55 protein-coding genes and 1 pseudogene (1 of these 56 only partly in view) are annotated in these 54663 nt (G+C 71.1%); 27 read left to right on the plus strand and 29 right to left on the minus strand.

Features of this window, described 5'->3' with window-relative positions:
• Positions 1-452, minus strand: a 452-nt coding sequence (locus STRTUCAR8_RS06800; RefSeq protein WP_044471771.1) for an ATP-binding protein, incomplete at its 3' end; no start/stop codon positions are given.
• A 105-nt stretch (positions 453-557) separates the two neighbouring features.
• A complete protein-coding gene (locus tag STRTUCAR8_RS06805) occupies positions 558-1859 on the minus strand; it encodes a DUF6777 domain-containing protein (protein ID WP_052350860.1) in 1302 nt (433 codons plus the stop codon).
• A gap of 161 nt (positions 1860-2020) precedes the next feature.
• Here STRTUCAR8_RS06805 and STRTUCAR8_RS06810 point away from each other — a divergent pair, with 161 nt between their 5' ends.
• Both STRTUCAR8_RS06810 and STRTUCAR8_RS06815 read left to right on the plus strand, forming a co-directional pair.
• Positions 2021-3310: a streptophobe family protein gene (locus STRTUCAR8_RS06810; protein ID WP_006374788.1), complete on the plus strand. Its 1290-nt coding sequence runs from the start codon at positions 2021-2023 to the stop codon at positions 3308-3310.
• 34 nt (positions 3311-3344) lie between these two features.
• A complete protein-coding gene (locus tag STRTUCAR8_RS06815; protein WP_044471765.1) occupies positions 3345-3758 on the plus strand; it encodes a nuclear transport factor 2 family protein in 414 nt (137 codons plus the stop codon).
• A 27-nt stretch (positions 3759-3785) separates the two neighbouring features.
• Here the strand turns inward: STRTUCAR8_RS06815 and STRTUCAR8_RS06820 are convergent, their stop codons facing one another.
• The 4 genes from STRTUCAR8_RS06820 to STRTUCAR8_RS06835 all read right to left on the minus strand — a co-directional run bounded on the left by STRTUCAR8_RS06820 (position 3786) and on the right by STRTUCAR8_RS06835 (position 8250).
• Entirely contained in the window at positions 3786-4802 is a 1017-nt protein-coding gene (locus STRTUCAR8_RS06820; protein WP_006374826.1) for a serine/threonine-protein kinase, read from the minus strand.
• Positions 4802-5404, minus strand: coding sequence for an SH3 domain-containing protein (locus tag STRTUCAR8_RS06825; protein ID WP_044471772.1), 603 nt, complete (start codon positions 5402-5404; stop codon positions 4802-4804). Before STRTUCAR8_RS06825 ends, STRTUCAR8_RS06820 begins: the two co-directional genes overlap by 1 nt.
• A gap of 14 nt (positions 5405-5418) precedes the next feature.
• Entirely contained in the window at positions 5419-7770 is a 2352-nt protein-coding gene (locus tag STRTUCAR8_RS06830; RefSeq protein WP_006374828.1) for an ABC transporter ATP-binding protein/permease, read from the minus strand.
• A gap of 69 nt (positions 7771-7839) precedes the next feature.
• Positions 7840-8250 (minus strand): hypothetical protein, encoded by a 411-nt coding sequence (locus STRTUCAR8_RS06835; protein ID WP_044471773.1) that lies wholly within the window; start codon positions 8248-8250, stop codon positions 7840-7842.
• A 331-nt stretch (positions 8251-8581) separates the two neighbouring features.
• Between STRTUCAR8_RS06835 and STRTUCAR8_RS06840 the strand changes: the two genes are divergently transcribed.
• Positions 8582-8878, plus strand: a complete 297-nt coding sequence (locus tag STRTUCAR8_RS06840; protein ID WP_006374830.1) for a DUF1905 domain-containing protein — start codon at positions 8582-8584, stop codon at positions 8876-8878.
• A 27-nt stretch (positions 8879-8905) separates the two neighbouring features.
• On the opposite strand, the gene mgrA is transcribed toward STRTUCAR8_RS06840, so the two are convergent.
• Positions 8906-9898, minus strand: coding sequence for an L-glyceraldehyde 3-phosphate reductase (gene mgrA, locus STRTUCAR8_RS06845; protein ID WP_006374793.1), 993 nt, complete (start codon positions 9896-9898; stop codon positions 8906-8908).
• Between the two features lie 119 nt (positions 9899-10017).
• Between mgrA and STRTUCAR8_RS06850 the strand changes: the two genes are divergently transcribed.
• Positions 10018-10917 carry a LysR family transcriptional regulator gene (locus STRTUCAR8_RS06850; RefSeq protein WP_006374802.1) on the plus strand — a complete coding sequence of 300 codons (900 nt, stop codon included), beginning with the start codon at positions 10018-10020 and terminating at the stop codon, positions 10915-10917.
• A 28-nt stretch (positions 10918-10945) separates the two neighbouring features.
• The gene (locus STRTUCAR8_RS06855) at positions 10946-11461 is read left to right on the plus strand and encodes a mycothiol transferase (protein ID WP_006374798.1); all 516 of its coding nucleotides are present in this window, start codon (positions 10946-10948) and stop codon (positions 11459-11461) included.
• On the opposite strand, the gene STRTUCAR8_RS06860 is transcribed toward STRTUCAR8_RS06855, so the two are convergent.
• Both STRTUCAR8_RS06860 and STRTUCAR8_RS06865 read right to left on the minus strand, forming a co-directional pair.
• Positions 11443-12513: an adenosine deaminase gene (locus STRTUCAR8_RS06860; RefSeq protein WP_006374794.1), complete on the minus strand. Its 1071-nt coding sequence runs from the start codon at positions 12511-12513 to the stop codon at positions 11443-11445. The two genes, STRTUCAR8_RS06855 and STRTUCAR8_RS06860, sit on opposite strands and share 19 nt — an antisense overlap.
• A gap of 56 nt (positions 12514-12569) precedes the next feature.
• Positions 12570-12965 carry a VOC family protein gene (locus tag STRTUCAR8_RS06865; RefSeq protein WP_006374821.1) on the minus strand — a complete coding sequence of 132 codons (396 nt, stop codon included), beginning with the start codon at positions 12963-12965 and terminating at the stop codon, positions 12570-12572.
• A 184-nt stretch (positions 12966-13149) separates the two neighbouring features.
• Between STRTUCAR8_RS06865 and STRTUCAR8_RS06870 the strand changes: the two genes are divergently transcribed.
• Together STRTUCAR8_RS06870 and STRTUCAR8_RS06875 are read left to right on the plus strand one after the other, a co-directional pair.
• Positions 13150-14034, plus strand: coding sequence for a phosphatase PAP2 family protein (locus tag STRTUCAR8_RS06870; protein ID WP_006374817.1), 885 nt, complete (start codon positions 13150-13152; stop codon positions 14032-14034).
• Positions 13970-14677 carry a dienelactone hydrolase family protein gene (locus STRTUCAR8_RS06875; RefSeq protein ID WP_044471766.1) on the plus strand — a complete coding sequence of 236 codons (708 nt, stop codon included), beginning with the start codon at positions 13970-13972 and terminating at the stop codon, positions 14675-14677. Before STRTUCAR8_RS06870 ends, STRTUCAR8_RS06875 begins: the two co-directional genes overlap by 65 nt.
• A gap of 192 nt (positions 14678-14869) precedes the next feature.
• On the opposite strand, the pseudogene STRTUCAR8_RS06880 reads toward STRTUCAR8_RS06875, so the two are convergent.
• The 3 genes and pseudogenes from STRTUCAR8_RS06880 to STRTUCAR8_RS06890 all read right to left on the minus strand — a co-directional run.
• Positions 14870-15817, minus strand: a pseudogene (locus STRTUCAR8_RS06880) (hydrolase); the annotation flags it as partial.
• 210 nt (positions 15818-16027) lie between these two features.
• The gene (locus tag STRTUCAR8_RS06885; protein WP_006374838.1) at positions 16028-16927 is read right to left on the minus strand and encodes an aldo/keto reductase; all 900 of its coding nucleotides are present in this window, start codon (positions 16925-16927) and stop codon (positions 16028-16030) included.
• Positions 16928-17012: 85 nt separating this feature from the next.
• Entirely contained in the window at positions 17013-18383 is a 1371-nt protein-coding gene (locus STRTUCAR8_RS06890; RefSeq protein ID WP_006374807.1) for a phosphoinositide-specific phospholipase C-related protein, read from the minus strand.
• A 185-nt stretch (positions 18384-18568) separates the two neighbouring features.
• Between STRTUCAR8_RS06890 and STRTUCAR8_RS06895 the strand changes: the two genes are divergently transcribed.
• From STRTUCAR8_RS06895 to STRTUCAR8_RS06950, 12 genes are all read left to right on the plus strand, one after another.
• Complete coding sequence (locus STRTUCAR8_RS06895; protein ID WP_006374819.1) at positions 18569-19735, plus strand: acyl-CoA dehydrogenase family protein; 1167 nt, start codon at positions 18569-18571, stop codon at positions 19733-19735.
• Positions 19736-19794: 59 nt separating this feature from the next.
• The gene (locus STRTUCAR8_RS06900; RefSeq protein ID WP_006374839.1) at positions 19795-20562 is read left to right on the plus strand and encodes an SDR family NAD(P)-dependent oxidoreductase; all 768 of its coding nucleotides are present in this window, start codon (positions 19795-19797) and stop codon (positions 20560-20562) included.
• 90 nt (positions 20563-20652) lie between these two features.
• Entirely contained in the window at positions 20653-21423 is a 771-nt protein-coding gene (locus STRTUCAR8_RS06905; protein ID WP_199791669.1) for a FadR/GntR family transcriptional regulator, read from the plus strand.
• Positions 21424-21589: 166 nt separating this feature from the next.
• Entirely contained in the window at positions 21590-22387 is a 798-nt protein-coding gene (locus STRTUCAR8_RS06910) for an enoyl-CoA hydratase/isomerase family protein (RefSeq protein WP_006374777.1), read from the plus strand.
• Between the two features lie 3 nt (positions 22388-22390).
• Positions 22391-23359 (plus strand): acyl-CoA dehydrogenase family protein, encoded by a 969-nt coding sequence (locus tag STRTUCAR8_RS06915; protein ID WP_006374787.1) that lies wholly within the window; start codon positions 22391-22393, stop codon positions 23357-23359.
• On the plus strand, positions 23356-24501 hold the full coding sequence (locus STRTUCAR8_RS06920; RefSeq protein WP_006374792.1) for an acyl-CoA dehydrogenase family protein: 1146 nt from the start codon (positions 23356-23358) through the stop codon (positions 24499-24501). The genes STRTUCAR8_RS06915 and STRTUCAR8_RS06920 overlap by 4 nt, the downstream gene beginning before the upstream one ends.
• Before the next feature lie 17 nt (positions 24502-24518).
• Positions 24519-26102 (plus strand): FadD3 family acyl-CoA ligase, encoded by a 1584-nt coding sequence (locus tag STRTUCAR8_RS06925; RefSeq protein ID WP_006374831.1) that lies wholly within the window; start codon positions 24519-24521, stop codon positions 26100-26102.
• A 5-nt stretch (positions 26103-26107) separates the two neighbouring features.
• Positions 26108-27349 (plus strand): CaiB/BaiF CoA transferase family protein, encoded by a 1242-nt coding sequence (locus tag STRTUCAR8_RS06930; RefSeq protein WP_006374783.1) that lies wholly within the window; start codon positions 26108-26110, stop codon positions 27347-27349.
• The gene (locus STRTUCAR8_RS06935; protein ID WP_100247502.1) at positions 27346-28224 is read left to right on the plus strand and encodes an enoyl-CoA hydratase/isomerase family protein; all 879 of its coding nucleotides are present in this window, start codon (positions 27346-27348) and stop codon (positions 28222-28224) included. The genes STRTUCAR8_RS06930 and STRTUCAR8_RS06935 overlap by 4 nt, the downstream gene beginning before the upstream one ends.
• Positions 28224-29369 (plus strand): thiolase family protein, encoded by a 1146-nt coding sequence (locus tag STRTUCAR8_RS06940; RefSeq protein WP_006374806.1) that lies wholly within the window; start codon positions 28224-28226, stop codon positions 29367-29369. The genes STRTUCAR8_RS06935 and STRTUCAR8_RS06940 overlap by 1 nt, the downstream gene beginning before the upstream one ends.
• 11 nt (positions 29370-29380) lie before the next feature.
• Positions 29381-30529 (plus strand): acyl-CoA dehydrogenase family protein, encoded by a 1149-nt coding sequence (locus STRTUCAR8_RS06945; protein WP_006374809.1) that lies wholly within the window; start codon positions 29381-29383, stop codon positions 30527-30529.
• Positions 30529-31314, plus strand: a complete 786-nt coding sequence (locus STRTUCAR8_RS06950) for an SDR family NAD(P)-dependent oxidoreductase (RefSeq protein ID WP_044471767.1) — start codon at positions 30529-30531, stop codon at positions 31312-31314. The genes STRTUCAR8_RS06945 and STRTUCAR8_RS06950 overlap by 1 nt, the downstream gene beginning before the upstream one ends.
• A gap of 9 nt (positions 31315-31323) precedes the next feature.
• Here the strand turns inward: STRTUCAR8_RS06950 and STRTUCAR8_RS06955 are convergent, their stop codons facing one another.
• Together STRTUCAR8_RS06955 and STRTUCAR8_RS06960 are read right to left on the minus strand one after the other, a co-directional pair.
• Positions 31324-32592 (minus strand): amidohydrolase family protein, encoded by a 1269-nt coding sequence (locus STRTUCAR8_RS06955; RefSeq protein ID WP_006374797.1) that lies wholly within the window; start codon positions 32590-32592, stop codon positions 31324-31326.
• Entirely contained in the window at positions 32586-33563 is a 978-nt protein-coding gene (locus STRTUCAR8_RS06960) for a CoA transferase (RefSeq protein WP_006374818.1), read from the minus strand. The genes STRTUCAR8_RS06955 and STRTUCAR8_RS06960 overlap by 7 nt, the downstream gene beginning before the upstream one ends.
• A gap of 76 nt (positions 33564-33639) precedes the next feature.
• Here STRTUCAR8_RS06960 and STRTUCAR8_RS06965 point away from each other — a divergent pair, with 76 nt between their 5' ends.
• The gene (locus STRTUCAR8_RS06965; protein WP_006374835.1) at positions 33640-34620 is read left to right on the plus strand and encodes an enoyl-CoA hydratase/isomerase family protein; all 981 of its coding nucleotides are present in this window, start codon (positions 33640-33642) and stop codon (positions 34618-34620) included.
• A 102-nt stretch (positions 34621-34722) separates the two neighbouring features.
• On the opposite strand, the gene STRTUCAR8_RS06970 is transcribed toward STRTUCAR8_RS06965, so the two are convergent.
• Genes STRTUCAR8_RS06970 through STRTUCAR8_RS06995 form a run of 6 tightly spaced genes read right to left on the minus strand, consistent with a single transcriptional unit; the run spans position 34723 to position 39735 of the window.
• Positions 34723-35499 carry an enoyl-CoA hydratase-related protein gene (locus STRTUCAR8_RS06970; protein ID WP_006374825.1) on the minus strand — a complete coding sequence of 259 codons (777 nt, stop codon included), beginning with the start codon at positions 35497-35499 and terminating at the stop codon, positions 34723-34725.
• A 17-nt stretch (positions 35500-35516) separates the two neighbouring features.
• Positions 35517-35828 carry a hypothetical protein gene (locus STRTUCAR8_RS06975; RefSeq protein ID WP_006374784.1) on the minus strand — a complete coding sequence of 104 codons (312 nt, stop codon included), beginning with the start codon at positions 35826-35828 and terminating at the stop codon, positions 35517-35519.
• Between the two features lie 38 nt (positions 35829-35866).
• The gene (locus tag STRTUCAR8_RS06980; protein ID WP_006374814.1) at positions 35867-36229 is read right to left on the minus strand and encodes a hypothetical protein; all 363 of its coding nucleotides are present in this window, start codon (positions 36227-36229) and stop codon (positions 35867-35869) included.
• Complete coding sequence (locus STRTUCAR8_RS06985) at positions 36226-36933, minus strand: ABC transporter ATP-binding protein (RefSeq protein WP_006374782.1); 708 nt, start codon at positions 36931-36933, stop codon at positions 36226-36228. The genes STRTUCAR8_RS06980 and STRTUCAR8_RS06985 overlap by 4 nt, the downstream gene beginning before the upstream one ends.
• On the minus strand, positions 36930-37640 hold the full coding sequence (locus STRTUCAR8_RS06990; RefSeq protein WP_006374816.1) for an ABC transporter ATP-binding protein: 711 nt from the start codon (positions 37638-37640) through the stop codon (positions 36930-36932). The genes STRTUCAR8_RS06985 and STRTUCAR8_RS06990 overlap by 4 nt, the downstream gene beginning before the upstream one ends.
• Complete coding sequence (locus STRTUCAR8_RS06995; RefSeq protein ID WP_006374837.1) at positions 37621-39735, minus strand: branched-chain amino acid ABC transporter permease; 2115 nt, start codon at positions 39733-39735, stop codon at positions 37621-37623. The genes STRTUCAR8_RS06990 and STRTUCAR8_RS06995 overlap by 20 nt, the downstream gene beginning before the upstream one ends.
• 114 nt (positions 39736-39849) lie before the next feature.
• On the opposite strand from STRTUCAR8_RS06995, the gene STRTUCAR8_RS07000 reads away from it, so the two are divergent.
• From STRTUCAR8_RS07000 to STRTUCAR8_RS07020, 5 genes are all read left to right on the plus strand, one after another.
• Positions 39850-40320, plus strand: coding sequence for a pyridoxamine 5'-phosphate oxidase family protein (locus STRTUCAR8_RS07000; RefSeq protein WP_006374833.1), 471 nt, complete (start codon positions 39850-39852; stop codon positions 40318-40320).
• A 116-nt stretch (positions 40321-40436) separates the two neighbouring features.
• Positions 40437-40856, plus strand: coding sequence for a nuclear transport factor 2 family protein (locus STRTUCAR8_RS07005; RefSeq protein WP_044471775.1), 420 nt, complete (start codon positions 40437-40439; stop codon positions 40854-40856).
• Positions 40853-41953, plus strand: coding sequence for an acyl-CoA dehydrogenase family protein (locus STRTUCAR8_RS07010; RefSeq protein ID WP_006374795.1), 1101 nt, complete (start codon positions 40853-40855; stop codon positions 41951-41953). The genes STRTUCAR8_RS07005 and STRTUCAR8_RS07010 overlap by 4 nt, the downstream gene beginning before the upstream one ends.
• Positions 41954-41955: 2 nt before the next feature.
• The gene (locus STRTUCAR8_RS07015) at positions 41956-42756 is read left to right on the plus strand and encodes an acyl-CoA dehydrogenase family protein (protein WP_006374823.1); all 801 of its coding nucleotides are present in this window, start codon (positions 41956-41958) and stop codon (positions 42754-42756) included.
• An 80-nt stretch (positions 42757-42836) separates the two neighbouring features.
• On the plus strand, positions 42837-43637 hold the full coding sequence (locus STRTUCAR8_RS07020; RefSeq protein ID WP_006374827.1) for an acyl-CoA thioesterase: 801 nt from the start codon (positions 42837-42839) through the stop codon (positions 43635-43637).
• Positions 43638-43654: 17 nt separating this feature from the next.
• Here STRTUCAR8_RS07020 and STRTUCAR8_RS07025 read toward each other — a convergent pair whose 3' ends face one another.
• Together STRTUCAR8_RS07025 and STRTUCAR8_RS07030 are read right to left on the minus strand one after the other, a co-directional pair.
• Complete coding sequence (locus STRTUCAR8_RS07025) at positions 43655-44800, minus strand: thiolase family protein (protein WP_006374786.1); 1146 nt, start codon at positions 44798-44800, stop codon at positions 43655-43657.
• Complete coding sequence (locus STRTUCAR8_RS07030; protein WP_044471768.1) at positions 44793-46238, minus strand: class I adenylate-forming enzyme family protein; 1446 nt, start codon at positions 46236-46238, stop codon at positions 44793-44795. The genes STRTUCAR8_RS07025 and STRTUCAR8_RS07030 overlap by 8 nt, the downstream gene beginning before the upstream one ends.
• A gap of 54 nt (positions 46239-46292) precedes the next feature.
• Between STRTUCAR8_RS07030 and STRTUCAR8_RS07035 the strand changes: the two genes are divergently transcribed.
• Together STRTUCAR8_RS07035 and STRTUCAR8_RS07040 are read left to right on the plus strand one after the other, a co-directional pair.
• Positions 46293-47057, plus strand: a complete 765-nt coding sequence (locus STRTUCAR8_RS07035; RefSeq protein ID WP_006374780.1) for an SDR family NAD(P)-dependent oxidoreductase — start codon at positions 46293-46295, stop codon at positions 47055-47057.
• On the plus strand, positions 47054-47806 hold the full coding sequence (locus STRTUCAR8_RS07040) for an SDR family NAD(P)-dependent oxidoreductase (protein ID WP_006374824.1): 753 nt from the start codon (positions 47054-47056) through the stop codon (positions 47804-47806). The genes STRTUCAR8_RS07035 and STRTUCAR8_RS07040 overlap by 4 nt, the downstream gene beginning before the upstream one ends.
• A gap of 99 nt (positions 47807-47905) precedes the next feature.
• On the opposite strand, the gene STRTUCAR8_RS07045 is transcribed toward STRTUCAR8_RS07040, so the two are convergent.
• The 7 genes in view from STRTUCAR8_RS07045 to STRTUCAR8_RS07075 are tightly spaced (at most 49 nt apart) and all read right to left on the minus strand, a layout consistent with a single transcriptional unit that may run on beyond the window.
• The gene (locus tag STRTUCAR8_RS07045; RefSeq protein ID WP_044471769.1) at positions 47906-48739 is read right to left on the minus strand and encodes an SDR family oxidoreductase; all 834 of its coding nucleotides are present in this window, start codon (positions 48737-48739) and stop codon (positions 47906-47908) included.
• A complete protein-coding gene (locus tag STRTUCAR8_RS07050) occupies positions 48736-49191 on the minus strand; it encodes a VOC family protein (protein ID WP_006374796.1) in 456 nt (151 codons plus the stop codon). Before STRTUCAR8_RS07050 ends, STRTUCAR8_RS07045 begins: the two co-directional genes overlap by 4 nt.
• A complete protein-coding gene (locus STRTUCAR8_RS07055; protein WP_006374785.1) occupies positions 49188-50279 on the minus strand; it encodes a CaiB/BaiF CoA transferase family protein in 1092 nt (363 codons plus the stop codon). Before STRTUCAR8_RS07055 ends, STRTUCAR8_RS07050 begins: the two co-directional genes overlap by 4 nt.
• Complete coding sequence (locus tag STRTUCAR8_RS07060; RefSeq protein WP_006374801.1) at positions 50276-51232, minus strand: LLM class F420-dependent oxidoreductase; 957 nt, start codon at positions 51230-51232, stop codon at positions 50276-50278. The genes STRTUCAR8_RS07055 and STRTUCAR8_RS07060 overlap by 4 nt, the downstream gene beginning before the upstream one ends.
• A 49-nt stretch (positions 51233-51281) precedes the next feature.
• A complete protein-coding gene (locus STRTUCAR8_RS07065; RefSeq protein ID WP_006374811.1) occupies positions 51282-51722 on the minus strand; it encodes a cobalamin B12-binding domain-containing protein in 441 nt (146 codons plus the stop codon).
• Positions 51722-53302: a methylmalonyl-CoA mutase family protein gene (locus STRTUCAR8_RS07070; RefSeq protein ID WP_006374776.1), complete on the minus strand. Its 1581-nt coding sequence runs from the start codon at positions 53300-53302 to the stop codon at positions 51722-51724. The genes STRTUCAR8_RS07065 and STRTUCAR8_RS07070 overlap by 1 nt, the downstream gene beginning before the upstream one ends.
• A protein-coding gene (locus tag STRTUCAR8_RS07075; RefSeq protein WP_006374834.1) for a FadD3 family acyl-CoA ligase crosses the window boundary here: on the minus strand, positions 53299-54663 show its 3' portion. It continues 63 nt past the right edge of the window; the window shows 1365 of its 1428 coding nt (coding positions 64-1428); the start codon falls outside the window, past its right edge — the gene reads right to left on this strand; its stop codon occupies positions 53299-53301. The genes STRTUCAR8_RS07070 and STRTUCAR8_RS07075 overlap by 4 nt, the downstream gene beginning before the upstream one ends.

Raw genomic sequence — 54663 nt, forward strand, 5'->3', positions numbered from 1 at the left:
CACCGGCTGAGCGGCAGGACGGCCCGGACGTACTTGCCCACCGGCACCAGGCCGGCGGTCACCTCGGTGGCGAGGGCGTGCACGATCTCCAGACCGTGTCGGCCGATCCGCTGCGGGTCCCGGGGGTAGCGGACGGGCAGCGCCGCGCTGCTGTCGTAGACCAGCACCGTCACCGAGGTGTCCGTGCCCTCCAGTTCGAGGACGTACGGGCCGTAGCTGTGCCGGTCAGCGTTGGTGACCAGCTCGCTCACCACCAGAAGCAGCTCACCGCCGGCGCGCTCGTCCGTCGGGGCAGACCATTCCTTCCTCAGCTCGTCGAGGAAGATCTCCGCGAAGGCGCGAGCCTCGGCGATGCAGCCCGGCTCACCGGTGAAGTGCGTCGCCCGTCGCAGCGGTTCGACGGGGACACCCAAACCACTCGGTATCACTGGTCCGCCCAGGTGTTCGATCATGTGGTGCTCTCTCGGTGCCCGGGTCCGGCCGGACCCGGTCGCACACTGCTCGTACCCCGAGTCGCGCACGACAGTCCCCCGGTCCCCCGGCCCCCGCCGAACCCCTCAGGACAACGGCGGGGTGAAGGCCGACTCGGCCGCCGTGTCGGAGTCGTCGTCGGGCGGGGACTGGGGCGATCCCAGCGCCGAGGACGGTGGCTGCACGGCCGGAGGCGCGGAGGAGGGCGGGCTCGATGTCGGCGGGCAGGGCTTGGCCGACGGGCTCGCGGTGCCCGGTGACGCGGGCGACGCCGGTGGGCTGGCCGAGCCGGTGGGCGGGGACACGCACGGCAGCGGGGACGGCGGCGGCACCAGACCGGGTGCCTCGGACGTCGGCTCCGAGGACGGTGCCGAGGGTTCCGAGGGGGTCGGTGAACTCACCGACGGGGTCGGCGGGCCGGTCGGAGGCCGGGTCGGCGGGTCGGTCTTCTGGTCGTGCCTGCCCGTGTCGCCGTGGTGGCGGTGGAACCAGTCGCCGCGGTCGGGATCGTAGACGACGAAGACGTTGATCACCGTGGTGGCAGGCGCCACGACGACCACGTTCGAGGAGCGGTACGCCGGCCAGGTGTCACCCCTCGGCCGGGGGACGCTCTGCTGTCGTACCGGGTCGGTGAGCGGGTTGCCGCAGGCGCAGCGCACGCGCGGCCTGCCGCGGTCGTCGACGAGGACGGCGGTGCCGGTCTGGAGGACCGCCTGGTAGTTCGTGGCGGCGGCGTCCCGGTAGCCGTGGTTGGTGACGCGGGTGTCCATGCGCAGCTGTACGGGGGTGAGCGAGCGGAGGTACGCGGGGACCCCGTCGGGCCGCAGGCCGAGGACGGAGGCGAACGCGCCGTTCTTCGCGGGGGCCGCGCCGAGTGCCCGGATCTGCTTCTCCACGTCGCAGCTGGCGACCTTGCGGGTGCCGCCGTACAGACCGGCCGCGTCGCCGTCCACGCGCCGGACGACGTTCGTGGTGACCGTTTCCGGGGCCGTGGCGGTGGGGGGCGTGACCGGCGGGGCGGAGCTGTCCGTGGCCGTGGACTCGGTGAAGGGGTCGGGGCCCGACTTGTCCGCGGCCTGGAGGAAGACCTCGCCGCCCGCCGCCTGGTCGGAGGTGCCGTCGGAGCGGGTGAGGACGACGATCAGGACCACGGCGGCCACGACCGCGGTGACGAGTACCGCGACGCGGGGCACCGACCTCCACCAGGGCGGGTGCGGCTCGGGCCCCGGCCCGGTTCCTCCGCCCGCGCCTCCGTCCCCGCCGTCCGACCCGCCTCCGCGGTCCGTGGGTGGCCGGGTCGGGGGCCCCGCTGGTGGCTGGGAGGGGCCGGACAGGGGTCCGGAGGGTGGTCCTGTGGGGCGGCCGGAGGACGGCTGTTCGACGCTCACGGGCTCTTCTTCCGACGTGGGCTCCTGCGGCACTCGTGTTGCTTTCAGCCGCTTTCTTCCACAATGTGCTCATTGTGTACTCCGGCCCTGCCCCCTCCGCAAGCGGACGCCCCCGTTCCTCCCGACAGGCGCACCACCCGAGTGCTGCTTAGCGTGGCAGGGTGAGCACCCGAACCCCCACTCCCGTGCCGACGCTCGCCGGAGAGCGGACCGTCTCCCGGCACGGCTGGGTACAGGCCCTGGCCGCGGTGCTGACCGCACTGGCCTCCATGGTGCTGGTCGCCGGGCTGGGACTGTGGGCGGCCGGCGCGGGCGATCTGCCGGACGGCGCGTTCCCCCGGGTCGTCGCGGCCACGGTCGTCACGGCGGTCGGCGGCAGCGTCGGCCTCACGGGCGACGCGGGAGACCTCGCCGAGACGGCGGGCGGGCTGACCGTGATGCCCCTGTCGGTGACGCTGGTCGGGGCGCTCGTCATAGGCGCGGGATTCCTGCGCCCCCTGCGGCACCGGGCTGTCGCCGGCGCCCGCGAGCTGGCCGGCTGGGCGGCGCGCGTCGCCGTCCTGTGGCTGCTGGGGCTGACCGGTCTGGCGTTCGCGGCCCGCCAGACCTTCGCGGTCTCGCTGGGCGACGGAACGCTCGGCGACGTCGGCGACCTCCTCGGCGCCTCTCCGCGGATCGGCTTCACCACGGACGTACCACCGACGCTCCTCGCCGGTCTGCTGTGGCTGGCGGCCGTCCTGGCGCTCGCCCTGCTGGTCTCGCGCGCGGCCCCGCTGCCCGCGCGGCTGCTGCGCTTCCAGGAGTCGGTACGTCCGGCCGCGTACGCCATGGTCGTGCTGCTGCTCGTCTTCGTGGCCCTCGGGATCGTGATCGGGCTCGTCGTGGCGGTGACGCGTGGGCAGCCCGCGCAGTCGCTCGCGCTCGTACTGCTGGGCATGCCGAACCTGACCTGGCTCGCCCTCACCACAGGCCTGGGCGCCACCTGGGAGGGGCGCGTCGAGGGCCCCTTCGGGCTGCCGATGCCGCATGTCCTCGACGAGGTGCTGCGCACCCCGGACACCGCCACGCTCAACCTGAGCACCCTCTCCGGCTACGACGGCAAGGTGTGGTGGCTGCTGGTCGTCGACGCCGTGCTGCTGTTGGCCGCCGCGTTCCTGATGGCGGCGCGTTCACCGGCCAGGATGCGGGCCTGGCAGCATGCCGTGCACATGGCGGTCGCGCTGGCGCTGACAGTCCTGATGATCTGCCTGCTCGGCCGGGTCTCCGCCCACTACGGTCTGTCCGTACTCGGCATCGGAGACCTCGGCGGCAACCTCTCCGGCAGCCTGTTCCTGCGCCCGCGACTGTGGGGTGCGCTCGGCCTGGCGCTGCTGTGGGGGCTGGTCACCGGATTCCTGGGCGCGCTGCTGGCCCGGCGGGTGCACCGGCGGGGCGAGGTCGGAAGACGCTAGGCGGGGTTGCGGACGCCGTGACAGCGTGATCCCCATGGCATTCACTGTCGAAGACCGGCTGACCGTAACGGAGTTGATCGCGCTGCACGGTCACCTCGTCGACGAAGGACACCTCGACCGAACGGCGGAGGTGTTCACGGCGGACGTGGCGTACGACCTCTCCGACTTCGGTCAGGGCCTCGTCACCGGTCTCGCCGCACTCAATGACGCGTCGCTCGCGCTCGGCCCGGCGAACCCCGTCGCCCACCACGTCACGAACGTGATCGTCACCGAGGAGTCCGACGGCCGGGTCCGCGCTCGTTCCAAGGGGCTGGCCGTCATGGCGGACGGCACCTGCGGCTCGGTGACGTACGACGACACCGTGGTGCGGACCGTCGGGGGCTGGCGCATCTCCTGCCGCAAGGTGTCCGCGCGGCGCGTGCCGTTGGGGGGCCTGGGGCGGGGCTGACGCCCGCTGGGGTCGTCCCGGACCCGCTCAGCCCGAGCGGCGGTGGGCGTGCCGGGTGAACACCGGTCGGGCCCAGGCAGGTGGCCTGGGTGGGCGTTCCTCGCCCGTCGGGGGTAGCCGGACCACCTGGGTGGGCGGGTGGTCCGTGTGCACGGCCCCCGTCGAGGCGGCGCGGAGTGCGGCGACGAAGTCGAGGCACGAGTCGTAGCGGTCGTCGGGGCTCTTCGCGAGGGCCTTGGCGAACACCGGGTCGACGGCTGCGGGGAGTTCGGGGCACTGTTCGGTCAGCGGGGGCGGCTCGTCGTACTGGTGAGCCCACAGCAGGGCCATGTCGTCGTCGCGTCGGAAGGGCGGGTGGCCTGCCAGGATCTCGTGGACGACGCACGCGAAGCCGTAGACGTCGCAGCGTCCGTCGACCGGGCGCCCCGAGATCTGCTCGGGGGACACGTAGTCGAGGGTGCCGACGAACTGGCCGACGGTCGTGAATCCGGTGAGTGACAGCGACTTCTTGGTCAGGCCGAAGTCGGTGAGGTAGACGTGCTCGGGGTGGTCGCTGTCGGTGCCCCGGGCGACCAGGATGTTGCCGGGCTTGACGTCCCGGTGGACCAGACCGTGGTCATGGGCGGCGTCGAGCGCGGACGCCACCTGGGCGGCGATACGGGTGGCGGCGGCGAGCGGCAACGGGCCCTCGCGGTCGAGGAGATGACGCAGGTCGCTGCCTTCGACGTACCGCATCGCGATGTAGAGGATGCCGTCCGTCTCGTCGGCCTCGAAGACCGGGACGATATGGGGATGGTCGATCGCGGCGGCCACCCGGGACTCGTGCGTGAAGCGCTTGCGGAAGGTGTCGTTGCGGGCCAGTTCCGGGGCGAGGAGTTTCAGCGCGACGGTCCGGTCGAGCCGCAGGTCCCTGGCCCGGTAGACGACGGCCATGCCGCCGCGGCCGATCTCCGCCTCGACGCGGTAGCCGGCGATCTGCCGGCCGAGCAGGTCGGAGTCGCGTCCCGCGTGCGACCGCGTGTCGTGGTCCGGGTCGCGCCCCATCAGCCGCCTCCGCCGGCGCCGCCGGTACCGTCGTCCCTGACGACCTGGGTGGGCGCGTGGCCCGGGTCGGGCACCACCTGGGTCGGCTCCCGGGCAGGGGTGGCGGGTTCCCGGTCGGCGGCGTACGTGGTCAGCCGGGCGCCGTCGGTGTACACCCAGCGCTCGTGCTCGGCGTCGTACAGCCACACGGACTCTCCGTCGACGACGATCCCGATCCGCTGCCCGCGCGTACGCCCCCGGAAGGACTCCCGGTCGAGCGCTCCCCCGGTCAGCTCTTCCACGGCGCCGCGATACCGGGCCAGCGCCTGTTCGGCGCGGGCCAGCAGGGGGCGTGGGTCGGCCGTGCGGGCGAGCGGGGCGCCGGCGGCGGGCGGGTCCTGCGGTACGGCGACCAGGAGCCGTCCGTCGACCCAGGCGGACCAGCCGTTCGCGCACCGGACGTGCCCCCAGTCACCGCGCCGTTCGACCAGTTCGACCGGCAGCAGAGCGTCGAGTGCCACGGTGGGCCGGGCCGGGTCGGGCTCCTCCCAGGCGGCCAGGCCCTCCCGCGGCACGACGTGCGTGGGCCGGAACCCCGAGATCTGGTATCCGGGGGACGTCATCTCACCCACCCCCTCTACTTCCGCATGACGGCCGGTTCGTGCCGCCGCAGCAGCCGCAGGACCAGGTACCCGAAGACCACCGACAGCACGAGCAGCATCCCGGCGTTGATCAGCCAGACTCCGGCCGAGTGTTCGAACAGCGGATCACCGGTCAGTTCGCCGGGGACGATCCGTGACAGGCCGATCGTGCCCGCCATCGCGCCGAGCGCCCACCGTGAGGGCACCAGCCAGGCGAGCTGTTCGATGCCGGGGACGCCGTCGAGTTTCAGCAGGGCCCCGCAGAACACCACCTGGACGATGGCCAGCAGCACGAGCAGCGGCATCGTCACCTCTTCCTTGCGGACGAGCGCCGAGACGAGGAGGCCGAGCATCATCGCCGTGAAGGAGAGCAGCGCGACGGCGACCGTGATCTCCACCAGGGGTGGCATCAAGACGCCTTCGCCGCCGGGCGCGTTGAGGTCCACGCCGAACAGGGCGACGAGGGTCAGCACGACGGCCTGGGCGACGGTGATCGTCCCCAGGACCACGACCTTCGACATCAGGTACGCCGACCGGGACAGGCCGACGGCCCGCTCACGCTGGTAGATCACGCGTTCCTTGACCAGCTCGCGCACCGCGTTGGCCGCCCCGGTGAGGACGCCGCCGACGCACAGGATGAGCAGCGCGTTCATCGCCGTCTCCTGGGTCAGCTTGCTGCCGGCCAGTGCCCTGGCCATCGCGCCCATCACGAACGGCAGCGCGATCATGATGGCGAGGAAGGTGCGGTCGGCGCTCAGCGCGGCCGTGTAGCGGCGGACCAGGGTGCTCAGCTGGGCGCCCCAGCTCTGCGGCTTGGGCGGGGGCGGGGCGGCGTCGACCGGGCCCGACCTCGGCAGCCGGGGCTGCGCGGTCGAGTCGGCGATGTACTGCCGGTGCATGGGCGAGGTGCGGTAGTCCCCCGCCCAGTCCCTTTCCCGGTCGCGCTCGAAGGCCTCGAACGCCTCCGGCCACTGCTCGTACCCGAAGAAGGCGAGGGTGTCCTCGGGCGGCCCGTAGTAGGCGACCTTGCCGCCCGGTGCGAGCACGAGCAGCCGGTCGCAGACGTCGAGGCTGAGCACGCTGTGGGTGACGACGATGACGGTACGGCCGTCGTCGGCGAGGCCGCGCAGCATGTGCATCACCGAGCGGTCCATCCCCGGGTCGAGACCCGAGGTCGGCTCGTCGAGGAAGAGCAGCGACGGCTTGGTGAGCAGTTCCAGGGCCACGCTGACGCGCTTGCGCTGTCCGCCGGAGAGGCTGTGCACGGGCTGGCGGACGCGCTGTTCCAGGCCGAGTTCGCGCACCACCTCGTCGACACGGGCCCGTCGCTCCGCCTTCGCGGTGTCCTGCGGGAAGCGCAGCTCGGCGGCGTAGGTGAGGGCTCCGCGTACGGTCAGCTGGGCGTGCAGGATGTCGTCCTGCGGCACCAGTCCGATGCGCTGGCGCAGTTCGGCGTAGTCGCGGTAGAGGTCGCGCCCGTCGTACAGGACCGTGCCGCGGTCGGCGGGGCGCTGGCCGGTCAGGGCGTTGAGGAGGGTGGACTTGCCGGCGCCGCTGGGGCCGACGACCGCGAGCAGGCATTTCTCCCCCACCGGGAAGGACACGTCCTCCAGGAGCGTCTTGCGGCCGTGGTCGACGGCGACGGTGAGGTTCTGGACGTCGAGGGAGACCTCGCCGGTGTCGACGTACTCCTGGAGCTGGTCGCCGACCAGACAGAACGCGGAGTGGCCGACGCCGACGATGTCACCGGGCATGACGGTCGCGCGGGCGACGGGCCCGCCGTTGAGGAACGTGCCGTTGTGGCTGCCCAGGTCGACGATCTCGTACGTCCCGTCCGGGCGGGCCCGCAGTTCGGCGTGCCGGCGGGAGACGAGGAGGTCGTCGACGATCAGGTCGTTGTCGTCGGCGCGGCCGATGCGGACGGTACGGGCGGGCAGGGGCCGGACGGTGGTGGGCTGCCGGAAGGTCCCGGTCAGGGAGGGCATCGACACGCCGGCGACGGCCGAGGGGCGTTCGGAGACCGGCGGGGGCGGACTGACGAGGACGGCCCGTGGCCCGTCGGCGAGGCTGCCGAAGCACAGCACGCTGCCGGGGCCGACGTCCCTCTCGTGGACGCGCAGTCCGTCGGCGTACGTACCGTTCGTACTGTTCTCGTCCTCGACCGTCCAGTGGCCGTCCTCGGGCCGCAGCACCGCGTGGTGCCACGAGACCCGGGCGTCGTCGATGACGATCTCGCTGAGTGGGTCGCGCCCGACGTGATAGGCGTGGCCCGGACTCATCACCGTGGAGCCCGTCTCCGTCTGCAGGACGAGTTCGGGCGCGGTCGGCGCGACCGAGCGGTCTACCATGCCCAGAATTCTAGCGATTCGTCCGTATACACGCCTGGCCAGCCCGGAGCGGTGCGGGGGCCCGGCCGGTCAGGCGACCGGTACGACCAGTCCCGGGTTGGTCCGCTGCATGCGCAGCGCGTCGACGGACTCGGCGAGCAGTTCGTACTCGGTGGTCTCGTCGTACGTGGCGATCCGTACGAGCCTGCCGGCCGCCAACTCGTCGGCGACCCGCTCCTGTTGGTACGGGTCCATCGCCCAGGCGCGCATCAGGCCGGGCACGTCGGGCACGGTGACGGCGACCGGGACGAGCGAGTTCGGGGGGAAGTACGGTTCGTCGGGCTGCGGATCGAGCCGTTCGGCGATCCAGCACGCCCGGTCCCGTAACCACCACAGAGCCAGCGCCAGAGTCGGCGCGCGGTAGGTGCCCAGCGGTACGCCGATACGCCGGCCCGCACAGACGCCGTACGCCGTGACATGACAAAGAAACTCGTCGTGCACGATCATTCCCCCGATCGCCTACCGGCCTTGCCTCGCTTTCTCCGCGGCTCTCTCGCTGTACCGCGTTGGTGCTGGTCACTCGATGGTCCACTTGGTGCAGTGTTCTACCAGTTGAGTATCTTCACTATTGACACTCTGTCACCACGCCTTTCCAGCCAGTTTCCAGGCATTCTCCTGGCATATTCCTGACAGGTATGGACCGGAATCCGACGGGACGGCCTCCTCCCCCGCCGACAGATCCCCGAAAATTCCGGAGGATCATGGGATTCGCGATGAGTTTTCCGCTTCCCAGTGGTCTCTTCAGCGAAGACCACCGGAAATGGAGGGCCCCATGGCCACCAGCGAAAAAGTCGACAGGCTCGACGAGGAATTCACAGCCGTACTGCGCAAAAGCCCGGCACCAGGCGGCTGGACCTACCTGGTCTGGCCGGAATCCGTCACGTACTTCGGTACCCGCGGCCTGGTCAAGGTCGGCGGGACGATCGACGGACACCCTTTCCGCAGCTCGTTCATGGCGCTGGGCGACGGCACCCACAAACTCCCCGTGAAGTCCGAGATCCGGAAAGCCATCGGAAAGGAAGAGGGTGCCACCGTGACAGTACGGCTGTCCGAGCGGTTCCGTTCATAACGGAACACCAGAAGGCCCGAACAGAGATCAGGCCTTGATGACCGCGTCGATCCGGGCCAGTTCCTCGTCGGAGAACTCCAGGTTGCCGATGGCCGCCACGCTGTCCTCGAGCTGCTGTGGGCTGCTCGCGCCCACCAGCGCGGAGGTGACCCGGCCGCCGCGCAGGACCCAGGCCAGGGCGAGCTGGGCCAGGCTCTGGCCGCGGGACTTGGCGATGCCGTCGAGGGTGCGCAGCTGCTGTACGAGGTCCTCGGTGATCTTGTCGGAGTTCAGGAAGGGGCTGTCGCTCGCCGCCCGCGAGTCCGCCGGGATGCCGTTGAGGTAGCGGCCGGTGAGCACGCCCTGCTCCAGCGGGGAGAAGACGATGGAGCCGACCTGGAGCTCGTCCAGCGCGTCCAGCAGACCCTCGTCCTCCGGGCGGCGGTCGAGCATCGAGTACCGGGGCTGGTGGATCAGGAGCGGGGTGCCCAGCTCGGCGAGGATGCGGGCGGCCTCCCGGGTCTGCTCCGCGGAGTAGTTGGAGATGCCGACGTAGAGCGCCTTGCCCTGCTGGACGGCCGTGTGCAGGGCGCCCATCGTCTCCTCCAGCGGAGTCTCCGGGTCGGGGCGGTGCGAGTAGAAGATGTCGACGTAGTCCAGGCCCATCCGGGTCAGGCTCTGGTCGAGGGAGGAGAGCAGGTACTTGCGCGAGCCCCATTCGCCGTACGGGCCCGGCCACATGAGGTAGCCCGCCTTGGTGGAGATCACCAGCTCGTCTCGGTACGGGGCGAAGTCGGCCTTGAGCGCCTCGCCGAGCGCGGACTCGGCGGCGCCGGGGGGCGGGCCGTAGTTGTTGGCCAGGTCGAAGTGGGTGACGCCGAGGTCGAAGGCGCGGCGCAGGATGGCCCGCTGGGTGTCGACCGGGCGGTCCGGGCCGAAGTTGTGCCACAGGCCGAGCGACAGCGCGGGGAGCTTCAGGCCGCTGCGTCCGGTGCGCCGGTAGGGCATGTCCGCGTAACGGTCGGTGTGTGCGGTGTACAACGCGACTCCAGAAGGGTTGGCACAGGTGAGGTGATCTTTACCGGTCCCACTCTTCCCCGCGGACGGGCAGTGGTCCAACAGGAGAATCCGATGGTATTCAGCGGCTACGCTTCTCAATCATGGAACTACGCCATCTCCAGCACTTCGTCGCGGTCGCGGAGGACCAGCACTTCACCCGGGCCGCCGAACGGCTGATGGTGTCGCAGTCGGGCCTGTCGGCCTCGATCCGCGCGCTGGAGCGGGAACTGCAGACTCCGCTGTTCGTGCGTACCACCCGCCGCGTGACGCTCACTCCGGCGGGGCGTGCGCTGCTCGGCGAGGCCGAGCGGATCCTCGCGCAGGTGCGGTCGGCCCACGAGGCGGTGGCCGCGGTGCAGGGGGTGCTGCGCGGGATGCTCGCGCTGGGCTCCGAGCAGTGCATCGCCGGGGTGCATGTGGCGGGGGTCCTCGCCGCGTTCCGGCGGCAGCACCCGGACGTCGAGATCTCGCTGCGGCAGGCGGGCGCGGGCGCGTTGGCGGAGGAGGTGGCCGCCGGGCGTCTGGACCTGGCCTTCGCGGTCCGTGGGACGCAGGAGGAGACCGACCAGTTGCGTGCCGTACCGCTGAGCAGCGAGTCGATGACCGTGCTGTGTCATCCGAGTCACCGGCTCGCGGTGGCCGGCGCGGCCGTGACCCCGGAGGACCTGGGCGGTGAGGTGTTCGTCGACTTCCACCCGGACTGGGGGCCGCGCCGCACCACCGACGCGGTCTTCGCCGAGGCGGGCGTGCGCCGGACGGTCGCCCTGGAGGTCAACGACGTGCACAGTCTCCTCGACCTCGTGGACGAGAACCTCGGCGTGGCCGTCGTACCCCGGCACTTCCGGCACAAGCGCGAGTCGCTGACGGCGCTCCCGGTCAAGGGCACCGGCGAGACCGTGTACGAGACGGTCGCCCTGTTGCCGCCCTCACCGGCGACCAGTCCCGCCGCGCGGGCGCTCATGGCCCTGCTGGAGAGCGGGCCGGAGACCAGGGGCGCGTGACGGACCGGAATGCGGGAGGGTGGACCCCATGCATGCAAAGGACATCCTCATCGACGGGTTCACCCGCATCCAGGAAGAGGTCCACGCCGCCGTCGAGGGCCTGGGCCCCGACGGGCTCAACCACCGCCCCGGCCCCGACGCCAACTCCGTCGCCTGGCTCGTGTGGCACCTCACCCGGGTTCAGGACGACCATGTGGCCGGCGCCTTCGGGCTCCACCAGGTGTGGCTGACCCAGGGCTGGGAGAAACGCTTCGGCCTCGGCCTGAAACCCCATGACATCGGGTACGGACACACCTCCGCTCAGGTCGCCGGGGTGCGGGTCGACTCCCCCGGACTGCTGACCGGCTACCACGACGCCGTGCACGCCCAGAGCCTGGAAGCGCTGCGCGCCCTGACCGCCGGGGACCTGGAGCGCGTCGTCGACGAGCGCTGGGACCCGCCGGTCACCCTCGGCGTGCGGCTGGTCAGTGTCCTGGCCGACGATCTTCAGCATGTCGGCCAGGCCGCCTATCTGCGGGGACTGCTTCAGAGCGCCGAGGCGTAGCCCGGCAGGACGACATCCTGGATGAGGGCGCCCCGCTCGTCGAAGGGGATGAACGCGCTCTTGACGGCGTTCACGGTCACCGTGCGCAGGTCCTCGACCGTCCAGTCGGCCTCCTCGACCAGCAGGGACATCTCGCGGGTCATCGTCGTACCGGACACCAGACGGTTGTCGGTGTTGAGAGTGACGCGGAAGCCCAGGTCGCGCAGGGCGGTGATGGGGTGCTCGGCGATCGACGTGGCCGCGCCCGTCTGGAGGTTGGAGGTCGGGCACATCTCCAGGGCGATCCGACGGTCGCGCACCCAGCCCGCGAGGTGGCCGAGCTTGCCGTCCACGATGTCCTCGGTGATGCGGACGCCGTGGCCGATGCGCTGGGCGCCGCAGACCTGGAGGGCCTGGTGGATGCTGGGCAGACCGTGGGCCTCGCCGGCGTGGATGGTGAACGGCACGCTCTCGCTGCGCAGGTGTTCGAAGGCGGCGAGGTGGTCGGCGGGCGGGAAGCCGTCCTCGGCGCCCGCGATGTCGAAGCCGACGACACCGGCGTCCCGGAAGGCGACGGCCAGGTCGGCGGCCTCACGGACCCGGTCGAACATGCGCATCCCGCACAGCAGCGTCCCGACCCGGACCGGGGTGCCCGCGGCGGCTGCCTTCGCCATGCCGGCCGCCAGGCCCTCCTGGACGGTCTCGACGACCTCGGGGAGGGTCAGGCCGCCGTTCACGTTCAGTTCGGGGGCGTAGCGCACCTCGGCGTAGACGACGCCGTCCTCGGCGAGGTCGAGGACGTACTCCTCGGCGGTGCGCAGCAGTCCCTCGCGGGTCTGCATCACGGCGAGGGTGTGCTCGAAGGTGGCTATGTAGCGCACCAGGTCACCGGAGTTGGCGGCCTCGTAGTACCAGGCGGCCAGCTCGTCCGGGTCGGTGGTGGGCAGGGTGTGGCCGATATCGGCGGCGAGCTCGACCAGGGTGGCGGGGCGCAGGCCGCCGTCGAGGTGGTCGTGCAGCACGGCCTTGGGGAGACGGCGAATGGTGGCGGTGTCGACGGGGGACGCGGTCATGTGCGGTGGTTCCTCGGCAGGTGGTGGTGCGGTCAGTGGGTGGCGTAGGGGGCAGGTCAGTCGGTGGCGGGCTGGAGGAGGTCCCAGCGGTTGCCGTAGAGGTCCTGGAAGACGGCCACCGAGCCGTAGGGCTCATGGCGCGGCTCCTCCAGGAAGGTCACGCCGGCGGCACTCATCCGGGCGTGGTCGCGGGCGAAGTCGTCGGTGTGCAGGAAGAAGCCCACCCGTCCCCCGGTCTGGTCCCCGATCCGGGCCCGCTGGTCCTCGTCCTTGGCACGGGCGAGCACCAGGCCGGTGCCTGTGTCCGAGGTGCCCGGCTCGACGACGACCCAGCGGGAGCCGTCGGGGCGCGGGCTGTCCTCGACGAGCCGGAAGCCGAGCGCGTCGGTGTAGAAGCGGATCGCCTCGTCGTAGTCGCCGACGACGAGGGTGACCAGGGCGATGTGTCTCACGGGCTCTCCTCGGCCTCTCGGGGCGGTGGTGCGGTGGGCTGTTCGGCCGACGCCGGTCGACGTGCGGTTGACGGGTGAGGTTATACGTAACACCCAGGGTGTGTCACCTCCGTGTCCTCGGGTGTGATCTCCTGCGCCCTCACGGTCCCGGGAACGATCGCCGGGGCGAGATCGTCGAGCAGGTGTGAACCGTGAGCACGCCGTCGCAAGGGCCGGCCTCCCCGCGCTGGGGAGCCTGGTCGCTTTCGTGCTGCTGGCGCTGCTCGCTGTCACGATCATGATGCGGGGCGGCGGCACCCTCTTCGGCGACCGGGAGCTGCTGGACTGGTCGCTCGCCCACCGTCCGGACGCGGCGGTCACCCTCGCCCGGCTGCTGACCCACACCGGCACGGGCTTCGTTCCGTACGCCCTGGTCGCCCTCGCCGGTTATCTGATCGGCCGGACCCCACGGCAGCGGATCCAGGCGACCGCCGCCTGTCTCGCCTGTCTGGTCGCCGCCCAGGCGGTGCGGTTCTCGCTGATGGCGCTGCTGTCCCGTCCCCGGCCCGCGACGGCGCACTGGGCGACGGACGCCGGCCACTGGTCGTTCCCCTCGGGCCACACGACCACGTCGGCCGTCACCGCCGCGCTGCTCGTCCTGGCCGTGTGGACCCGGGCCCCGCGCGGCCGGCACCTGATCGCCGCCGCGGTCGCCTGCTGGGGCCTGCTGATCGGGCTGACCAGGATCTATCTGGGCGTCCACTGGTTCTCGGACGTCGTCGGCGGCTGGCTGTTCGCCGTGTGGTGGCTGGGCCTGACGGCATACGGGGTGACCCGCTTCGCACCGGCCGCGTGGGGGGAGCTGCTGCCGCGCGGCGGGAGAACGGCGCGGGCAGAGGTGTTGCCGCCCGGCACAGCGGGGCCGGGATCAGAGGCCGAAATCGCACGTGGCAAGGTGGGTGTCGCGCCAGAGTCCCACTGCCCCACGCCCCCACCGGGGACAGCCCTTCCAGGAGTTGAGTGCCATGTCCGAGCTGCCGAAGCCGACCGGATCGCCCTCCCATCAGAACGTGACGTTTCCCAGCGCTGACACCACAGCGCACGGCTATCTGGCACTGCCTCCGTCCGGCAGCGGGCCCGGCGTCATCGTCATCCAGGAGTGGTGGGGTCTGACGGACCACATCGCCGACGTCACCGACCGGCTCGCGCGGGAGGGCTTCGTCGCCCTCGCCCCCGACCTCTACGGCGGCAACGTGGCGCACGAGAGCGAGGAGGCGCTGCGCATGATGCAGGCCCTGCCGGTGCCGAAGGGCGTCGAGCTTCTCTCCGGCGCGGTCGACTACCTGCTGGCGCGGCCCGAGGTCACCTCGGCTACGGTCGGCTCGGTCGGTTTCTGCATGGGCGGCGGCTTCGTGCTCTACCAGGCCGCCGCCGACCCGCGCGTCAGCGCCGCCGTGCCGTTCTACGGCGTGATCCAGGGCGAGCTGCCCGACTTCTCCGGGCTGAAGGCCGAGGTCCTGGGCCATTACGGCGAACTCGACGCGAGCATCCCGGTGGAGAGCCTGGAGCCGCTGCGCGCTGCCATCAAGGAACAGTCCGGCATCACCCCGGACCTGCGCGTCTACCCGGCCAACCACGCCTTCTTCAACGACTCCCGCCCGGTGTACGACGCCGAGTCGGCGGCCTCGGCGTGGGAGAGCACGGTGCCGTTCCTGAAGGAGCAGGTGCGCTGACCGCTGGTGAGCCGGACACGGGTGAGTGACTGACGCGACGGCGAGCGGGCCCGGGGGTGATTCCCCGGGCCCGCCCTGACCGTTACGGCCGGTGTACGTCGGTTACGAGCGCGTGCGCCGGCCGAACCCGTACGTCGATTCCGGTGCCGTACGTCGGTGCCGTCCCCTACGTCGGTGCCGTCCCGTAGGTCAGCCGCTCGCGCCGGCGAGCCACGCCGTGGCGTTGAGGGCGAGGGGGGCGTTGGTGGCGCCGGTGTCGTTCCAGCCGTCGTAGAGGGTGTTGCCGGACTGGCCGGTGCCGTCGTCGATCGGGGAGCTGTCGCCCCAGAACGCGATCCGGCCGCTGCCGAAGGTGCTGGTCAGAAAGAAGGCGCCGGTGTTGCCCGAGTAGCCGGAGCGGTAGAGGAGCCCCTTCACGGCGGAGTTGTCGGCGGGCTTGAGAGTGGCCGTCGTACCGCTGGCGATGAGGCTCTTGGTGACCGTGCCGAAGGTGCCGTGCAGAACCGGGTTCGAGGCGGCGCTGATCGCGGCCGGATAGCCGGAGCTGATGCTCAGGGAGTCGATGGAGAAGCCGAACGGGTCGGTCGAGTCGACAGTGTTGTCGGTCATCAGGTCGTTGAGGATCTCGACGGCGTCCTCGCCGTCGTTGTTGCGGTCGGCGCCGGTGTGGTCGGAGATCATGAAGAGACCGCCACCGTTCTGGACGAACTTCATGATGGCGGTCTTCTCCGCCGTGGTGAACAGCGTGTTGGGCTCGGGGAGTACCAGCGTGTCGAACTTCGACAGGTCGGTCGCCGCGGAGCCGCCGTAGGCGAGGGCGGAGCCCGAGGGCAGTGTCTTGAGGCTGTAGTCGCCGGTCTGCTGAAGGGCGACGCCCCAGGAGGAGAGCGCGCCGGTCCAGTGGCTCTCGTCGGAGGGGGCCGAGTCCTCGGAGAGCGGGTCGGGCTGACTCTTGGAGATGATCCAGTCGGCGTTGCCGGCCGTCTCGGCGTGGGCGTTGTCGAACAGGATGCGGTGGGGGGTGGCAGCGGTCGCGGCTGTCGCGGTGGCGGTGGCCTGGACGGCGGCGCCGGTGGCGATCAGGCCGAGCACGGCCAGGGCCGAGGTGATTCTGTGCCGGGACCCGGTGATGGCGTACATCTGGCATTCCTCCATGGGTGGGGGGAGAGCTGGGGGAAGGCGGTGCGGGTGACGAATCTGCGCGCGTAGACCGGGCGTTGACGACCTCCCGGTGCACACAAGGCAGGACCGTACCGACAAGATCGACGCCGCCGGGAGGCCCGGCCGGGGTTTCACGTAAAGCTCTTACACGCGTGCGACCACCGGCCGGACACGGTCACTTGGCGGTGATTACGGGTGATGTGAGACGCCGAGCCGGGCCAACTCGTCGTCCGTCAGTCGCAGTCCGCCCGCCGCCACGTTGTCCACGACGTGATCGGGATTGCCTGTGCCCGGGATGGCGAGCACATGCGGCCCCTGGTGGAGACTCCACGCGAGCCGGATCTGGGCGGGGCTCGCGCCGTGTTCGCGGGCGACGGTGAGCACCGTGTCGTCGTGGGCGTCGGTGGCGCCCCGGGCTCCGCCGCTGCCCGCGACGGCGAAGAAGGGGACGAAGGCGATGCCCGACTCCCCGCACAGCCGCAGGAGTTCGTCTCCCTCGGGGTCGGGACGGTCCAGGGCGTACCGGTTCTGCACGCACACCACCGGCGCGATCTCCCGCGCCTCGGCGAGGTGCTTCGGCTCGATGCCGGAGATGCCGAGGTGGCGGATCAGGCCCGCCTCGCGCAGGTCGGCGAGCGCGCCGAAGTGCTCCGCGATGGAATCCTGGTCCATCCGGCGCAGGTTGACCACGTCGAGGTGGTCGCGGCCGAGCTGGCGGAGGTTCTCCTCGACATGTCCGCGCAGTTGGTCGGGGCGGGCGGAGGTCGCCCACTCCCCCGAGTAGTCGCGGTAGGGGCCGACCTTGGCGACGATGACGAGGTCGTCCGGATACGGCGCCAGCGCGCTGTTGATCAGTTCGTTGGCGGAGCGCAGCGCGGAGAAGTAGAAGGCGGCGGTGTCGATGTGGTTGACGCCGAGTTCGACGGCCTTCCGCAGCACGGCCAGCGACTGTGCGCGGTCGCTGGGCGTGCCGAGGTGGAAGGCCGCGCTGCCGGTGAGCCGCATGGCTCCGAGTCCGAGCCGGTTGACGGTGAGATCGCCGAGTTTCCAGGTGCCCGCGGCGTCCGCGGTGATCGCTTCCGAGGTCATCGGCGGAGTCTCGCACGTGCCGCGGGCACCTGATCGGCGTTGACGTCGACCGTCCGGCGTTCTTTTGGCGTCCTTTGGGCCTTCTTTACGGGTAGACGTAGGTGTTGAGTGTGGCGACCGCCGAGGCGGAGTTTCCGAGGTCGTAGCGGTCCACGGCAAGGAAGTTGGGCTTCTTGCGGGCGGCGGGTTGGCAGAACCGCTGGGCCCGGTCGGTGAGTTTGGTGTTGTCGGTCGCCGCCGTGTTGGCGATCGCCACGTCACGGAAGTGGTTCATGACGAAGAGGGGCTTGAAGGCGCCCTCGGTGCGGGTGAGCGGGGTGTTGGAGTCGGCGCCGTACCAGCGGCTGTAGCAGGACCAGTCGGAGGTGCCGAGGCCGCCGCCCATGGACCAGTAGTTCTCCACGGTCCACTCGCGCTGGTACATCACGCCGAAGGTGTCCCGGGTGAGCCCGGCGGTCTGGTCGGCGGAGCGGCTGTGGTCGGTGAAGATGAGCAGCCGGTCGTTGGCGGCGATCAGGTCGGCGACCTTCGGCCAGCCGTTCTGGCGTACGCCGGTCTGGTCGGGCCGGTAGAGGACGTCCGACAGGCCGCTGACGCGGGCGAGTTCACTCCGCAGGACGCCCGGGTCGACGTAGTCCTCCAGGAAGGCGGTGACCACCTGGGTGGGGTTCTGCTTGAGGAAGTCGACCATGCGCTGGAGGTCGACCCAGAGGGCGACGGGGCTGCCGACGAGGGTGCAGCTGTTGTGGCAGAGGATCGCGCCGTCGGAGGTCTGGTGGATGTCCAGCATGAACCCGCGTACGCCGTCGCTGAGTTGCTGGTTGATACCGCGTGACTGGTTGGGGACGAAGTTCACGAAGGGCGGGGCGAAGCCGCCGTCGACACCGTTGGCGTAGGCGTTGTGAGCGGTGAGGAACGTGACCTGGTCCAGGGTCCGTTGGTCGGCGGACGGCATCGGGGCGACGATGGGAGCGACCGAGGTGAGGTACCAGGCGGCCAGACCGCCCGAGCCGCCGATGGCCAGCTGGTCGGGGTAGTTGGCACCGGACGGCTTGGCGGCGACCGTCAGATAGCGGGTGGTCCCCGGTGCCTTGAAGGTGTACTGGTCGGTGCCGGACGGGGTGATCTCCCACGCCGCGTCGGCACTCGTACAGGCGACGGTCCTGGCGTTGTCGCCGGAGCGGCCGAGACAGCTGCCCGCGGTGTCGGTGCTCTCCAGGAGGTACGAGGTGCCGCTCGCGCGCAGCGTCCACTGCTGGTGGTCCTCGTTGCCCTTGGGCCTGTGCTGTTCGACGGCTCCGGCGTCGTCGGCGGCGTTGAGGCCGGTGGTGGCGCTCTGGACGTAGTAGGCGCCGGCGGCCGGGACGGCGGCGGCCAGAGCGGGCGGGGCGGGTGCGGCAACTGCCGCCACCAGTGCGGCTGTTGCGGTCAGCAGTGCGGTGCGGGGGGTCGGCATCTACGGGGCCCTTCATGAACTCGGCACGTCGACGACGTGTTCGGCAGGGGCATGACATCACGAAGCCCGGCACGAAGTCAGCACACGCGGCACACCCGCACCTCAACCACCGGAAGCCGTCTGTCACTTCGGTCTGACCTTTGATATGTTTCGACGCCACCGAGGCTGCGGGAGGCGTTCGCACTGTGGACTTCGAGCTGACGGAAGACCAGGAAACGATCCGCAAGGCCGTCGCGGGACTTCTGCGCGACTTCGACGACCGGTACTGGATGGAGAAGGACCGGGACCACGAGTTCCCCACCGAGTTCTACGACGCCGTCGCGCGAGGCGGCTGGCTGGGGCTCACGATCCCCGAGGAGCACGGCGGTCACGGTCTCGGCATCACCGAGGCCACACTGCTCCTGGAAGAGGTCGCCCGGTCGGGCGGCGGGATGAACGCCGCCAGCGCCATTCACCTGTCGATCTTCGGAATGCATCCCGTCGTGGTGCACGGCTCCGAGGAGCTGAAACGGCGGACCCTCCCCCGTATCGCCACCGGCGACCTCCATGTCTGTTTCGGCGTGACCGAGCCGGGGGCGGGCCTGGACACGACGGGCATCACGACGTACGCGCGCCGGGACGGCGGCCACTACGTGGTGAACGGCCGCAAGGTGTGGATCTCCAAGGCGATGGAGTCGGAGAAGATCCTGCTGCTGACGCGCACGGCCAAGGTCGGCGAGGTCGCGAAGAAGACCGACGGGATGACCCTCTTCCTCACCGATCTCGACCGCGCCCGCGTCGACATCCGCCCGATTCCGAAGATGGGCCGCAACGCCGTCACTTCGAACGAGCTGTTCATCGACGATCTGCGGGTGCCGGTCGAGGACCGGGTCGGCGAGGAGGGCCAGGGGTTCCGGTATCTCCTCGACGGGCTCAATCCGGAGCGGATGCTGATCGCCGCCGAGGCGCTGGGTATCGGCCGGGTCGCGCTCGACAGGGCCGTGCGCTACGGGAAGGAACGGGTCGTGTTCGACCGGCCCATCGGTATGAACCAGGGGGTGCAGTTCCCGCTCGCGGACTCGCTGGCCCGGCTGGACGCGGCCGAGCTGGTACTGCGGAAGGCGACCTGGCTGTACGACCAGGGCCGCCCGTGCGGGCGCGAGGCCAACACCGCCAAGTACCTGTGCGCGGACGCCGGGTTCACGGCGGCGGACCGGGCGCTCCAGACGCACGGCGGGATGGGGTACTCCGAGGAGTACCACGTGGCCCGCTACTTCCGTGAGGCACGGCTGATGCGGATCGCGCCGATCAGCCAGGAAATGATCCTCAACTATCTCGGCTCCCATGTGCTGGGTCTGCCGAGGAGTTACTGACGGTCACCGGCCGTCCGTCAACCACCCTTTGTCAGCGGCTTGATGACGAGAGGCCAGACATGAGCGACAACAGCGGACTGTTCGATCTCACCGGCCGCTCCGCGCTGGTCACCGGCGCGGCGGGCGGTATCGGCGCCGCCGTCGCCGGGGCGCTCGCCCGCGCCGGCGCCGCCGTGCTCGTGACGGATGTGGACGGGGAGGCGGCTGCCGCGGTCGCCGGGAAGATCTCCGCCGCCGGCCTGACGGCGGAGAGTGCCGCTCTCGACGTACGGGACCGGGCTGCCGCCGAGTCGGCGACGGCGCGGGCGGCCGGACTGGCGGGCGGGACGCTGCACATCGTCGTCAACAACGCGGGGGTCACCGCGCCCGCCATGTTCGACAAGCTGGCGGAGGACGACTTCCGGCGGATCGTCGACATCCATCTGATGGGTACCTTCCACTGCTCCCAGGCGGCGCTGCCCCACCTCCCCGAGGACGGCAGGGGACGGATCATCAATGTCACCTCGTCGGCCGGCCTCGTCGGGACCCTCGGGCAGGTGAACTACTCCGCCGCGAAGGCGGGCGTCATCGGCCTGACCAAGTCGCTGGCGCGTGAACTGGCGCGTCGGCAGATCCTGGTGAACGCGCTGGCTCCGCTGGCCGCGACGCCGATGACGGAGACGATCCGCACCAACGAGAAGTTCGCCGCACCGATGCTGGCGCGCATCCCGCTGGGCCGCTGGGCGTCGCCCGAGGAGATCGCCGGGAGTTTCGTCTTCCTCGCCTCCGACGCCGCGTCGTTCATCACTGGGCAGGTTCTGCCGGTGGACGGGGGCCTTGTCATGTGACGGGCGGGCCGACATGTCATGTGACAGGCGGCTCGGGCCCGTATTGAATGGTCCGGCCGTAGTGCCGCCACCGACGAGAGGCCCGAACCCGTGCAGAGCGCCGGACATTCCGCCAGTGACCCGCGCTTCGACGTGGTGAGGGTGCCCAAGGCGTCGGACGTGCTGGCGGCCGAGGTGCGTGAGCGGATCCTGTCCGGCGAGTTCACCGAGGGGATGGCACTGCCGCCGGAACGTCAGCTGGTCGAGCAGACGGGGCTGAGCCGTGCGACGGTGCGTGAGGCGCTGCGCATCCTCGAGGTCGAACGGCTGGTGCGGATCAGGCCGGGACGAGGCGGGGGCGCCTTCGTGCACCGGCCGGGTCACGAGTCGGTGGCGAGCACGGTACGGCTGGTCATCCGGGGTCAGCAGATCCGCCTTGAGGCGCTGCACGAGACGCGCGAGGCGATCGAGCCGACGTGCGCCGCCTTGGCCGCGAAGCGGCGTACGGCTGCCGACCTCGCCGAACTGGACGCCGCTCAGGCCGAGTTGGTGGCGGCCGACGACGATGTTCCGCGTTTTCTGCGGGCCAACGTCCGCTGGCACACCGCCGTGGCGAAGGCTGGCGACAACGAGTTGCTGATCGGTTTCATGACCGCGCTCTCCCAGTCGATCTACGCCGCCACGGACATCGACCAGTTCATGGACGCGGAGATCCGAGAGGTCACCGCCCGCGCCCATGCCCGGATCACCGAGGCGATCCGGGCGCAGGACGGACCCGCCGCACTGCGTCGGATGGCCAGGCACGTGTGCGGGTTCGCGCGCGCGGCGGCCGAGGTGGACCAGCGGCAGCGGGTGGAGCTGCCCGCACCGAGCGACGACTGACCCCTCAGTTCCACCGAGGACGGGGCGATCCTGCCCCCTCCCGGGCCGAGCCCACCCGTGCGAGAATGGCATTGCCATTTCACGCGAACAAGACTCTTCACTTCCGGTCTGACCTTTACTAGCATCCGACCGACCAGTGGCATCAGTGGCAAGGGAGAGGGTGCGCATGGGCGAGACCGGCTCCGTCCTGACCATGACCGCCGACGGCGATGTCCGTGTCGTCACCCTGAACAGGCCCGACCGGCTCAACGGAGTCTCCGAAGAACTGCACCGGCGACTCGCCGAGGTGTGGCGGGAGTTGGCGGACGATTCCCGGGCGCGGGCGGTCGTTCTCACCGGCGCCGGACGGGCGTTCAGCGCGGGCGGCGACTTCGACCATCTGCGGCGCCATCACACCGACCCCGAGCTGCGGGAGCGGTCGATCCGCCTCGACCGGGCGATCCAGACGGAGATGATCCGCTTCCCGCTGCCCGTCGTGGCGGCGGTCAACGGCCCGGCGGTGGGGCTCGGTTGCAGCCTGGCACTGGGCTGCGATCTGGTGCTGATGGCCGACGACGCCTATCTCGCGGACCCGCACATATCGGTGGGCCTGGTGGCCGGCGACGGCGGGGTGACCCTGTGGCCGCTGCTCACGAGCCTGCTCCGGGTGAAGGAGTACCTCTTCACCGGGGACCGCATTCCCGCCGTGACGGCGGTCGAACTCGGCCTGGCCAACCGGGCCGTACCCACCGCCGATCTCCAACGGGAGGCGCTGGCGCTGGCCCACCGGCTGGCGGCGCAGCCCCCGGAGGCGCTGCGCGCCACGAAGGCGGCGCTGGCCGTGGTGGTGGAGCAGGCGACCCGGGGCGGCATGGAGGCGGCGCTGATGGCGGAGCGGGCCACGATGACCAGCCCGGACCACATCCGGATAGTCGACGAACTGGCGTCGCGGGCGCGGCGCCGGTCCAGTGGCGGGGAGGGATAGCCGGTGGAGACCGAGGAGTTCGTGCTCGTACGCGACCTGCTGCGTTCGTTCGCCGCCCGGTTCCGCGTGGGCTCCGCCGACGACGTCAAGCCCGCTGGTGCCGCCGCCGCGCGGGAGGCGTTGGGCGAGTTGGGCCTCACCGAACTGCGCCGGTCCACTCCCCCGGCCGCCACCGTCCAGGAGTGCGGGCTGCTCGCCGAGGAACACGGCAGCCTGCCGCTGCCCACTTCCTTCCTCGGTACGGTCCTGCTCGCGCCGGAGCTGCTTCGCCTGCTGGGAGCACCGGTGGCGCCCGGCAGGACCCCGACGATCGCCCTCGCCCGCGACCTCCGCTTTCCCGGCGCGGGCTCCTCCCCGCTCGTCGCCTGGGACAGCGAGGGCGCGGACGAGGCGCTGTGCGTGTTCCCCGACGGGACGGTGACCGCGGCCGTGCTGGGGCCGGCGGCACCGAGCGTGGACCTGCTGCGGGCGATCCGTACGGCGGAGTCTCCGGGGCGCGTGGTCGGCCGGCTCGACCCGGCCGGGCAGCAGCACTGGCAGGCGTACGCGCTGATCGTCGTGGCCTCCGAACTCGCGGGCGCGGCACGGTCGTTCGTCGAGCAGAGCGTGGAGTACGCGCGGGAGCGAAGTCAGTACGGGCGGCCGATCGGGTCGTTCCAGGCGGTTCGGCATCTGCTCGCCGACGCGACCGTGCTCGTGGAGGCCTGTGCGAGCGCGACCCGGTACGCCGCCTGGTGTCTGGACCACGAACCCCCGCAGCGGGCGCTGACCGCCGCGCGGGTCGCGAAGGCCGAGGTGAACAGGTCGGCGCTGGAGGCGGTGTACGCAGGGACGCAGGTGTTCGGCGGGATCGCGCAGACGTGGGAGCACATCGCGCACCTGTATCTGCGCAAGGTCCGGGTGGGCGCCACGGTGCTGGCCACGACGGCCGATCTGCTGACGGAGCTGGCCGACCCGGAGGCGGTGCGATGACCGACATCCCGCTGGACTTCGGTGATCCGGAGAATCTGAACCGGCTCCGCAGGGAGTTCCGGGCCTGGCTGGGCGAACATCCGCTTCCCGAACGGCGCGTGGACGAGCCGGTCCCGGTCTTCCTGCATCGCTGGCACCGGCTGCTGCACTCAGGCGGCTGGGTCGGACTCGATGTCCCGGAGCTGTACGGCGGCCGCGGTCTGACGGCTCTTCACCAGGTGGCGATCAGCGACGAGTTGGGCGCCTGCTGGGCCCCGGGCGTTCCCCGGATCGGCTATCTCGCCCACGCCCTGCTGGAGTTCGCCTCCGAACAGCAGCGGCTGCGCATGCTGCCGAGGATGCTGGCGGGCGACGACGTGTGGTGCCAGGGGTTCAGCGAGCCGGGCGCGGGCTCGGACCTCGCCGGGATGACCACGTTCGCGGAGCGCGGGGGCGGCCACTACATGGTCCGGGGCCAGAAGCTCTGGACCAGTTACGCCCAGTACTCCGGCCTGTGTCTGCTGCTGGCCCGCACGGACCGCGAGGGCTCGCCGCACCGCTCGATCACGGCGTTCGCGCTGCCCCTGGACCGCGCGGGCGTGACCGTACGGCCGCTGCGGGCCGCCAACGGGGACGACGAGTTCTGTGAGCTGTTCCTCGACGACGTCCGCCTGGAGGAGTCCGAGCGGATCGGCGCCGAGGGCGACGGCTGGCCACTGGCGATGACGACGGTGTCGTACGAGCGCAACGCCCTGGACACCGGCCATCTGTCGAAGTACGGCCTCCTGGTCGAACGCCTCCGCTCCACCGCCCGGGAGCGGGCCGGCACACTTCCGGACGGCCTGCGCTCCGAGATCGGGCAGGCCTACGTGGACTACGAGGTTCTGGTGGCGCATACCCGGCGCCGTACCGCCGAGCGCCTGAGCGGGCAGGGAGCCGGCCCCGAGTCGTCGATCGACAAGCTCCTGATGACGAGGGCCGAACAGCGCCTGTACGAGACGGCACTCAAGGTGTTCCCGGAGCAACTGGCCGAGGACGGCGGCGAGATCTTCGGCGAGTACCTCTATTCCCGGGCCGCGTCGGTCTACGGCGGCACCTCCCAGATCCAGCGGAACATCATCGCGAAACGGGTCCTGCATCTGCCTTCGTCCGGCCAGTCCTGAGCCCTGGAGCCTTCTCGATGCGATACGACGAAGAATTCCTGACCATTCCCCACGTCATCAGAGCGGCCGCCGAGCGTTTCGGAGATGACATCGCCCTGGTCGACGGCGACCGTCGATGGAGTTTCCGTCAACTGGCACAGCGGATGACGGAGGCGGTGCGGGCCGCTGTCGCTCTGGGTGTCGAGGCCGGTGACCGGGTCGGGCTCTGCGCGCCCAATTCCGCGGAATGGATCTTCGCCGCACTCGGAATCCAGGGCGCGGGAGGTGTGGTCGTCCCGCTCAACACACGTTTCAAGGCGGGCGAGATCTCCTACATTCTGCGCAAGTCGGGAGCGAAGGCGGTGTTCGCCGCCCCTTTCCTCGGCAGCGACTACATCGCCGACCTGCTGAAGCACGACCCCGATCTTCCGGCACTGCGCAGAACGGTGTCGGTTCTCGGTCCGAAGGGCGCCGCGGATCTGTCCTGGACGGAATTCCTGCGGGCCGCTGAGACCGTCTCGGCCGCCACGGCCGAGGAGACGATGGGGCGGCTCACCCCGGACGACATCTCCGACGTGATGTTCACGTCCGGCACGACGGGCCGCCCGAAGGGCGTCATCCTCACCCACGGGCAGTCGCTGCGGGCCTACGGCTGGATGGCCGAGGAGTACACGTTCCGGCGCGGCGACAGCTTTCTCGTCATCCCGCCGTTCTTCCACTGCTTCGGCTACAAGGCGGGCTGGCTGGCCTCCTTCATGCACGGGGTGACCGTCGTTCCCATGCCGGTGTTCCAGCCCGGAAAAGCGCTGGAGATCATCGAGAGGGAACGGGTGAGTGTTCTGCTCGGGCCGCCCACCATCTTCCACGATCTCATCAACCATCCCGACCGCTCCGGACACGATCTTTCGTCACTCCGGGTTTCCATGACCGGCGGCACCACCATTCCCCAGGCTTTGATCCGCGCGATGAAGTCCGAGCTGTCCTTCGACATCGTGATGAGCGCGTATGGGCTGACCGAGTCGTCGGCATTGGTCACGACCACCCGTATCGGGGATTCCGAGGAAACGGTGGCCCGCACGACCGGTCGGGTCATTCCGGACGTCGAGGTGAGAATCGTCGACGAGGAGGGCCGGGAAGTCGCCGCGGAGCAGGACGGGGAGATCCTCGTCCGGGGATACAACGTCACCCGGGGGTATTGGGAGGAACCCGAGGCGACCGCCGCCACGATCGACGCACAGGGCTGGCTGCACACCGGGGACATAGGACGGCTCGACGCGGCCGGGAATCTCTCGATCGTCGACCGGAAGAAGGAGATGTACATCGTCGGCGGATTCAACGCCTATCCGGCGGAGATCGAGAAACTGCTGCTGGCCCACGAGTCGATCGGGCAGGTCGCCGTGATCGGGGTGCCCGACGAACGGCTCGGCGAAGTCGGTTGTGCCTTCGTGGTCCCGAGACAGGGCCACGAGGTCAGCGAGAAGGAGGTCGTCGAGTGGTCGCGCGAGCACATGGCCAACTTCAAGGTGCCGCGCCATGTCCGTCTCGTCGGCCAACTCCCGCGCAACGCGAGCCAGAAGGTCCTCAAGGACGAGTTGCGCGCCCGCTTCGAAACGAAGGCCTGACCGGCATGGCTGACACAGCTGACACGCCTGGCGAAGCCGTCCCGGTCGGGGCCGTCGGGCCGCTCGCCGGTATCACGGTGGTGACGTTGGAGCAGGCCGTGTCCGCTCCCATGTGCACCCGCACCCTCGGTGACTTCGGCGCCCGGGTGATCAAGGTGGAGAACCCGGCGGGCGGCGACTTCGCCCGGCACTACGACGATGTGGTGAACGGCCTCGCGGCACACTTCGTGTGGATCAACCGGGGCAAGGAGTCGGTGGCCCTGGATCTCAAGTCGCCTTCCGGAATGACCGTGTTGCACCAGCTGCTCGCCCGCGCCGACGTCCTCGTCTCCAACCTCACCCCCGGCACCACGGCCAAGCTGGGCATCGCCCCCGCCGACCTGGCCGTACGGCACCCGGAGCTGATCGCGGTCGAGATCGACGGGTACGGTCCGGGTGGTCCCCTCTCGCACAAGCGCGCCTACGATCTGCTCGTCCAGGCCGAGGCCGGGGCGTGTGCGGTGACGGGTCTGCCAGGGGCGCCGGCCAAGCCCGGGCCCCCGATGGCCGATGTGTGCGCCGGGCTGTACGCGGCCCTGTCCATCATGGCGTTGCTGTACGAGCGGGGACGCGGGCGGCGCGGCGGTCCGGCGTCGGTCGCGGTGAGCCTCTTCGACACCATGACGGAGTTGATGGGCTACCCGCTCACGTACACCCAGCACTCGGGCGTCGATCAGCAGCCCTGGGGGATGGGTTCGCCGGCGGTGGCACCGTACGGCGCCTACGTCACCGGTGACGGTCAGACCGTCGTCCTCGGGACGACGAACGACCGTGAATGGCAGCGTTTCGCAAGGGAGTTGCTGGGCCGGCCCGATCTGGCGGACGACGAGCGGTTCGCCACGACGCCCGGCCGGGTCGCCCACCGTGCCGTGCTGGACGCCGAGATCAGTGGCTGGTGTGCCCGGCACGACCTCGCGTACGTCCAGAGCAGCGCGGACGCCGCCGGGATCGGCAACTCGCGGTTCAACCGGCCGAGCGAGGTGGTCGCGCATCCGCATCTGAAGGCGCGGGACCGGTGGCGGGAGGTCGAGACACCGTACGGGCCGATCTCCGCGCTGCTTCCGCCGCCGGTGATCTCGGGCTACGAGCAGCCGATGGGCGCGATCCCGGCTCTCGGTGAGCACACGGCGGCCGTGCTTGCCGAGTTGGGCATCGACGAGCAGGGCGAGGAAGCGGGCAGGGCGACGGGCGGGGGCGAGCCGTCGTGAGCGGGGAGGAGCCTGTGCTGCTCCAGGGCGACCGGGACGGCGTACGGACCCTGACGCTGAACCGGCCGCACCGGAAGAACGCCCTCGACGCGGAGTTGTGGGTGGCGCTGCGGGACGCGTTGACGGACGCCGGGCGTGATCGTGACGTACGGGCGCTGGTGGTGACGGGGGCCGGGGGCGCGTTCTGCTCGGGCGCCGACATCTCGGGCGGGCTCAGCAGCGCGCACCCCCTGTACCGGATGCGGACGTTGAGCGAAGTCGCTCTGCAACTGCACGAGTTGCCGGTGCCGAGCATCGCCAAGGTGACCGGTGTCGCGGTGGGCGCGGGGTGGAATCTGGCGCTGGGATGCGATCTGGTCGTGGCCACACCGGAGGCACGGTTCTCGCAGATCTTCGCGCGGCGCGGGCTGTCCCTGGACCTGGGAGGTTCCTGGCTGTTGCCGAAGCTGGTCGGATTGCAGCAGGCCAAGCGGCTCGCGCTGCTCGCCGAGACGATCGGGGCCGAGGAGGCGAAGTCGCTCGGGCTGGTGACCTGGGTGGTGGCGGCCGACGAGGTGGACCCCTTCGTCGAGGAGCTCGGGGCGCGGCTGGTGGCGGGTGCGCCCGTCGCGCTCGCGCAGACCAAGGCACTGCTGAACGAGGGTGCCGACCGCACCCTGCGGGACGCCCTCGCGGGCGAGGCGCGTGCTCAGGGGGTCAACTTCGCCACGGCGGACGTGTCGGAGGCGTTCTCGGCGTTCACGGAGCAGCGCGAACCGTCCTTCGACGGCCGGTGGGCGGTGCCCGGGACGGGCGTGCCGACAGCAAGGGGCACAACAGGCAACGGGACAACCAACTCGGTGGCGCCAGGCGCCCCTTCGGTCAGGAGGCCGTAGTGCGGGAAGCGGTGATCGTGGCGGCGGTGCGCACCCCCGTCGGGAAGCGCGACGGGGGGCTCGCGGGTATCCACCCGGCCGACCTGTCCGCTCTCGTCCTGCGGGCGCTCGCCGAGCGGACGGGCATCGATCCCGGTGTCGTCGACGATGTCGTCTGGGGCTGTGTGTCGCAGGTCGGCGACCAGTCGAGCAACATCGGCCGGTACGCGGTGCTCGCGGCGGGCTGGCCCGAGAGTGTTCCGGGGACGACGGTCAACCGGGCCTGCGGGTCGAGTCAGCAGGCGCTGGACTTCGCCGCGCAGTCCGTGCTGTCGGGGCAGCAGGACGTCGTCGTGGCGGGCGGCGTCGAGGTGATGAGCCGGGTCCCGCTGGGCTCGGCGCGGGCGTCGGGGATGCCGTACGGGCCCGGGGTCCTCGCCCGGTACCAGGACTTCTCGTTCAACCAGGGAGTGTCCGCGGAGAGGATCGCCCAGAAGTGGGGGTTCACGCGGACCCGGCTCGACGAGTTCGCCGCGCTCTCGCACGAGCGGGCCGCGGCGGCCCTGGACTCCGGGGTGTTCGAGGAGCAGGTAGTACCGGTGTCCGTCGGCGGCCTGACCGTGACCGCCGACGAGGGCGTTCGGCGCGGGACCGGTGTCGCCGGCCTCGCGCGGCTCAGGCCCGCGTTCCTGGACGACGGTGTGATCCACGCGGGCAACTCCTCCCAGATCTCCGACGGCGCCGCCGCGCTGCTGGTGACGACGCCCGAGAAGGCGCGCGCACTGGGCCTCGCCCCGCTGGTGCGCTACCGCGCGGGTGTTGTCGTCGGCGCCGACCCGGTGCTGATGCTGACCGGGCCGATCCCCGCGACCGAGCGGGTGCTGCGGAAGGCGGGCGTCGGACTGTCCGAGGTCGGTGTGTTCGAGGTGAACGAGGCGTTCGCGCCCGTACCGCTGGCCTGGCTCGCCGAGACGGGCGCCGATCCGGCGCTGCTCAATCCGCTGGGCGGGGCCATCGCCCTGGGGCATCCGCTCGGGGCGTCCGGCGCGGTCCTGATGACCCGCATGATCCATCACATGCGGGAGCGCGGACTGCGCTACGGCCTGCAGACCATGTGCGAGGGCGGCGGCACAGCGAACGCCACCCTCGTCGAACTCGCCTCCTGACAGGAGCAGTTGTGCGCCGAGACATCTTCACCCCCGATCACGAGGCGTTCCGCGGGCTGGTGCGGGACTTCGTGGCGAACGAGGTGGTCCCGTACTACGCCGACTGGGAGGAAGCCGGGCGGCTGCCCCGTGAACTCTTCGAACAGCTCGGCTCACTGGGCCTGTTGGGCATGTCCGTCCCCGAGGAGTTCGGCGGGGCGGGCCTGGGCGACTACCGCTACAACGTGGTCCTCCAGGAGGAGGCGGCCCGTGCGCTGGTCACCCTTGGCACGGTACGCACCCAACTCGACGTCGTGCTCCCCTACTTCCTCGCCTACGCCGACCGGGAGCAGCGCGCCCGCTGGTTCCCCGGCCTCGCCGCGGGGAAGCTGCTCACGGCCGTCGCCATGACGGAACCCGGCACGGGCTCCGACCTCGCGGGCATCCGGACGACAGCCGTGCGGGACGGCGACTCGTACGTCCTGAACGGGGCGAAGACGTTCATCACGGGCGGGCTGCTCGCCGATCTGGTGGTCGTGGTGGCCCGGACGGCCACCGATCCCGACGACCGGCGCGCGGGGCTGACCCTGCTTGTGGTCGAGGACGGCATGCCGGGGTTCACCCGGGGCCGGGTCCTGCAGAAGATGGGCATCAGAGTGCAGGACACGGTCGAGCTGGCCTTCGACGACGTACGTGTCCCGGTCGCCAACCGGCTCGGTGAGGAGGGCGCCGCCTTCGGCTATCTCGGCCACAACCTGCCGCAGGAGCGGATGACGGTGGCGGTCGGCTCGGTCGCACAGGCACGGGCCGCCCTCGACACGACGGTCGAGTACGTCAAGGAGCGCGAGGTCTTCGGGAAGCCGGTCGCCGCCTTCCAGAACACGAAGTTCGAACTAGCCGCCGTGGCCGCCGAGTTGGAGGCGGCGCAGATGATGCTCGACCGTGCGGTCCGCGAACTCGTCCACGACGAGCTGTCTGGCGCCGACGCGGCGAAGGTCAAGCTGTTCTGCACGGAGATGCAGGCCCGGACGGTCGACCGCTGTCTTCAACTCTTCGGCGGATACGGCTATATGCAGGAGTACCCGATCGCCCGGCTCTACACGGACGCGCGCATCACCCGTATCTACGCCGGGACGAGCGAGGTCATGAAGGTCATCATCGCCAAGTCGTTGGGACTGTGATGCCGACATCGGGAACGTCGGACTTCGAGGGCCGGACGGGCGCGGCGTTCGTCGCGGGCGGGACCGGAGGCATCGGCGCGGAGATCGTCCGAACGCTGGCCGGGCGGGGCAGCGATGTGGCGTTCACGTACCGCGCCAACGAGACGGCGGCGGAGGCGCTCGCCGGTGAGGTCTCGGCGTACGGCCGCCACGTCCTGGCCCTGCGGCTGGACTTGGGGGACGAGTCGGCCACGGCGGAGGCGGTGGCCGAGGCCGACGAGGCGTTCGGAGGGCTGCACACGGTCGTGTACGCGGCCGGTCCCCACGTACCGATGAAACACCTCAGCAAGGTGACGCCGGGCGAGTACCGTGCCCAACTCGACGCGGACGCCGTGGCGTTCTTCAATCTGGTCCATCCCGCGCTGCCGAGGCTGCGGGAGACCCGGGGCAGCATCGTCGCCGTGACGACGGTGGCCACCCGCCGGTACCCGGTCAGGGACGGCCTGTCGGCGGGTACGAAGGGTGCCGTCGAGGCGGTGGCCCGGGCGCTCGCGGCGGAGGAGGGGCGCTACGGGGTCCGCGTGAACTGCGTGGCTCCCGGCATGCTCAACGACGGGATCGCCGGTCGCCTGATCGCCACCGGGGAACTGGACGAGGCAGCGCTCGCGATCACCCGGCGCAACATCCCGCTACGCCGCTTCGGGGCCGCGAAGGACATCGCGGAGGCGGTGGCGTTCCTCGCTTCGGAGCGGGCGGGGTTCATCACGGGGCAGGCGTTGGGCGTGGACGGCGGATACAGCGTCTGACCCACTTCCTCACTCGGAGGCGGTGACGCGCTCTCCGGCCACGAAGGCCGCCCGCACGGTGTCGGCTGTCAGTGCGTCGAGCGCCTCCCGCATCGGCACGTGGAGCAGGCACAGGTCGGCGACCGCGCCGACCTCCAACCTGCGGGTGCGGGCGGGGTGTTGGGGATGGCCGGTGAAGAGGTTCAGTGCCGCTTCCGCGTCCAGGGCTTCTCCGCCGGTACGTGCGACGGTGGCCCGCATGACCGCCCACGGGTCGGGCGTTCCGTACGGCGCGTCGGTGCCGGCGGCGAGGGGGATGCCGGCGTCTGCCAGGGAACGGCAGCGGTAGAGGTGGGGGCGGTCGTCGGGGTCAACGTCGGTGGCGTAGGCGTGTCCGCGTTCGGCGGGGAAGTGCGGCTGGGTCACGACCGTGACGCCGAGGTGTCTGATCCAGGGGATCGTCTCGGCCGGGACGACGGAGGCATGCTCGATACGGTCGCCGTCGACCGGGCCGGCCTCGTCCAGCGCGAGGAGAGTCACGAGCAGTTGTACTCGGGTCACGCAGTGAACGGCCACGGGGCGCGGCCTCAAGGACGTGATTCTGGCGGCGAGTTCGGCCGGTACGGGCAGGGTGGCGTCGTCGAGCAGCAGCTTCACGGGCGCGTCGACCGTCATGACGAGCAGCCGCTGCGGCAGCACCGACAGCAGATCGAGGAGGCCGTCGGCCGGGTGCGGATCGGCGTTGGTGAAACCCGTGACGCCGAGCGCCGCCGCCCTGCTGCCCACGCCCTCCAGGTCCAGGCGCACGGGCGGGACGTAGCCGCGCAGCCGTTCGTCCTCCCGCCAGAACCGCCCGTCGCCGGACTCCGTGTCCAGGCCGGCCGCCCGCAGCGCGGCGCTGTTCCACACCCACAGCGCGCCGGTCCGGTGCTGGACGCGGGCCGGCCGGTCCGGGGCGAGGGCGTCGAGAACCTGTCGGTCGAGTTCGCCCGCGACGCTCTCGTGGTAGCCGACGGCCCGCACCCACTCCCCCGGCGCCCCATCACGCAGGACGGCGGCGAGTCCGTCCCGGCCGGTGACGTCCGCCGGGCCGACCCGGACGGACGCGGCGTCGGCGGCCAGCGCCGCGAGGTGGACGTGGTGGTCATGGAGGCCGGGAAGCAGGGCGCCCCCGCGCCCGTCGACTCCGTCGGTCTCGTCCCTCCTGTCCAGCCGCTCCCCGACCTCGGCGATACGCCCGTCCCGGACCCGTACGTCGACCCGCCCCGCGCCCTTGACCTCGACGTTCCTGATCAGCACGGCGACGGAACCAGGGCGGCGGCGCAGGCCGACATGGTCACGCTCAGCAGCTCGCCTCCCCCGGTGGCGAGGGAGTGAGCGGCGGCGTGGGCGGCGTAGATGCCGGTGACCGGGTCGGCGAGCGCGTCGCCCGCGAAGACGGGGTCGCCCTGTGTGTCGACGCCGGTCAGGCCGCCCACGACGGCGGCGTCGTCGCCGAATGCGATGCGGTCGTCGTCCCGGCCGTACCCGGTGATGCTCACCCAGACCCGGCCCGGACGGGCGGCGAGGAACTTTTCGGCGTGGACTCCGAGCCTGCGCAGCGCCCGGGGCCGGGACGCCTCGATGACGACGTCGGCCCCGGCGACCACCTCGGCGAGCGCGCCCGAGGCGAAGTCCAGGACGAGGCTGTCGTGCCCTTCGTGCAGCCAGCGGTAGAAGGCGGGTGATCCGGCGCGGGCGCCGTCCGGTCGGGTCATGCTCTCCACCTTCACCACCGTGGCTCCTGCGAGGCCCAGGAGGCGTGCGCACAACGGGCCCGCCCAGAGGGCCGAGAGGTCGACGACACGGAGGGCGGCCGGGTCGCGTACGCACTGCTCGCCGAGCCGCTCGATCCGTACCGGGGGTCCACTCGCGGAGACGTGCTCCCCGGCGGCGATCCCCAGCAGCTGTGCGCTCGCCGCCACTTCGGCGGCCGTCGCCCGCTTCGCCGCCTCCCGGAGCGGCTCGCCCTCGGCACCGGACAGGAGAGCGACGAGAGCCGGTACGGCGGCCAGGTCGTCCGGGCGTGCCAGGTTCACGGCGGCCCAGCCGTCGGCCGCTTCGAGGAGGTGGCAGGAGCCGCCGGCCGAGGTCCGGCCCGGCAGAGCGTGACCCCACAGTCGGGCGCGGAGAAAGAGGGCGTTGGGCAGGTCGACGGCCACGCCCGTGAGGGCCGTGAACTCCTTCGCGACCGACGCCACAGGGGGCAGGTACGGCTCGACCGAGTCCATCCAGCGACTGAGAGCGTCATTCTCCAATGGCCAAACGCCCTTCTCCTGGGAGGTAGCCCCAAATTACACTCCGGTCGTGACCTTGCCCTCGCCGTTCGTCCTCGTCGAGCTCGATCGGAGCCCCCGTTCCCTTGATCCTGGTCACGGTGTCGGGCTGGGGGCGGTGGAAGCCGGTGGGCGAGTGCTCGTAGGCGTCGCGGAGAAACCTGTCGAGGCCGAGATCGCGACTGTGGGCGACTTCGATGTTCTTCTCACCGCCGCTGCCGATCCGCCGCGCCCCTGGGTGAGCTGCGCCGACCCGCACGCCACGGCCCGCCATCTGGCGGACATCGTCGCGGACCGACCCGCCGCCTCCGTCGCTCTGACGCAGGTGCTGCGGATGGGGCCGGCGCTGGCGCCGCCCGACCGTCTCGTGGCCGAGTCACTCGCCTATTCGGTGCTTCAGGGATCGGCCGGCTTCCGCGCCTGGCTGGACGCCACACCCCCTCGTACGTCGCACCCCTCCCCCACGCCGGTACGTCTCACGCGGGACGGTGACAGGCTCGCCGTCACCCTCGACCGGCCGCAGGCCCGCAACGCCATGGACGCCGGCACCCGGGACGCCCTGTGCGAGGCGCTCGCAGTCGCCGTGGCGGACCCGTCGATCACCCGGGTCGATCTGTACGGCAACGGGCCGGCCTTCTGCGCCGGCGGCGACCTCAGCGAGTTCGGCACGGCCAGGGATCCGGCACAGGCCCATCTGGTGCGCGTCCACCGCAGCCCGGCCTCTCTGCTCCAGCTCTGCGGTGCCCGGGTCACGGCGCATCTGCACGGCGCCTGCGTCGGGGCGGGCATCGAGCTGACGGCCTTCGCGGGGCGGGTGCTGGCCGCGCCGGACACGGTGATCCGGTTGCCCGAGGTGGGGATGGGGTTGATTCCGGGGGCGGGCGGCACGGCGAGTCTGCCGCTGCGGATCGGGCGGGAGCGTACGGCGTATCTGGCGTTGTCGGGGGAGGCGTTGAGCGTCGGGGAGGCGGTTCGGTGGGGGTTGGTCGACGAGGTCGTTCAGGGCGAATAGCGGTCCGTGGGTGTGCGGTTCATCGGCTGCGGGCCAGTGGGGGCTGGTCGCGCAGTTCCCCGCGCACCTAAATGCTCGCCTGGTGCCGGGCGTCCGGGTCCGTCACTTGCCTGTCCACACCGGCGCCCTTCGTTCCGCGAACGCCCTCGCTCCCTCCGTCGCGTCGGCGCTGCGGAACACCGCCTCGATCTCCGCGGGTTTCGCCCAACGGCGGCTCCGCATCAGCTTCTTGGTCATGGCGACGCCCAACGGGCCGTTCTGCGCGATCCGTTCGGCGAGGGCGAGTGCCTCCGCGCGAACGGCGTCGGCCGGGACGACTCGGTTCACCAGGCCGATGTCAGCAGCCCTGGACGCCGTGACGAGTTCACCCGTGAGACCCATCTCCAGGGCGACGGCGAGTGGGATGCGGTCTGCGAGGGTGGTGGCACCGCCCGCGGCGAAGAGGCCGCGCTTGACCTCGGCGATTCCCAGGGACGCGTGGTCCGCCGCGACCACCAGGTCGCAGGCCAGGGCGAGTTCGAAGCCTCCGGCCACCGCCGATCCGTTGAGGGCGGCGACGACCGGGGTGGCGACGCCCTCGCGGTAGAACCAGAGCAGGCTGTCGAAGCGGGCACCGCGTGCGAACGCCTTCAGGTCCATGCCGGCGCAGAAGACCGGGCCGGCCCCGGTGAGGACGATCGCCCTGACCGCCGGGGCGGCGTCCGCCTCCTTGAGGACGGACGACAGCTCGTGAAGAAGCTCGGGGTTCAGGGCGTTCCGCGCCTCGGGGCGGTTCATGGTGGCCACGAGGACGTTGCCCACCCGCTCGGTGAGCACCAGGTCTTCCTGGTCTGGCTGCTTTGGCTGGTCGGCCGGATCCGACTGCTCTGTCTTCCGCATGGCGGTTCCTCTTCGGTTCAGTCGGACGCGGGCAGGGGCTTGGCCGCCTTGATCGCCATCGGGGCGCCGTCGCAGGCCAGTTCGCCGGTCCCGGAGGCGGTGCAGAGCAGTTCGAGGGTGCCCGTGGCGTCCACGTAGCGCTTGCCGATGACGGTTCCCGAGCCGGGGTCCTTCATCTGCGGAACGGAGGTTGCGGGTGCCATGGGCGCGCCCGCACAGGTGAGTTGGGGTCGTGCGTCGGCGGGGGCCCGGATCACGACCACACGGGTGCCGCAGGCGGTGCTGGCTAGCTGGTCACCGGGGCGCGGCGTCGTTTCCGGAGTGGTCATGGCCGGGGTTCCTTTCGGACAGTCGGGCAGGGGCGGCGTCATTCCGGTTCGCGGAGCCGGTCCGGTTCGCGCAGGCTTTCGGCGAGGAGGCTGACGTCGTACGACTGGCGTGCCATCCAGAACCGCAGGAACCCGGTGAGGGAGTAGCGCAGGAAGAGCGCCGAGCCCACCACGCCGGCGGCGATTCCGGCGAGGCCGAGGGCGATGCCGTCGTTCTGGACCAGCGGGTCGAGGGTGTTGTGGGTGATCAGATAGCCGGAAGCGCCGAGGATCACGCTCAGCGCCATCAGGGCTCCGCCGAGGCGCAGCCAGAGCTGGGAGCGGGCGGCGGCCGGGTCGGGGATCTTCAGCTCCGTGAGTTCGCGGACGAAGCGGTCCGCACGGGGCTCGGTGGATGTCATGCGGAACTCCCGAGGTAGAGAGCGGACAGTTCGGCGCGCAACCCGTCGTCGGGGTGGCCCTGCCGTTGGACCCGGCCACGCACGAGTACGGCGGCCCGGTCGGCGATGTCGAGTACGGCGGCGGCGAACTGCTCGACGACCAGGACGGCCACGCCCTGCCGGGCGATCTCGGCGACCTGCTCGTAGAGCCGGGCGACCACCAACGGGGCCAGCCCCATGGAGAGTTCGTCGAGGAGGAGGACGGCCGGGTCGGTGGCGAGCCCCCGGGCCAGGGCGAGCATCTGCTGTTCGCCGCCGGACATGGTGCCGGCCGGCTGGGAGGCACGTCGGGCGAGGACGGGGAAGCGGGTGAAAGCGATCTCCTCGACCTCGGTCCGGGTGCGGCCGGTGTGGGTCATCATCAGGAGGTTGTCCCGCACGGAGAGGTTGGGGAACACTCCACGCCCTTCCGGGATCAGGCAGACTCCGGCGCGGGCCAGGTCGCGCGGGGCGGCGCCCGTCATGTCCCGTCCCCCGAGCAGGAGTTGGCCGGACTCCACCGGACGGATCCCGGCCGCGACGCTCAACGTGGTCGTCTTCCCTGCGCCGTTGGGGCCGAGCAGCGCCACCACCTCGCCGGCGGCGACGCTCAGATCGACTCCGTGCAGGACGGTGATCCGTTCGTGGGCGGCGCGGATGCCGCGCAGTTCGATCAGCGCGTTCACGCGTCCCCCAGGTAGGCGGCAAGGACCGTCTCGTCGTTGCGGATCACCTCGGGCGGGCCGACGGCGATGACCTTTCCCAGGTCGAGGACGTACACGTCGTCGCACACGCTCATGACGAGGCTCATGTCGTGTTCGACGAGGACGACGGCCGTGCCGTCGTCGGCGAGGGAGCGCAGGAGGACCGCGAAGCGTTCGGTCTCCTCGCCGTCCTGTCCGGCGGCGGGTTCGTCGAGGAGAAGCACCTTGGGGCGCAGGGCCAGTGCCCGGCCGACCTCGACGAGCCGGCCGACGCCGGTGGGCAGGCTGTCGGGCGCGGTGTCGGCGATGCCGGTCAGGCCGAGCCGGTCGAGGATCTCCCCGACCACGGCGACCGCGCGCGGCCGTTCGGGGCCGAGTTCGGCGGCCACAAGGAGGTTGTCACGGACACTGAGCCGACCGAACAGCTCCAGCCGCTGGAACGTACGGGCGAGACCGCAGTGGGCGCGGGCCGAGGGGCGCATCCGGGTGACGTCCCGGTCATCCAGGAAGACCCGCCCCGACGACGGTCTACGCAGCCCGGACGCGACGTCGAACAGGGTACTTTTCCCTGCCCCGTTGGGCCCGATGAGCCCGGTGACGCGACCGGGTTCAGCGGTCATCGCGACCCCGTCCAACGCCCGGTTGCCGCCGAAGGAAACCGTCACTCCACTAACTCGCAGCGACGCCACGGGCCAGCACCTCCCCGTCCTCCGGGCGCCAGTCGCGCCGTACGCCCCACCACTCGACCGGAATCTCCGGCTCGGCCGCCGGGGTCTGCCGGACGGCGGCCCAGGTCCGCAGTGCCACGGCCACGACGACGGCTCCGCCGAGGAAGACCCAGCCGTCGATGACGTCGCCCAGGCGCAGCAGCCAGGCCGTGGCCAGCCAGGCGACGAGAGCCGTGAGCGCGATGCGGTCGCGGCCGAGTGGCTCCCACTGGCGCCGGAAGTGGGCCGCGATGCCGTCGGGGTTCCTGCCGAGGCCCATACCGGCGAGTGCCGGCAGCAGGGCGACCGGATTCTGCAGGGCGGGTGCCACGGCGACCAGCGCGTTGGTCGGACCGATCAACGCGGTACCGGTGAACAGGCCGTTGCCGACCGCGCCGAGTCCGCCGAGCACCGCGACCAGGAAGATCGGCAGTCCGGCCACCAGGTTGAACTGGTCGGGAGTGATGGCCCGTTGCTGCATTCCGTAGAGTGCGCCGCCGAGGCCGGCGATCCCCGAGGCCAGCGCGAACACCAGGACCTTGGCGACGAGGAGGTTGCCGCCGAGCGTGGCGTAGGCGGCCTCGCTGTCGCGCAGGGCGATCAGCCGCCGCCCGAACCTGCCCCGCCGTACCGCCGCCACGCCGATCGACGCGAGGGCGAGACAGACGGCGGCGAGCACCATCAGTTCCTCCCCGCTGTCCAGCCGGAACCCGAACAGTGAGGGCCCGGTCACCTCCACCGATCCCTGGTCGAACAGTGCGACCTCTACGCCGAAGACATGGAAGGCGGGGAGGGTGAAGATCCAGCGGTCGAGTACGACGGCGAAGGCCGCGGTCCCCAGCGCCAGGTACACGCCGGACAGCCGCAGCGCGGGCAGCGCGATCAGCGCCCCGGCGACCGCCGAGACCGCCACCGCCAGGCCCAGCGCCCACAGTTGCCCGTGCGCGCCGAAGTGTGCCCACACGACCGCGCCGATGCCGGCCATGCTCAGCTGGCACAGGGAGATCTGGCCCGCGTATCCGGCGAGGGGGACGTACGAGAGGGCCACCACGCCGAGCGAGAAGATCGGCCCGTAGGTGATGAGGTCCGCCTCGCCGAGCACCGAGGCCAGCACGATGCCGAACGCGACGGTAGCCGCCGCGAAGACGAGCGTGCCCCGTGCCGTCGGCACCGGGACCGGCGCCAGCCGCCGGTCGCGTCCGCGCAGCCGCCGGTGCGGGAACACCAGCAGGGCGAGGAACAGGAGCAGGGCGGGCGCGGCGAGGCGCAGGCCGGGCAGGTAGTCGTTCTGTGGCAGGTAGCCGGTGAGATAGCTCTCCGTGCAGCCGATGACGACGGCCCCGATGAAGGTGAGCGGCACGCTGCGCAGCCGGCCGAAGACGGCGGCGGTGTAGGCGCTGACGATCAGGAGGGAGAGCTGGGCGGCGTCGAGGGTGACGCTGGGCGCGATCAATATGCCGCCGAGCGCGGCGAGTTGGGTGCCCATGATCCAGGCGAACCTGTTGGCCCGTACCGGATCGGCGCCGGTCAGCCCGACGAGTGCGCGGTCGTCGACGGTGGCGCGCATCTCGGCGCCGACCCGGGTCCGGTAGAGCAGGACGCGCAGGCCTGCGGCGACCGCGACGGCCACGCCCATGGTGATGGCCTGGTGCCAGGTGACGGCGGCGGGGCCGATGTGGAAGGGGGCCCGGTCGGCGAAGAAGGCGGGCAGCGGCCGGGCCACGTTGGGGTCCCAGATCCAGCGGGCGACCCCGATGAGTCCGCTGAGCAGCGCGACCGTCATCACGAGCCGTTCCGCCTCGCCGAGGGCCTGGACGGGCCGCAGGATGAACCGCTCGACGAGGAGTCCGAACGCCGGGGCGAGCAGCAGCAGTACGACGGCCAGCGCGACCGGAACCGGCCAGCCCCAGCCGACGGTGAGCTGCCAGTAGGTGAACGCGGAGAGCATGCCCGCGGCGCCGTGCGCGAAGTTGAAGACGCCGGTGGTGGTGTAGGTGAGTACGAGACCGCTGCCGATGACGGCGTAGATCGCGGCCGTGCTGAGGCCGACGATGCCGAAGGTGAGGAACTGGTCCATGACGCGCCGTCACTCGATGCCGGGGTCGGCCGGCTGAGTGTTCCCCTCTCTGAGGGTGGAAACTAGCTTCTCTATTGGAGAGAATCAAGCATTCGAACAAGGCTGGGAGAAACCATGACCGGACAGCGCAGGGGAACCGCCATCGCCATGACCGAGCCGGAACGGGACGCGTTTCTGCGTGCCCAGCCCGTGTGCCGGGTGGCGACTCTCGGAGCGGACGGGCACCCCCACACCAGCGCTCTGTGGTTTGTGTGGGACGGCACTGCACTGTGGCTCAACTCGCTGGTGCGCAGCCAGCGTTGGACCGACCTGGAGCGCGATCAGCGGCTCAGCGTGATCGTCGACGACGGAGGGTCCGACTTCATGCGGCTGCGGGGCGTGGAGCTGCGGGGTCGCGTGGAGGTGGTCGGCGAGACACCCCGGAAGGGTGCGCCCGTGAAGGAACTCCGGGAGCCGGAACGGCTGTTCGCGGACAAGTACGCGGGCGGCCGGGACTTTCCGTACGACGGACGGCACGCATGGCTGAGGGTGACGGCGGAGAAAGTGGTGAGCTGGGACTTCTCGAAGCTGCGCCGGGAGGGATGACACCGCCGTTGACGCCACGGTGAACGCCGTGAAAATCTGACATGCGATAGACGAGAATGAGATTCTCGACTTTCTCACGTTGAAGGGCGGAACAGATCTTGTCCACCGACGACCCGATGTCCACTGACGACCTGATGGAGATCCAGCAACTGCTGGCCCGCTACGCGGTGTACATCACCCAGGGGAACCTGAACGGTGTGCTCGCGGTCTTCACCCCCGACGGGACCTACAGCGCCTTCGGCGACACCTACCCCCTCGACGAGTTCCCGGCGCTGGTCGCGGCGGCCCCCAAGGGCCTCTTCCTCACCGGGACGGCCGTCGTCGAGCCCGGCGCCGACGAGAACTTCGCATCCGGCACCCAGCCCCTGTGCTTCGTCGACCACTCCACCCACGACCTGCGCATCGGCTACTACAACGACACCTACACGCGCACCCCAGACGGCTGGCGGTTGCGCACGCGCGCCATGACGTTCATCCGCCGCAGCGGTGCGCACGACTCGGGCCGGCCGCACGCGTACCAGAGTCCGGGGACATGAACGTCACCGAGTTCCGCACGGACCTGCGGCGCTGGTTCGACACCAACGACCTCTCCCCCGGTCCCGACGACTCGCTCGACGCTCAGGTCGCCCAGCTCGCCCGGGTCCGGCGCGCGCTGTTCGAGGCGGGGTGGATGCGGTACGGATGGCCCGCCGAGGTGAGGGGGCTCGGCGGGCCCGCCGTACTGCGCGCGGTGCTCGGTGAGGAGGTCGCGACCCGGGGCCTGGCCGAGCCGGGGATCTACTCGATGGTCGAGGTGCTGGCCCCGACGATGATCTCGTACGCGCGTCCGGAGCTGGCCGCCGAGATGGTCCCGCTGCTGCTCGGCGGCCGGGAACAGTGGTGCCAGGGTTTCTCGGAACCGGGCTCCGGCAGCGACCTCGCCTCGCTCACCACCAGGGCAGCCCCCCGGGGCGACGACTGGGTGGTGACCGGCCAGAAGGTGTGGACGAGCCTCGCCCAGTACTCCGCCCGCTGCGTCCTGCTCACCCGCACGGCCCCCGGCCACGCGGGCATCACCGCGTTCTTCGTCGACATGGACACCCCGGGGATCACCGTCCGGCCGCTGCGCACGATGCACGGGGTGGACGAGTTCGCGGAGGTGTTCTTCGACGATGTGGTCGTCCCCGGCGACCGGATGCTGGGCAGCCCGGGCGACGGCTGGCAGCTGGCGATGGACCTGCTCCCGCACGAGCGCTCGACCTGCTTCTGGCACCGGATCGCCCATCTCTACACGCGACTCGACCGCCTGCTGGAACAGACGCCCGCGTCGGACTCCGCCCAGGACGACGACGCCCTCGGCGCCGCCTATCTCGCCCTGCACACCGCCCGCTGCCGCTCCCACACGACGCAGCAGCGTCTGGCGGAGGGGGAGCGTCTGGGCCCGGAAACCTCCGTCGACAAGGTCCTGCTGGCCACGGCGGAGCAACAACTCTTCGACTCCGTACGGGACTTGCTGCCCGGCACGTTGGAGCTGACCGGGACGCCCTGGCGGTCGGAGTACCTGTACTCACGTGCGGCGACCATCTACGGCGGCACCGCCGAGATCCAGCGGAACATCATCGCGCGCCGGCTGCTGAACCTCGGAAGGGAGTAGTGATGGACGCCGCCGAACGGGACCTGCTCGCCGGGTCACTCCGCAAGACGATGACGACGGCGACGGGGCCGGCCCTCGACGCCGCGCTGACCGACCTGGGCTGGGCCGACCTGCTGAGGGAAATACCGGAGGTCGCTGTCCCGCTCGCCTTCCGGCTGCTCGGGGAAACAGGCGCGCACGCGCCGCTCCTCAACGACGTGATGCTGCACGCCGCCGGCCGGCCGATCGGGGGCACCGTGCCCCTGCCGTACTCGGGCGGCGCGTGGGTGGTGTGGGAGCGCGGCGGGGACGGGACACCGGGGTTGTGTCTCGACGCTGAACTGCCGTTGCGGGACAGCCCCGTTGCCGAACCGGTTGGCGAGCCGCTCACGCTGGGCGCGGGCCGGCGGGCCCTTGGGTGGTGGCTGCTGGGCACCGGACGGGCCATGCTCTCGCTGGCCCGTGCGCACGTACTGGACCGCACCCAGTTCGGCCGGCCCCTCGCTTCCTTCCAGGCGGTACGGCACCGGCTCGCGGAGACCCTCGTCGCCCTCGAAGGGGCCGAGGCAACTCTCGTGGCCGCCGACGACGACCTCGGTGCGCTGCTGGCCAAGGCCGCGGCCGGGCGGGCGGCGCTGACGGCGGCCCGGCACTGTCAGCAGGTCCTGGGCGGGATCGGCTTCACCGCCGAGCACGATCTGCACCGGCATGTCCGGCGGGCGCTCGTCCTGGACGGACTGCTGGGCAGCGCACGGGAGTTGACGCGGGAGGCGGGGGCGCTCGCACGGGAAGGGCGATCCGCTCCCCGGCTGGTTCAACTCTGACCGCCCCTCGCCGGTTCAGCTCCTCGCACATGTCCCTCCCGCCCGCTTCTCCCACCCGCTTCTCCTATCCGGGAGCCCCTGTGACGGACCTCTGGACCGACCTGCTCGCGTGCCTCGAACTCCGCCCGGCTGAGGGGGACTCCGAGTTCGAGGGCGCCAACCAACGTCTGGGCTATCACCGGTTGTTCGGCGGACAGCTGCTGGGCCAGTTCGTCCGGGCGGCCTCACTCGCCTGCCCGGGCAAGACGGTGAAGTCCGTCCACGCCCTCTTCGCGCGCGCGGGACGGCCCGACGAACCCGTCCGCTACGAGGTGACGGTCCATCACGAAGGCGGCAGATTCGCGACGTTGGGGATCGTCGCCCGTCAGTCCCCCGGTGTTGTGGCCACCGCCTCGGTGTCGATGCACGTCCCGGAGGACGGCCCCGACCACCAGACACCGTTCCACGTCCCGCCTGTGCCCGGCGAGGAGCACTCCGTGAACCTGGATCTGCTGCCCTGGGACACCCGCGCGGTCACCGACATCGACACCCCGAAGCCGGAGACGCCCGAGTACGAACTCTGGATGCGCACACCGGCCGTACGCCCCGAACTGGCGCCGGCCCTCACCGCGTACGCCACCGATCTGAGCCTCATCGGCACCGCGCTGCGCCAGGTCGAAGGGGTCGGTCAGCACGATGCGAACACGGCGTTCACGTCGGCCGTGACGGCGCACACCGTGCGCTTCCACCGGCCCTTCCGCACCGACTCCTGGCTGCTGCTGCGTCAGCACAGTCCCCTGCTGGCACACGGCCGTTGCTACGGTCGCGGTGACGTCCTCACCGAAGAGGGCTCCCTGGTCGCCTCGTACGCCCAGGAAGCCCTGCTCCGCTTCAAGAACTGACACTCGGTCACATCACGTCATGGCGACGGTACTTCGATCACCGTCGCCGAGCCCATCCCGCCGCCGGCGCACATGGCGGCGACGCCGATCCCGCCGCCGCGTCGGCGCAGTTCGTGCACGAGGGTGACCAGCATCCGGGCGCCCGTGGCCGCGACCGGGTGCCCCAGCGAGCAGCCGCTGCCGTTCACGTTGACGCGGTCCGGATCCAGGCCGAGCCGCTTGACGGCGGCCACGGGTACGACGGCGAAGGCCTCGTTGATCTCGTAGAGGTCGACGTTGGAGAGCGAAAGCCCGGCCCGCTTCAGGGCCTTGGGGATCGCGGTGACCGGGGCGAGGCCCATGTCCGCCGGGTCGACGCCCACGGACGCCCACGCCCGGACCGTACCGAGAGCGGGTAGGCCTAGGCGGTCGCTGGCGATGACCAGGGCCGCCGCGCCGTCGTTCGCGCCGCCCGCGTTGCCGGCCGTGATGCTGAACCCCTCGATCTCCGGGTGCAGCGGCTTGAGCGCGGCCAGTCGCTCCGCGCTCGTGTCGCGGCGCGGGTGCTCGTCGACGGAGAACAGGCCGTGCGGGGTGTCGATCGGGACGAGTTCGGCGTCGAAGCGGCCCTCGTCGATGGCGCGTACCGCGTTGCGGTGCGAGCGCAGCGCCCAGTCGTCCATCTCGGTGCGGCCGATGCCCGCCCGGACGGCCGTGTTCCAGCCGACGGTGATCGACATGTCGGTGTTGGGGGCGTCCGGCCGGGCGGGGTGGGTCGGCGACATCCAGGGTTCCCACTCGCCGTCGACCTTGGCCACCGAACGCGGCGAGGTGGACGCCGAGTTGACGCCGCCGGCGATGACAAGTTCGTCCATGCCGGCGCGGATACTCGCCGCGGCGCTCTGGACGGCGGCCTGGCCCGCCGCGCAGTGCCGGTTGTGGGCGAGCCCGGGCACCCAGGTGAGACCGGTGGTCACGGCGGCGTGCCGGGCGATGACACCACCGCCGTACAGGCCCTCGCCGAGGACGATGTCGTCGATGAGGGCCGTGTCCAGGCCCTCCGTGGCGGCTGCCGCGGCGACGATGTGGTGGGCGAGGTCGAAGGCCGTGGTGTCGCGCAGGGTGCCCTTGAAGGCGGTGCCCACGGGGGTACGCAGGGCGGACACGATGACTGCTTCAGGCATGGGTGGCCTCCAGGTCGGCGAGCAGGGTGCGGCGCAGCAGCTTTCCGGTGTCGGTCTTCGGCAGTTCGGCGCGGAAGACGACGGTGTCAGGCGTCTTGGAGGAGCGCAGACGGTCCTTGACCCAGGCGCGGATCTCGTCCGGGTCGCCCGCCCCGACGAGGACGGCGACGATGCGGTGCCCCCACTCGGGGTCCGGCACGCCGATCACCGCCGCCTCGACGATGCCGGGATGGGTGAGGAGGACGTCCTCGATCTCGGCCGGGGCGATGTTCTCGCCGCCCCGGATGATGGTGTCGTCGGCGCGTCCTTCGATGAACAGATAGCCGTCGGCGTCGAGCCGCCCCCGGTCCCGGGTGGCGAACCAGCCGTCCGCGTCCAGTGCGGCGGCGCGTCCGCCGTACTCGCCGGAGATCTGCTCCCCGCGCACGAACACCAGCCCTGTAGCGCCGACTTGGGTCGCTTCTCCCCTCTCTTCGTCGCGGATCTGGATCTCGACGCCGGGCAGCGCCCGTCCCACCGAGCCGAGCCGGTCGCGTACCGCCGGTTCGTCGGACACCAGCGCCTCCCGGTGGTCGTCGGGGCCGAGGACGGCTATCGAGGACGTGGTCTCGGTCAGCCCGTAGGCGTTCACGAAACCGGTGTCAGGGAAGGTCCGCAGCGCCCGTTCGACGATCGGGCGCGGGGTGCGGGCGCCTCCGTAGGCGAGGCTGCGCAGGGTCGGTGTCCGGGCGGTGGCGCCGTCCGGGACCTCGGCGACGATCCGGGCGAGCATCGTCGGGACGACCAGCGCGTGGGTGACGCGTTCACGCCGGACGGTGGCCAGCCACTCGGACGCGTCGAAGGCGGACTGGTACACGATCCGGCGCCCCGAGTAGAGGTTCGTCAGCAGGTTCATCAGACCGGCCACGTGGTACGGCGGCACCGCCACGAGCGTCGCCGCGTCCGGCTCGGCCGATCCGAACTCCTGGGTGTTGAACACGTAGGCCAGCAGGTGGCGGTGGCGCAGGAGTGCCGCCTTGGGCTCCGCCGTCGTCCCGCTGGTGTAGAGCACCACGGCGACGGCGTCCTGGTCCTGCGGGGCCGGTTCGTCGTCGACCCCAAGCGTCTCCTGCCCTGCTTCCACGAGTACGTCGAGGTCGTCCGCGCGCAGCACCAGCGCGCCCGGGTGACGGTCGAGCAGTCGGGTCAACTGGTGTTCACCGAGACGGTAGTTGAGAGGGATGAAGGGGACTCCCGCGAGGGCCGCGCCGAACAGGGCGACGGGGTGGCCGAGATGGTTGGCACCCAGGTACAGCACGGCCGACCGCCGCCGAAAACGATGCGCGGCGGCGCGGGCGGCGGCCAGCAGCTCCGAGGCGGTCAGGGAACGGTCGTCCACCGTCACCACCACCCGGTCGCCGGCCGAGGTGGCCATCTCCAGAATCATGGTTATATTCATGAGAATGCTATTCTCATCTCACTAGATCCCTGCTTGCAAGAGAGGAAAACCTTGATGCAGATCAGTGGCAGCTCGGCAGTCGTCGTCGGTGGGGCCGGAGGCCTGGGCGAGGCCACCGTCCGCCGGTTGCACGCGGCGGGCGCGAAGGTGGTCGTCGCCGACCTGGCCGACGAGAAGGGCAAGGCGCTGGAGCAGGAGCTCGGCGTGCGTTACGTACGGACGGACGCCACCTCGGAGGACGATGTCCTCGCGGCGCTGGCCGAGGCGGAGTCGGCGGGCCCGCTGCGGATCTCGGTGGACTGCCACGGTGGTCCGGCGAGCGGCGGCCGGCTGATCAACAAAAACGGCACACCGATCGGCCTCGACGGTTTCAGGACGACCATCGACGTCTATCTGACCGGCGTCTTCAACGTGCTGCGGCTGGCCGCCGCCGCCATGGCCAAACACGAGCCGACCGAGGACGGCGACCGAGGCGTCATCGTCAACACCGCCTCGATCGCGGCGTACGAGGGCCAGATCGGCCAACTCCCCTACGCGGCGGCCAAAGGCGGCGTCGTCAGCATGACTCTGGTGGCCGCCCGTGACCTGTCCCCGCTCGGCATCCGGGTCGTCACCATCGCGCCCGGCACCTTCCTGACTCCGGCCTACGGCAAGGCGGGTGACCAGTTGGAGGCCTACTGGGGCCCCCAGGTTCCGCATCCCCGGCGGATGGGCCGCTCCCCCGAGTACGCGGCGCTCGTCGAGCACATCTGCGAGAACGGCTATCTCAACGGCGAGGTCATACGCCTCGACGGAGCACTCAGGTTCCCGCCCAAGTGAGCGTCGGCGGCAGTTCGTTGCAGGGGAAGGTCGCGTTCGTCGCCGGCGCGAGCCGGGGCATCGGACGGACGGTCGCCGTGGCGTTGGCGGAGGCCGGGGCATCCGTGGTGGTGGCCGCGCGGTCCGAGGAGGCGCGACGGCGGCCGGGGACGATCCACTCGGTCGCCGACGGGATCACCAAGGCGGGTGGGCGGGCGCTCGCGGTGCCCTGCGACGTCAGCAGCGAGCAGTCGGTGGAGGCGGCCGTGACGGCGGCCGTCGCCGAGTTCGGCGGCATCGACATCCTGGTCGCCAACGCCGGGGTGCTGTGGCTCGGCCCGGTCGAGTCGACGCCGCTCAAACGCTGGCAGCTGTGCCTGGACGTCAATCTGACGGGCGTCTTCCTCGTCACCAAGGCCGTGATCCCGTACGTCCGGGAACGCGGCGGCGGTTCGCTGGTCGCCGTGACGACGAGCGGGGTCGGGATGACCGACCGGGGCGCGAACGCGTACTGGGTGTCCAAGGCGGCCGTCGAGCGCCTCTATCTCGGCCTCGCCACCGACCTGCGGGCCGACAACATCGCCGTCAACTGCCTCGCCCCGTCCCGGATCGTCCTGACGGAGGGGTGGCAGGCGGCGGGGGGCGGCCGGGAGATCCCGCCGGAGATGGTGGAGCCGCCCGAGGCGATGGGCCGGGCGGCGGTACTGCTGGCCGGGCAGGACGCGGGCGGGCTCACGGGGACCGTACAGCGCTCGGAGTCGGTCGGCTGAGGAACACATGCCTGATGCCCAACTACGCTAATAGGCAGCATAGTTGGGCATCACGAGTCGCTGAGCGCATCCCGTCGCCCGGCACCCCAGGCCGGTGTCCTACCGCCCTGCCCCTCCCCGCGCCGCCGCACAGGCGCCGCCGTCTATCAGCAGGTCGATGCCCGTGACGAAGCTCGCCTCCGCCGAGAGCAGGAAGGCGACTCCGGCGGCGACCTCCTCGGCGCGGCCCGGGCGGCCGGTCGCGGACCGGCGTACGAGGGCGTCCATGGCGGGCTGGTTCGCGGCTTCCTGGCGGCCCTGTGGGGTGTCGATGACACCGGGCGACACCGAGCAGACGCGGGCGCCGAGCGGGCCGAGTCTCAGCGCCTCCCGCCGGACGAAGCGGTGTACCCCGTGTTTGGCCCAGGCGTAGGCGACACCGCTGTCCTCGACGGCCGGTCCAAGGGCGTCGTGGAGCCGGTCGAGGAAGGCATAGGCGAGCGGGTCGTCCAGGACGGCCGCGACAGCTGGGGAAGCCTCCAGGTTGCCGAGCAGCGGAGCCATCGAGGCGAAGCAGACCATCGCCGTGCCCTGCGTGGCCAGCGGGCGCAGGGCCTCGGCGAGCAGCGCGGTGCCCACCAGGTCCACCGTGAAGACGGTCCGCCAGTCGGCCATGGTGGGCGAGATGCCGGCGGCGTGGGCGACGGCGCGCAGGGTGCCGAGTTCGGCGGCGCGTGCGGCGAGCCGGGCCAGGCCGTCCCGGTCGGTGATGTCGAGGACGAACGGCTCGACGGCCGCGCCCCCGCCTGCAGACGCAAGGTTTTTCGCCGCCGATGTCACGGTCGCCTCGTCCCGGTCGACGAGCAGCAATGTGTCCACCGTGGCGGTCAGGCGCCGCGCGCACTCCAGTCCCATTCCACGTCCGGCGCCGGTGGCGACACCCACGGTGGTCATGCTCTGCCCCCGCCGTCGGTCCAGAACTTCTCCAGCATCGGCTGTGCCGCCCGGTCCACGAGTTCGACGAGGACTCCGCCCGGGGCGCGCAGGAAGGCGAAGTCGGACCCGGCGGGGCCGATGCGGGTCGCCTCGACCGTGTAACCGAGGCCGGCCAGTTCGGCGCAGTCCGCGCCGATGTCGTCGGACCAGTAGCCGACGTGGTGGACGCCTCCGGCGGGTCCCGCTTCCCAGAGGGTGCCGGGGATGCTCCGCACGATCTCCAGCCGGGGTGAGGTACGCGAGTACACGCAGCTGAGATGTACCTCGGCGTCGCCCGTGGGGAGCGTCACGGTCAGGGGTCCGGCGATCTCCGCGCACCACTCGTATCCGAACGCGGCCGACAACCCGGCGATGGTCCCCTCGAAGTCCTCGACGACGATGCCGAGATGGAACTGGTCCTCGCCCCTCATGACTCGACCACCTCACTCGCTCGTGAACCGCGCGGGGCGGGAGCGTCGTGCTCGCCCAGGCGGGGTGGCGGCCCATAGTCGGGCTCGTGGCCCGCGATCCGTACCGGGCTGCGGACGAGTCGGTACTCGCCCGCCGTCACCACGGCCTCGGGAGTGGCCGCCAGCGCTTCCGGCAGCGTGCGGACGGCGGCGGCCGGGACACCCAGGGGCCGCAGCCGGGCTTCCCAGGCCGCGGCGGTGTCGCCCGCCAGGGCCCGTGTCACGGCCGCCAGCACCTCTTCCCGCCGCGCCGCACGCTCGGCCATGGTCGGAAAGCCACCGACGCCCGCCTCCGCCGCGAACGACTTCCAGAAGCCGTCGTGGGTGATGAACAGCGCCAAGTGGCCCTCGGCGGTGGGGAAGAGCTGCGCCGGTACGTAGTAGGAGTGCGCGCCGAGCGGGAGGCGCAGTGGCTCGGTGCCCTCGTTGAGGTAGGCCGAGGCACGGTAGTTGAGCTGCGAGAGCATCACATCCCGCAGGGAGACGTCGACTTGACCGCCGCGTCCCGAGACGATCTGCGCGAGGAGGCCCAACGCCGCAGTGAGGCCGGTGGAGTTGTCGGCGGCGGAGTAGCCGGGCAGGGTGGGCGGGCCGTCGGGATCGCCGGTGAGCGCGGCGACTCCGGTGGCCGCCTGGACGACGTAGTCGAAGGCGGGTTCGTCGCCCGTCGCCAGCCCGAAGCCGGTCAGCGCGACGCACACGAGCCCCTCGTTCCACTTCCGCAGTGCCTCGTAGGTCAGCCCCAGCCGATGGATCGCCGACGGTTTGAGGTTGACGAGCAACGCGTGTGCGTCGGAGGCGAGTTCACCGAGCCGCTCCTGACCGGAGCTGGTCGTCAGGTCCAGGCAGACGCTGCGTTTGCCCCGGTTGAGGCTGGCGAAGTAGGCGTCGCTCACCTGCCGCGAGATGTCCCCGCCGGGCGGTTCGATCTTCGTGACCTCGGCGCCCAGGTCGGCGAGCATCATCGTGGCATAGGGGCCCGCGAGCATGTGGCCGACCTCCAGGACGCGGATACCCGCCAGTGGTCCGGCCGTCGGCCCGGGGCTCATCGCACCTCCGCCGCGAGGGCGGCCAGCATGTCCCTCGTACGGCGCTTGGAGGCGATCAGTTCGTCCCGGCCCTCGCCGATCGGCAGCAGCCGTACCGACAGGTCGGTGACTCCGGCGTCGGCGAAGCTGCGGAAGCGGGCCAGGACGGCCGCCTCGTCGCCGGCCGCGCACAGGTCGCCGATGTCGCGGGCGTCGCCGTAGTCCAGCAGACGCTGGTAGTTGGGCGAGATCTCGGCCTCCCCGAGGATGCGGTTGGCGCGTTCGCGGGCCGCGTCGACCTCCGCTGGCCGGCACAGACACACCGGGATGCCCGCGACGACCCTGGGCGCCGGTCGGCCCGCGCCCTCGGCCGCCTTGGTGATGCGCGGGACGACATGGTCGGCGACCGCGCGTTCGTCGGCCATCCACAGGACGGTGCCGTCGGCCCGCTCGCCCGCGAGGGCCAGCATGACCGGGCCGAGCGCGGCGATCAGGACGGGCAGGGGGCCTACGGGTCCGAGGTCGAGCGGGTTGTGGACGGTGAACGTGTCGTTCTCGACGTCGACCGGGCCGGGGCCGCGCAGGGCCGCGTCGAGGACGTCGAGGTAGTCGCGGGTGAACGCGGCAGGCCGCTCGTACGGCAGCCCGAGCATGTCCCGCACGATCCAGTGGTGGGATGGCCCGACGCCCAGGGCCAGCCGTCCCTCGGTCGCCGCCTGCGCGGACAGCGCCTGGCGGGCGAGGGCGATCGGATGCTGGGCCTGGAGGGGTACGACCGCCGTCCCGATCTCGATCCGTTCGGTCCGCGCGCCCATCAGCGCGACGGCTGTCAACGCGTCGAAGTCCGTGGGTATCTGGGGCACCCACGCGGTGTCGAGGCCCGCCTGCTCGGCCCACGTCACGTCGTCGATCATCCGCGCGGCCTTGCGCGCGGAGTCCCCACGCTCCGGCCCGATCATCACACCGACCCGCACAGTGCCCTCCAGATATCCGACAGGTTTCCGAGCAGAGTTCAAGCAGGTACTACGAGCCCGCGGCCGCGCTCCCGGTAGCGGCGCGCCCCGTGGCCGCGCTCCGCGTGAGCGCGCGCATCTCCGCCACGAGCACGTCGAGCGGGGTACCGGTCGGGAAGACCGCCGCCGCGCCCGCCGCCCGCATCCGGGGTACGTCGGCGGGCGGGATGGTTCCGCCGACGACGACGGCGATGTCGTCGGCCCCTGCGGCCCGCAACGCGTCTACCACCTTCGTGGTCAGGGCCAGATGCGCGCCGGAGAGGATGCTGAGCCCGACGACGGCCACGTCCTCCTGGACGGCGGTCGCGACGATGGTGTCCACGCGCTGGCGGATGCCGGTGAACACGACCTCGAAGCCGGCGTCACGCAGGGTCCGCGCGACGATCTTGGCCCCCCGGTCGTGACCGTCCAGGCCGGGCTTGGCGACCAGGATCCGAGTGGCGGCGCCCATCAGAACACCACCGGCTGCTGGAACTCGCCCCAGACGGCCTTCAGCGCGGCGACCATCTCGCCCACCGTGCAGTAGGCGTTGGCGCAGTCGATCAGTACCGGCATCAGGTTCTCCGTCCCGTCCGCCGCGCGCGCCAGCCGGAAGAGCTGCTCGCGCACGAGGGCGGCGTCCCGTGTCGCCTTCACGTCGGCGAGGCGCTTCAGCTGCCGGTCGCGGCCCTCGGCGTCCAGTTCGTAGGTCACCAGGTCCGGCGGCGGTTCGTCGGAGACGAACCGATTGACGCCGACGACCGGGCGGGTGCCTGCCTCGACGTCCAGGTGAAGTTGGTAGGCCTCGTCGGCGATGAGTCCCTGCAGATAGCCGTCCTCGATGGCTCGGACCATGCCGCCGTACCGCTCCAGGTCGTCCATGATCTCGACGATCCGTGCCTCGGTGGCGTCGGTGAGCGCCTCGACGAAGTACGAGCCGCCGAGCGGGTCGGCGACCCGGGTCACGCCGGTCTCGTGGGCGAGGATCTGCTGGGTGCGCAGGGCCAGTGTCGCCGACTCCTCGCTGGGCAGGGCGAACGGTTCGTCCCAGGCGGCCGTGAACATCGACTGAACGCCGCCGAGGACGGAGGCCAGCGCCTCGTACGCCACCCGGACGGTGTTGTTCTGCGCCTGGGGCGCGTAGAGGGAGGCCCCGCCGGCCACGCAGCCGAAGCGGAACATGGACGCCTTGTCGGTCGTGGCGCCGTACCGCTCCCGGACGATGGTGGCCCAACGCCTGCGCCCGGCACGGTACTTGGCGATCTCCTCGAAGAAATCGCCGTGGGTGTAGAAGAAGAAGGAGATCTGCGGGGCGAACTGATCGATCGTCATTCGGCCGCGTTCCAGCACCGTGTCGACGTACGTCACCCCGTCGGCGAGCGTGAACGCCATCTCCTGCACGGCGTTGGCGCCCGCGTCACGGAAGTGCGAGCCGGCGACCGAGATCGCGTTGAACCGGGGTACCTCGGCGGCGCAGAACTCGATGGTGTCCGCGATCAGGCGCAAGGACGGCTTCGCGGGCCAGATCCAAGTGCCCCTGGACGCGTACTCCTTGAGGATGTCGTTCTGGATCGTGCCGGTGAGTTTCGCGCGCGGCACGCCCTTGCGTTCGGCGGCGGCGACGTAGAAGGCGAGGAGGATCGCGGCGGTGCCGTTGATGGTGAAACTGGTGCTGATCCTGTCAAGGGGGATGTCCTCGAAGAGGATCTCGGCGTCGGCGAGGGTGTCGAGGGCGACTCCGACACGGCCGACCTCCTCGGTGACCTCGGGGTCGTCGGAGTCGTAGCCGCACTGGGTGGGCAGGTCCAACGCGACGGACAGGCCGGTGCCGCCCTGGTCCAGGAGATAGCGGTAGCGGCGGTTGGACTCCTCGGGCGTGCCGAAGCCGGAGTACTGGCGCAGAGTCCACAGCCGTCCCCGGTAGCCGGTCGCGTAATTGCCGCGCGTGAAGGGGTAGTTGCCCGGCTCGGGCGGCTCGGCGGCGCCTCGGTCGGCGGGTCCGTAGACCGCTTGGAGCGGGATGCCTGAAGCGGTCTCTTCCGATTGCGTCATCTCAGCTGGTCCTTCATCACCTTGCCGGTGGCGTTCAACGGCAGCTCTTCGAGGAACTCCACGAACCGGGGCGCCTTGAACCCGGCCATCCGTGCCCGGCTCCAGGCGATCAGCTCGTCCGCCGTGACGTCCCCGGCGCGCACGACGAACGCCTTGCCGACCTGCCCGAGCCGCTCGTCCGGTACGCCGATCACGGCGGCCTGCGCGACGGCCGGGTGTTCGAGGAGAAAGCCCTCGATCTCGGCCGGGTAGGCGTTGAAGCCGCCGACGATGAACATGTCCTTCTTGCGGCCGACGATTCTCAGGTGTCCTCGTTCGTCGAGGGTGCCGAGGTCGCCGGTGTGCAGCCAGCCGTCCGCGTCGATCGTCTCGGCGGTGGCGGCGGGATCGTCGAGGTAGCCGCGCATGACGCTGTAGCCGCGGACGAGAACCTCGCCGTCGTCCGCGACGCTCACCTCGACGCCGTCGCAGGGGGTGCCGACCGTGGTGGCGATGTCCTCGAAGGAGTCGCCGGGGCGGGAGGCGGTGACTGTGCCCGCCTCGGTCAGGCCGTACCCGGTCATGATGTGCTGGAAGGGCAGGTCATGGACGATACGGCGGATCAGCTCGACGGGGATGTCGGCGGACCCGGTCACCGCCACCCGCAGCGAGGACAGGTCACGGCGGTCCCCCGCCGCCAGAAGCGAGTGGTAGAGCGTGGGCGGTCCTGGCAGAACCGTCACCTTCTCGCGCTCCACCAGCTCCAGGACACGGTCCACGTCGAAGACGGGCACGGGCAGGATGGTCGCGCCCCTGATCAGGGAGGCGATGAGGCCCGCCTTGTAGCCGAAGATGTGGAAGAACGGGTTGACGATCAGATAGCGGTCGCCCTCGCGCAAGGTCGCCAGGTCGCACCACTCCCCGTACAGGCGGAGCGTCTGCGCGTGGGTCATCAGGACGCCCTTGGGCCGCCCGGTGGTACCCGAGGTGAACGCGATGTCGCTGACGTCGTCGCCGCTCACCGCCCGCTCGAACGGTGAACCGCTCGCCAGGAAGCCCGACTTGAGGTCGATCACCGGCACACCGGGCGGTCCCTCGAAGTCCAGGCCGAGGAAGCCCTCCTCGATCAGGACGAGTTTGGCGCCGCTGCGGCGGACGATGTCGTGGGCCTCGTCCGCCTTGAACCGGGTGTTGACCGGGACGAGCACCCCGCCGGCGGTGAGCAGCCCGAAGGCGGCGACGATCCACTCGGCGGAGTTGGGCGCCCAGATCGCGACCCGGTCGCCCTTCTCGATCCCGGCCGCGGCGAAAGCGCCCGCGGCCGTGCGCACCCGGTCGACCAACTCGGTGTAGTTGAGCCTGAGTTCGCCGTCGACGACCGC

This window comes from Streptomyces turgidiscabies Car8 (assembly GCF_000331005.1).
Classification (GTDB): domain Bacteria; phylum Actinomycetota; class Actinomycetes; order Streptomycetales; family Streptomycetaceae; genus Streptomyces; species Streptomyces turgidiscabies.

Excerpts from the sequence above, each read along its gene's own strand:
- STRTUCAR8_RS06815 (WP_044471765.1), top strand. The coding sequence starts at position 3,345 with ATGGCATTCACTGTCGAAGACCGGCTGACCGTAACGGAGTTGATCGCG.
- STRTUCAR8_RS06820 (WP_006374826.1), bottom strand. The coding sequence starts at position 4,802 with ATGGGGCGCGACCCGGACCACGACACGCGGTCGCACGCGGGACGCGAC.
- STRTUCAR8_RS06825 (WP_044471772.1), bottom strand. The coding sequence starts at position 5,404 with ATGACGTCCCCCGGATACCAGATCTCGGGGTTCCGGCCCACGCACGTC.
- STRTUCAR8_RS06830 (WP_006374828.1), bottom strand. The coding sequence starts at position 7,770 with ATGGTAGACCGCTCGGTCGCGCCGACCGCGCCCGAACTCGTCCTGCAG.
- STRTUCAR8_RS06840 (WP_006374830.1), top strand. The coding sequence starts at position 8,582 with ATGGCCACCAGCGAAAAAGTCGACAGGCTCGACGAGGAATTCACAGCC.
- STRTUCAR8_RS06850 (WP_006374802.1), top strand. The coding sequence starts at position 10,018 with ATGGAACTACGCCATCTCCAGCACTTCGTCGCGGTCGCGGAGGACCAG.
- STRTUCAR8_RS06855 (WP_006374798.1), top strand. The coding sequence starts at position 10,946 with ATGCATGCAAAGGACATCCTCATCGACGGGTTCACCCGCATCCAGGAA.
- STRTUCAR8_RS06860 (WP_006374794.1), bottom strand. The coding sequence starts at position 12,513 with ATGACCGCGTCCCCCGTCGACACCGCCACCATTCGCCGTCTCCCCAAG.
- STRTUCAR8_RS06875 (WP_044471766.1), top strand. The coding sequence starts at position 13,970 with ATGTCCGAGCTGCCGAAGCCGACCGGATCGCCCTCCCATCAGAACGTG.
- STRTUCAR8_RS06885 (WP_006374838.1), bottom strand. The coding sequence starts at position 16,927 with ATGACCTCGGAAGCGATCACCGCGGACGCCGCGGGCACCTGGAAACTC.
- STRTUCAR8_RS06890 (WP_006374807.1), bottom strand. The coding sequence starts at position 18,383 with ATGCCGACCCCCCGCACCGCACTGCTGACCGCAACAGCCGCACTGGTG.
- STRTUCAR8_RS06900 (WP_006374839.1), top strand. The coding sequence starts at position 19,795 with ATGAGCGACAACAGCGGACTGTTCGATCTCACCGGCCGCTCCGCGCTG.
- STRTUCAR8_RS06910 (WP_006374777.1), top strand. The coding sequence starts at position 21,590 with ATGGGCGAGACCGGCTCCGTCCTGACCATGACCGCCGACGGCGATGTC.
- STRTUCAR8_RS06920 (WP_006374792.1), top strand. The coding sequence starts at position 23,356 with ATGACCGACATCCCGCTGGACTTCGGTGATCCGGAGAATCTGAACCGG.
- STRTUCAR8_RS06925 (WP_006374831.1), top strand. The coding sequence starts at position 24,519 with ATGCGATACGACGAAGAATTCCTGACCATTCCCCACGTCATCAGAGCG.
- STRTUCAR8_RS06930 (WP_006374783.1), top strand. The coding sequence starts at position 26,108 with ATGGCTGACACAGCTGACACGCCTGGCGAAGCCGTCCCGGTCGGGGCC.
- STRTUCAR8_RS06950 (WP_044471767.1), top strand. The coding sequence starts at position 30,529 with ATGCCGACATCGGGAACGTCGGACTTCGAGGGCCGGACGGGCGCGGCG.
- STRTUCAR8_RS06960 (WP_006374818.1), bottom strand. The coding sequence starts at position 33,563 with ATGGACTCGGTCGAGCCGTACCTGCCCCCTGTGGCGTCGGTCGCGAAG.
- STRTUCAR8_RS06970 (WP_006374825.1), bottom strand. The coding sequence starts at position 35,499 with ATGCGGAAGACAGAGCAGTCGGATCCGGCCGACCAGCCAAAGCAGCCA.
- STRTUCAR8_RS06975 (WP_006374784.1), bottom strand. The coding sequence starts at position 35,828 with ATGACCACTCCGGAAACGACGCCGCGCCCCGGTGACCAGCTAGCCAGC.
- STRTUCAR8_RS06980 (WP_006374814.1), bottom strand. The coding sequence starts at position 36,229 with ATGACATCCACCGAGCCCCGTGCGGACCGCTTCGTCCGCGAACTCACG.
- STRTUCAR8_RS06995 (WP_006374837.1), bottom strand. The coding sequence starts at position 39,735 with ATGGACCAGTTCCTCACCTTCGGCATCGTCGGCCTCAGCACGGCCGCG.
- STRTUCAR8_RS07000 (WP_006374833.1), top strand. The coding sequence starts at position 39,850 with ATGACCGGACAGCGCAGGGGAACCGCCATCGCCATGACCGAGCCGGAA.
- STRTUCAR8_RS07005 (WP_044471775.1), top strand. The coding sequence starts at position 40,437 with ATGTCCACTGACGACCTGATGGAGATCCAGCAACTGCTGGCCCGCTAC.
- STRTUCAR8_RS07010 (WP_006374795.1), top strand. The coding sequence starts at position 40,853 with ATGAACGTCACCGAGTTCCGCACGGACCTGCGGCGCTGGTTCGACACC.
- STRTUCAR8_RS07015 (WP_006374823.1), top strand. The coding sequence starts at position 41,956 with ATGGACGCCGCCGAACGGGACCTGCTCGCCGGGTCACTCCGCAAGACG.
- STRTUCAR8_RS07025 (WP_006374786.1), bottom strand. The coding sequence starts at position 44,800 with ATGCCTGAAGCAGTCATCGTGTCCGCCCTGCGTACCCCCGTGGGCACC.
- STRTUCAR8_RS07030 (WP_044471768.1), bottom strand. The coding sequence starts at position 46,238 with ATGAATATAACCATGATTCTGGAGATGGCCACCTCGGCCGGCGACCGG.
- STRTUCAR8_RS07035 (WP_006374780.1), top strand. The coding sequence starts at position 46,293 with ATGCAGATCAGTGGCAGCTCGGCAGTCGTCGTCGGTGGGGCCGGAGGC.
- STRTUCAR8_RS07045 (WP_044471769.1), bottom strand. The coding sequence starts at position 48,739 with ATGACCACCGTGGGTGTCGCCACCGGCGCCGGACGTGGAATGGGACTG.
- STRTUCAR8_RS07050 (WP_006374796.1), bottom strand. The coding sequence starts at position 49,191 with ATGAGGGGCGAGGACCAGTTCCATCTCGGCATCGTCGTCGAGGACTTC.
- STRTUCAR8_RS07055 (WP_006374785.1), bottom strand. The coding sequence starts at position 50,279 with ATGAGCCCCGGGCCGACGGCCGGACCACTGGCGGGTATCCGCGTCCTG.
- STRTUCAR8_RS07065 (WP_006374811.1), bottom strand. The coding sequence starts at position 51,722 with ATGGGCGCCGCCACTCGGATCCTGGTCGCCAAGCCCGGCCTGGACGGT.
- STRTUCAR8_RS07070 (WP_006374776.1), bottom strand. The coding sequence starts at position 53,302 with ATGACGCAATCGGAAGAGACCGCTTCAGGCATCCCGCTCCAAGCGGTC.